The organism is Comamonas sp. MYb396 (genome assembly GCF_037479555.1).
Classification (GTDB): domain Bacteria; phylum Pseudomonadota; class Gammaproteobacteria; order Burkholderiales; family Burkholderiaceae_C; genus Comamonas.
Genome location: NZ_JBBGYU010000007.1, coordinates 143,363 through 201,033, shown reverse-complemented (window position 1 = coordinate 201,033; position 57,671 = coordinate 143,363). Strand labels below are relative to the sequence as shown.

Here is a 57,671-nt window from a genome sequence, read left to right as displayed (position 1 = left end):
CCCGGTAGCGGCCACCGTGGTCTGCGCCGGCCTGGCCGACTGGTTTTTGGCGCGCCGCCAAATACCGGTGCGCTCGTGATCACTGATTAACCACTTTCTGTTTTATGGATATGCAAAGCCACCGTTACTATCGGCCTCGGATATTCATTGGCACCCTTATTTAGAACCGCCTAAGCCAAGCAGCTCAATACCGTCAGAACAGGCACCCCAGAATCGGAGAGACATTGAGCCTGCTTAAACCATGGTTATTCATGGTCTTTTACGACAACACTGTCAAAATCCAAAAATTTGTGGAGTTTCAGCAATGACGAATCCAACAGAAAATCCCCAAGCGGCCTCCGCTGCCAAAGCGCCCAAGAAGGGCTTCACCCGTCGCAAGTTCGTCGCCTCGGCGGCAGCGGTCGGTGCGGGCGTGGTGGGTTACCAGTATTTCTTTGGCAGCCAATACCGCGCAGAAAAAGCGGACCGCCAGGTCGATGTGCTGCTGATTGGCGGCGGCATCATGAGTGCCACCTTGGGCGTTTATCTGCAGGAGCTCGAACCCGGCTGGAGCTATGAATTGTTCGAGCGCCTGGACCAAGTCGCCGAAGAAAGCTCCAACGGCTGGAATAATGCCGGCACCGGCCACTCGGCGCTGTGCGAGCTCAATTACACACCGATGGATAAAAATGGCAATGTGCAGATTTCTTCTGCCATTAACATTAATGAAAACTTCCAGGTGTCGCGCCAGTTCTGGTCGCACCAGGTGCGCGCCGGTGTACTGGGCAATCCCCGCGAGTTCATCAACTCCACGCCACACATGAACCTGGTGTTCGGCGAGGAAAACCGCTCCTTCATCCAAAAGCGCCTGAAGGCGCTGGAAGCCTCGCCGCTGTTCACCGGCATGGAGTCGTCCATCGACCCGGCGCAGATCAAGGAATGGATTCCGCTGATGATGGAAGGCCGCGACCCGGCCGAAGTGGTGACCGCCACCCGCTCGCCGCTGGGCACCGACGTCAACCTGGGCGAGATCACGCGCCAGTTCTACAAGAACCTGTCGTCCAAGCCCAACTTCAAGCTGAGCACCGGCCAGGAAGTGCGCTCCATCACGCGCAACAGCGATGGCTCCTGGCGCGTGTCGGCCTTCGACATGAAGGACAGCAGCAAGATCCAGACGGTGGATGCGCGCTTTATCTTCATCGGCGCCGGTGGCGCGGCGCTGCCACTGCTGCAGCTGTCGGGCATCCCCGAGTCCAAGGTCTATGGCGGATTCCCCGTGGGCGGCGAGTTCCTGGTCACCGAAAAGCCTGAGATCACCGAGCGCCACCTGGCCAAGGTCTATGGCCTGGCCGATACTGGCTCGCCTCCGATGTCCGTGCCCCACCTGGACACCCGCGTGCTGGACGGCAAGCGTGTGCTGCTGTTCGGGCCGTTCGCGACCTGGTCGAGCAAGTTCCTGAAGAACGGCTCCTACTTTGACCTGGCCAAGGCCACGACCTTTGCCAACGTGATCCCGCAGCTGCAGGTCGGCGTCAACGAGTTTGCGCTGGTCAAGTACCTGGCCCAGCAGCTGAGCCTGAACAAGGAGCAGAAGATGGACGCGCTGCGCCATTACATGCCCGAGGCCAAGGATGCCGACTGGCGCCTGTGGGAAGCGGGCCAGCGGGTGCAGATCATCAAGAACGACCCCGAAAAGGGTGGCATCCTCAAGCTCGGCACCGAGGTCGTCGTCGCCCAGGACCGTTCGCTGACCGCACTGCTGGGCGCGTCGCCCGGCGGCTCGACCTCGCCAGCGATCATGCTGACCCTGCTGGAAAAGGCCTTCCCCGAGAAGGTCAAGAGCGCCGATTGGCAAGCCAAGATCCGCAAGATCGTGCCGAGCTACGGCATCAAGCTCAACGAAAACCCCGCCATGCTGCAGCAGGAATGGCAGGCCACCGAGCAGGCGCTGAACCTGGCGATTGCCTCGCCCAGCCTGCACGGCGTGGAAGCCGGTGTGCAGCCCCAGGAAGACAAGGGTGCTGTCAAGAAAGTGCCGGACATGGCGCTGTGATAGGTACAAGCTGCCATACCACCCCTCAGCCATGGGCCCTACCTTAGACTGCGAGCGGCGCATACGATGCGCAGACCCAAACGCTTGCAATCCGCGTCCGGCAAGACAAGCGCCGTGACCCGCCCTTGCTGAGGTCGTCGGTGGGACTGCCGGCACCTGCCTAAGCCATTCGGCCCCAAACGCCCGATGCCATGCATCGGGCGTTTTTATTTTGCCTGCCCGTGGCCACCACCTGCCGGCGCTGCAGCCGATCGCTTGCCCGGTGGCACAGCAGCGCCGCTTTCAGCATCCACCGGACCTGGTCCGCCAGCACAGGGAGCCGTCCGTCCAGGCGCCCTCCGCTGGCCGCCCCATATAAGTCTTACGCATACCCAAGCACGAAAAACTTCGTTGTCACCTGCAGCACGCAGCCCGAACAATGATGGCTATCTGCGGTCATTTCTCTCTCTTTTTCTGCGCCTAGGCAGCCCATTTGATATGCGTTCGACGGTCTCTTTCCCCTCCCCCCCACTCTCGACCCTGGCCTTCGCTGCTGCGCTGGCGCTGTGTGCCGCTAGCGCCCATGCGGATGCCACGCTGGACAAGATCAAGGCCAACAAGTCCGTCACCATTGGCGTGTTGCTCAACGGCGGCCCCACAGGCTCGATTGACCCCTCCAACCAGCGCTTCATTGGCTGGAACCCCGAACTCGCACGCCAGCTGGCGCGTGACCTGGGCGCGGACGCCACGCTGATTCAGGTACAGCCCTCCAATCGCGTGCAGTTTCTGCAGTCGGGCAAGGTCGATTTGCTGATCGCCTCCATCGACTGGAACCCCGAGCGTGCCGAGGTAATGGGCTTTGCGCCCACCCCGTTCTACAAGGTGGGCGGTGCCGCCATCGCCCGCAAGGGCAGTGGCCTGACCAAGTGGGAGGACTTGCGCGGCAAACCCGTCTGCGCCTCGCAAGGCGGCAGCTATGCCCGCATTTTGGGGGCCGACTATGGCGTACAGGTCAAGGGCTTCAAAGGCTCGGCAGAGGCCTTGCTGGCACTGCGCGGTGGCAACTGCGTGGCCTCCGTGCACGACACCACGCTGATCTACCCCCTGCTCAAAACCAATGCCGATTGGAAAGACTTTGATGCACCGATCACCCTGGCCTTGGGCGAGGCGCCTTCCGTCGTCTGGACCCGCAAAGGCGAGAACGACACCATTGCAGCAGTCGACCGGGTCATCCAGAACTGGCACCGCACGGGCTGGTTGATCGACACAGAAAAACGCCTGGGCATCACGCCACCGCTGCCGGCGCTCGTGGAACTGCAGCAACAGGCCTTGCAGGCCGCCAAGTCCAAGTAGTCCCGCTCCGCTCTCGCGCCACCAAGCGGCCCGCCCTCTGCGGCAGGCCGCCATTGCCCATTCGCCATGACCTCTCGCTTTTTCTCCACTGCCGCCGTCAGCGCCCTGGCGCTGACCGCCCACCTGGCCCATGCCGATGCCACGCTCGACAAAATCAAGCAGCGTGGCCAGGTCACCATCGGCGTCATTTTGTCGGGCCCGCCGTTTGGCACGATCAACCCAGCGACCCAAAAACCCGAAGGTTTCAACGTCGATCTCGCCCAGGCCGTGGCTACCGGTCTGGGTGTGAAGCTGGAGGCCGTGCAGGTCCAACCTTCCAATCGCGTGCAGTTTCTGCAATCGGGCAAGGTGGATGTGCTGATCGCCAACATGTCCTGGACGCAGGAGCGCTCCGAGATCCTGGACTTCGCCCCCACCCCGTTTGAGGAGATTGGCGGCGCGCTGCTGACCCGCAAGGGCGGCAGCTTCAAGCAGTGGGACGACGTGCGCGGCAAGACCGTTTGCGTTTCGCAAGGTTCCAACTACACCAAGCCGCTGATCGAGGAATACGGTGCCAAGATCAAGGCCTTTCGTGGTCAGCCCGAATCGCTGTTGGCACTGCGCGGCGGCGGCTGCGATGCCGCCGTCCATGTCAGCCCCACCTTGCGGCTCATGGTTGCCAGCGGCAGTGACTGGAGGGACTACGAACTGCCGCTGGCCCAGGACCTGATTCCCTCGCCCCAGGTGATCTGGGTGCGCAAGGGCGAGAGCGATGCCAGTGCCGCCATCGACCGCATCATTCAGCAGTGGCACCGCAGCGGCTGGCTGATTGAGACCGTGAAAAAAAACGGGCTCAGCCCATCGCAAAGCTTGTTCGACCTGCAGGCCAAGTACCGCAAGACGCCTGCCTGACGGAATCGCCATGTTGGAGCACAGCTTCTACCCATGGCTGGTGCAGGCCGCCAAGCCGCTCGGCCTGAACTTCGCATTTCTGCTGGAAGCCTATGAACGCGATGCCTTCATCCGTGGCCTGGGCGTCACCTTGCAGCTGTGCCTGCTGGTGATTCCAGGCAGCCTGGTGGCAGGTGTATTGCTGGCTGCCGGACTGACTTCAGGCCAGCGCTGGCTGCGTGGAACGACGCGCGCCTTTGTCGAGCTCACCCGCAACACCCCCACCTTGGTTCAGTTGTACTGCGCCTTTCTGGTGCTGAACATGCTGATCACGCAAAGCCTGCAAGCGCATGGCGGCGTGAACCCGCTCACGCCCTTTGTCTGGGTCTTTATCGTGGTCTCGCTGCACAAGGGCGTATTCCATGCCGAGGCACTGCGCGCCGGTATCGAGGCCGTGCCTCATGCAACCTTGGAGGCAGGACAGTCGCTGGGCTTCAGCCGCCGCCAGCTGCTGTGGCGCGTAGAGCTGCCACTGGCCCTGCGCTTTGCGCTGCCGGCCCTGGTGAACAACATGGTCGATCTGGTGAAGATGACGGCCGTGGCATCGGCCATTGCGGTGGGCGATGTGACCTACGAGTCCGTGATGATCTGGACGCAGCGTGACAACGTGCTGGAGCTGCTGCTGCTGATCCTGCTGTATTTCTGGGGCTTGACCTGGCTGGTCAGCCGCGCGGGCCGCTGGCTCGAACACCGCCTGAGGATGCCCGGCTATGGCCAGTGAACTGACATCTCCACAGCCCGCACCGGCCCTGCGCTGGTCCGCGCTGCTGCTGAACCCCTGGCTGCTGGGACTGCTGGTGGCCGCCGCGCTGCTGGCCGTTTGGTGGCATGCCGAGGGCCGCTTTCCGCCTGCGCTGGCCCATTTGTGGCAATGGTCACCCGCCTTGGTGCGCGGCATGTGGACCAATATCTACATCAGCATGCTGGCCATGGCCATCGGCACGGTGGCGGGTCTGTTCGTGGGGGCACTGGCGCTCTCGCAATGGGCCGCGCTGCGCAGCGCCACGCACTGGTATGTACAGGCCTTTCGCAATGCGCCCATCCTGGTGCTGATCTATTTCACCACCTATGTCTTCCCGTTCGAGCTGCAGCTGCTGCACTGGCGCCTGCCCTTTCCAGACTGGATCAAGGTCGTGCTGGGCCTGGCCTTGCCGACCTCGGCCGTGGTGGCCGAGATCTTTCGCGGGGCCATCCAGTCCATTCCGACGGCCCAGTGGGAGGCCGCGCAGTCGCTGGCCTTCAAGCGCTGGCAGATCTTTGGCTGGATCATCCTGCCGCAGTGCGTACGCCGCATGCTGCCACCCTGGATGAACCTCTACGCCAGCATCACGATGAGCACCTCGCTGGCCTCGCTGGTCGGTGTGCATGACATTGTGGACACGGCCCAGATTGCCAGCAACACCGTCGCCCGTACCGACTTCACCATCCTGGTGTATGTCACGCTGCTGGCGCTGTTCTTTGCCTATTGCTACCCCATTGCGCGCACCACACGGCGCCTGGAAAAACGCCATGCCTTCCGCTGAAACTCCCTCCACCCAGACCGCGCCGCTGGTGCAGCTGCGCGATATCCATCTGGCCTTTGGCGCCAACGAAGTGCTCAAGGGCATTGATGTCGATATTCCACGCGGCCAGGCCGTCACCATCATCGGCCCCTCGGGCTCGGGCAAGTCCACCATCCTGCGCTGCATCACTGGCCTGCTGCGCCCGCAACAAGGCCAGATCCGCGTGGGCGAGACCCAGGTGCAGGAGCTGCGCACCGAGGCCGAACTGATCGCCCTGCGCCAGCGCGTGGGCTTTGTCTTTCAGCAGTACAACCTGTTCCCGCACCTGACCGTGTTGCAGAACCTGGTGATCGCGCCCACCCGCGTGCTGGGCCGCGAGCGTGGCGAAGCCGAGCGCGAGGCGCGCGTGCTGCTGGACAAGGTTCGCCTGTCGCACAAGGCCCATGCCTACCCTGGCGAGCTGTCCGGCGGCCAGCAGCAGCGCGTAGCCATTGCCCGTGCGCTGGCCATGCGGCCCGAGCTGATGCTGTTCGACGAAGTGACCTCGGCCCTGGACCCCGAAACCGTCGGCGAGGTGCTCACCGTGATCCGCGAACTGGTGCGCGACGGCATGACCTGCGCGCTGGTGACGCACGAGATGCGCTTTGCCGAGGAGATCAGCGACCAGGTCTATTTCACCGAGGCAGGCCGCATCGTCGAACACGGCACGCCCGCGCAAATCTTTGGCCAGCCGAGCAACGAACGCACCCGCAGCTTTCTGCACCGGGCGCTGGGCGGTGACCGCAGCGCCCGCCTGCCGCCTGCAGCGCAGCATCCATCGACCCCTTTTACGCCAGCCACCCCACTGGCTTTCTGACCATGACCCTCAGCCAGGACTTTGCGCGGCGCATTGCCGATGCCCGCCCGCTGGAAGATGCCGCCGCCGTGCAGGCCGCACGCGAAGGCGTGCTGGATTTTCTGGCTTCGGCCTTTCCCGGCCCCGCTGATCCGGCCTGGCACAAGCTGCGTGGCGTACTGCCACAAGCTGGCGGCGCGGCCCGTGTGATCGGCCAAGCCACCACGACCGATGCCGCGAGTGCCGCCTTGCTCAACGGCTATGCCGGCCATGCTTTGGACTTTGACGATGTGCACTCCAGCGTGCGTGGCCACCCTGGCACCGTGCTGCTGCCGGCCCTGTTTGCGCTGGCCGATACCCTGCCCGCAGCCAGCGCCCTCGACCTGTTGGATGCCTATATCGTCGGCGTCGAAGCCATGGCCCGCCTGGGTCTGGCCCTGGGCAGCAAGCACTACGAAAACGGCTTTCACAACACCGCCACGCTGGGCCCTCTGGGCGCAGCCGCTGCCTGCGCCCGCCTGCTGACGCTGGATGCCGCCGCCACCGAAAACGCACTGGGTCTGGCCGCCACGCAGGCCGGTGGTCTGCGCCTGCAGTTTGGCAGCGAGGCCAAGCCGCTGCACGCCGGTCTGGCCGCACGCGCTGGCCTGTTTGCGGCGCAGCTGGCACAGGCCGGCCTGCAAGGCGCACCCGGCGTGCTGGAAGCACCCATCGGCTTTCTGGACGCCTATGGCTTTGGCGCAGCCGATGCAGGACGCGCGCTGGCCGACTGGGGCGCGCCCTGGCAGATCGTCACGCCCGGCCTGTACTTCAAGCCCTATGCCTGCTGCACAGCCACGCACTATGCGGCCGATGCCGCGCTGGCGCTGCGCGCCACGCACCAGCTACGTGCCGAGGACATTGCCGCAGTGCGTGTGGTCTTCCCACCCGCCGGTGATACGCCACTGACCGTGACCGACCCAGCCACCGGTCTGGAAGGCCGCTTCAGCGTCGAATATGTGCTGGCCGCTGCCTTGGTCGATGGCGCGCTGGGCCTGTCGCTGTTTGACGAGCGCCCTGCCCGCGAAGACCTGCGGGCCTTTGGCCGCCGTGTCAGCCGCGCCCATGACCCGCATGCAGCGCGTGCCTCCACCGACCCCAAGACCCGTTTCTCCACCGTGGAAGTGACGCTGCACGACGGCCGCCAGTACATGCAGCACGTGCAAGGCCTCAGCCGTGCCAAGGACCTGGCCGCCAAGTTTGCCGACACCACGCAGCAGCAGCCAGAGGCGCTGCGCGCCGTGCCTGCACTGGTTGGCCGCATGCGCAGCCGTGACGACCTGATTCAACTGACCGCTTTGTTCTCTTTGGTGCAAGCATGACCTCTACCTCCACTCCCCGCCAGATGCGCCTGGGCCTGTTCCTGCAAGGCGCCGGCCACCACGTGGCTGGCTGGCGCCACCCCGATGCCGAGTCTGGCAGCGAAAACCTGGGCCTGATCCAGCGCCTGGCCAAGACCGCTGAAGACGCCAAGTTCGACATGGTCTTCCTGGCCGATGGCCTGAGCGCCACACCCGACATGCACCCTTCGGCCGCACTGCGCTTTGAGCCGCTGACGCTGCTGTCGGCCCTGTCCATGACCACCAGCCACATTGGCCTGGCAGCCACGGCCTCGACAACCTACAGCGAGCCCTACCACATTGCCCGCTCGTTCGCCTCGCTGGATCTGCTCTCGCAGGGCCGGGCCGCCTGGAACGTGGTCACCACCTCCTATGACCGCACGGCCGCCAATTTCACCCGTGGCAACCACCCCAACCATGCCGAGCGCTATGCGATGGCCGGCGAGTTTGTCGATGTGGTCAAAGGCCTGTGGGACAGCTGGGAGGACGATGCCATCGTGCGCAACAAGGACAGCGGTGTGTACTTCGACCCCGCCAAGCTGCACACGCTGGACTACGAGGGCGCGCATTTCCGCATCAAAGGCCCGCTGAATGCACCGCGCCCGCCGCAGGGCCACCCCATCGTGATCCAGGCGGGCTCGTCCGAGCCCGGCCAGGCGCTGGCAGCCCGCACGGCCGATGTCGTCTTCACCGCCCAGCAGACGCTGGAGGAGGCCAGCGTTTTCTACCGGGGTCTGAAAAGCCAGCTGGGCCAGTGGAACCGCGACCCATCGCACGTGCACCTGATGCCCGGTGTGTTCCCCGTCATCGGCCGTACGGCGCAAGAGGCCAAGGACCGCTACGAGCAATTGCAGCAATGGGTGGACACCTCGGGTGCACTGTCCATGCTGTCCGAGCGGCTGGGCCACGATATCTCCGGCTACCCGCTGGACGGCCCGCTGCCCGACCTGCCCGAGTCCGACCAGCTCAAGAGCCGCGCCAAGCTGCTGACCGACCTGGCCCGCCGCGATAACCTGAGCCTGCGCCAGCTCTACCACCTGGTCGCCGGCTCACGCGGACACCGCATCGTCGTTGGCACGCCGACGCAGATTGCCGACGCGCTGCAGGAATGGTTTGAGGGCGAGGCCGCCGACGGCTTCAACATCATGCCGCCCTACTTCCCTGGCGGGCTGAATGACTTTGTGGCCCTGGTCCTGCCCGAGCTGCGCCGCCGAGGCCTGTTCCGTACCGAGTACAGCGGCCGCACACTGCGCGACCACCTGGGCCTGAGCCGCCCGGCCAGCCGCTACGCTGCACGCTAGGCAGCAGTCACGACACGGGAGACTGCAGTCGTCCAGCGCTGTTCAGCCCAAAAACAAAGCCCTGGCCGTACCTGACAGCCAGGGCTTTGTTGCAATGGCTTGTGGTCTTACTGGCGGATCACTTCCGCACCGGACGGAATCGCAAACTCGAACGCCGAGCCCGGCAGCGAAGGCAGGGCCTTGAAGCCGACAAAGCGCAGCACCGAGCGCTGGCCAAAGCCATCCTCGATCTCCAGGGTCTGCAGCTCATCGCCCTTGAAGCCGACCTTGACCTGCTTGATCTGGCCGTCCTTGTTCTTCGGGATGGCCTGGGCCCATTGCTGGCCATCGGCCTCGGGCAGGCTGCTCACGTCGAACTCGGCCTTCAGCGCCTGCAGGCTCGACGCGGACGCCAACAGAGCCGCAGGCGTCTGGCCCAGGGCCTTGCTCTGCTGGCGCTGGGTGACCTGGTTCAGGTCGGCGTCATAGACGGTCAGCACCGTGCCATCGGCGACGATGGTCTGGTCAAACGGCTTTTGGTAGATGAACTTGAACTTGCCCGGCCGCTGGAATGCAAAGCTGCCGCTGGAGGTCTTGACCCTGCCTGCCTGGCCCTGCTTGGCGGGCGAGGTGACCGTCTGCGTGAACTGGGCTTCACCGGCCTGCGAGCTGGTCATGAACTTTTCCAGGCTTTGCAGGCCATCGGCCTGTGCCCAACCGGCCAGGCTGACCAGGGCGGCTGCTGCGATCCATTGTTTCATCGTGAATCCTTTCGTGCTTTGCGAACAAAGCCAATGCATGGGCCACTTTCAGGCCAACAAGGGGTTTGGAGTGCGGCAGCGGGCCACAAGTGCCCGCGGTGGGCCGCCAAGGCGCTGGCTTTGCGAATGTTTACCCGCCGCTGCGCTATTCTTCACCGCCGGGACGGTGGGCCACCAGCACTTCGCGCTGGCCGCTGCCGGTCAGGGCGCTCACCAGGCCGGCGCGCTCCATCTCTTCGAGCAGGTTGGCCGAGCGGTTGTAGCCGATGCGCAGCTTGCGCTGCACGTAGGAGATGCTGGCCTTGCGGTCCTTGAGCACGATCTCGACCGCCTGGTCGTACATCGGGTCCTTCTCACCACTGCCGCCGCCCTCCTCATCGCCAAAGCCGGAATCGCCCTCACCGGTGCCGCCTTCGAGCACGCCGTCGATATAGTCGGGCTCACCCTGCTCCTTGAGGTAGCTGACGACGCGGTGCACTTCCTCGTCGGACACAAAGGCGCCATGCACCCGCACCGGGAAGCCCGTGCCGCTGGCCATATAGAGCATGTCACCCATGCCCAGCAGCGCCTCGGCGCCCATCTGGTCCAAAATAGTGCGGCTGTCGATCTTGGAGCCCACCGAGAACGCGATACGCGAGGGGATATTGGCCTTGATGAGGCCGGTGATCACATCGACGCTGGGGCGCTGCGTGGCCAGGATCAGGTGGATACCGGCGGCGCGCGCCTTCTGTGCCAGGCGTGCAATCAGCTCTTCGATCTTCTTGCCGACCACCATCATCAGGTCGGCCAGCTCGTCGATCACCACAACGATATGCGGCAGGCGCTGCAAGGGCTCGGGCGACTCGGGCGTCAGGCTGAAGGGGTTGGGGATGCTTTCCTCGCGCGCCTTGGCCTCGTCGATCTTGGTGTTGTAGCCCGCCAGATTGCGCACGCCCAGCTTGCTCATCAGCTTGTAGCGGCGCTCCATCTCGGCCACGCACCAGTTCAGGCCGTTGGCCGCCTGCTTCATGTCGGTCACCACCGGGCACAGCAGGTGCGGAATGCCTTCGTAGACCGACATTTCCAGCATCTTGGGGTCGATCATCATCAGCCGCACATCCTTGGCCTCGGCCTTGTAGAGCACGGACAGGATCATCGCGTTGATACCCACGGACTTACCGGAACCGGTGGTACCGGCGACCAGCACATGCGGCATCTTGGCCAGGTCGGCCACCACCGGCTTGCCGATGATGTCCTTGCCCAGGCCCATGGTCAGCAGGCTCTTGGCGTCGTGGTACTCGTGCGAGCCCAGGATTTCGGTCAGGCGGATGGTCTGGCGCTTGGCATTGGGCAGCTCCAGTGCCATATAGGTCTTGCCGGGGATGGTCTCGACCACGCGGATCGACACCAGCGACAGCGAACGGGCCAGGTCCTTGGCCAGGTTGACGATCTGCGAGCCCTTGACGCCGGTGGCCGGCTCGATCTCATAGCGGGTGATCACCGGGCCGGGCGCGGCCTCGACCACGCGCACCTCAACGCCAAAGTCCTTGAGCTTTTTCTCGATCAGGCGGCTGGTCATCTCCAGGGTTTCGTAGGAGACGCTCTCCTGCGTCTTGGGCGCCGCATCGAGCAGGTCGACCTGGGGCAGGCGTGTGTCGCGCAGCTCGTTGAACAGCGGCTTTTGCCGCTCCTTGACCACACGGGCGCTGGGCTGCGCCTGGGGCTTGAGCGGCTGGGCGATATGCAGGCCCGAATCGACGGCTGCGCTGCGCAGCGCAGCAGGCAGCATGCTGTCCAGGCCATCACCGGTCGGATCCATGCGCGAGGCCATCGGCGCGGGCGCCGCACTGCTGACCTCGGCCTCACGCGCCTGCGCCGCCTTCTTGCCCACGGCCTTGTCGGCAGCGGCTTCGCGGCGCAGCATCAGCTTTTGCAAAGTGCGTTCAATCCCGGCGCCGACCTTCTCGGCGATCTGGCCCCAGGAGAAGCCCAGAATCCAGGACAGGCCCAGCAGCAGCAGCATGACGCCGACAATGCCCGAGCCGGTAAAACCCATCCAACGCTCGGCCAGCGGGCCGAGCAAAAAGCCCAGCACACCGCCGGCAGCGCCAGGCAGGCTGGCCTCAAAGCGGTAGAGGCGCGACCATTCCAGCGCAGCGCTGGCCAGCAGCAGCACCACCAGACCACCCCAGAACACCATGCGGCGCAGCCACAGCGGGCGCGGATCATTGGGCGGTGCCTCCCCGGCGCGCAGCCAGCGTGCCAGCGACGAGAACCAGGCCAGCACGGCCGCGACCACCAGCCACCAAACCGAAAAACCCACCATGAAATAGCCGCCGTCAGACACCATCGCGCCCAGGCGCCCCATCCAGTTGCTGACATGGCCGGCAATTTGGGTGCCCGAGGTGGACCAGGCCGGGTCCTTGGGTGAGTAGCTGACCATGGCCGCCACGCAAAACGCCATCAGCACAAAACTGATGATGAGCACCAGCTCGTGCCCAAAACGGCGAACCCCCATCACCAGCGAATGGCCGGTCTGGGGTGCTGTCTTTGATTTCTTTGATGAGTAAGCCATAACCTAGGAGCCAGAGCTTACCCTAAGCGGATTGCAAATTCGATAGCAGGCCAGGGGCCTGGGGCTGGGTGATGCCCCGGTGCGACGCGGTGCTTCAGGCAAAGTGCGGGCCGCCCTCCCGCACAGAGCGGGCCGCCAAGGCCGCGACAGGCGCTGGCCATCAGCACAAATACCCAATAAAAACATAAATCTGATGCACGAAAAGCATGGCTCGCCACCGGCGCGATGCCCCTGTCACCAGGCAATACGCAACATTTTGTAATCTACCTATCTTCCTACAATCCCACCCCTTGCGCCAGCACGCCGCAACGATTGTTGTCATTGGTGCGCAAAGGCAGCGCCGGGCGTCCTCAGGTGCTGCGATGGCTTGCGACAATCAAGGACATTGACACAAGCCATCCACAGAGGGTGGCTAGTGTTTGATACTCTTTCATGTTTTGCTGCGCGCGAGCCAGCCCCCTTGATTGATTCGCAGATGCCCCGCATCTGCTCCCCATGAATGCGATAGGAGTTCTATGTCCGCCATCCACCAACATGCCAAAGTACTGATTCTGGGCTCGGGCCCTGCGGGCTACACGGCCGCCATCTATGCGGCGCGTGCCAACCTCGATCCCGTCCTGATCACCGGCATGGCCCAGGGCGGCCAGCTGACGACCACCACCGAAGTGGACAACTGGCCCGCCGATGTGATGGGCGTGCAAGGCCCGGCATTGATGCAGCGCTTTTTGGAGCATGCCGAGCGCTTCAAGACCCAGATCATCTTTGACCACATCAACCAGGTCGATTTCAGCAAGCGCCCCTTCACCTTGAAGGGCGACAGCGGCACCTACACCTGCGACAGCCTGATCATCGCCACCGGCGCATCGGCCAAGTACCTGGGCCTGCCCACCGAAGAGGCCTTCATGGGCCGTGGCGTGTCGGCCTGTGCGACCTGTGACGGTTTCTTCTACCGCGAGCAGCCCGTCTGCGTGATCGGCGGCGGCAACACTGCCGTGGAAGAGGCGCTCTACCTGTCCAACATCGCCAGCAAGGTGACCCTGGTGCACCGCCGCGACAAGTTCAAGGCCGAGCCCATCCTGGTCGACAAGCTGATGGAGAAGGTCCAGGAAGGCAAGATCGAGCTCAAGACCCACTTCACGCTCGATGAAGTGCTGGGCGACCAGTCGGGCGTCAACGGCATCCGCATCAAGAGCACGCAGGACGGCCACACCGAAGACATCGCGCTGCAAGGCTGCTTTATCGCCATTGGCCACCACCCCAATACCGATATCTTCCAAGGCCAGCTGGAGATGGAAAACGGCTACCTGGTGACCCAGATGGGCCGTGGCGGCTTTGCCACACAAACCAGTGTTCCCGGCATCTTTGCCGCTGGCGACGTGCAAGACCACATCTACCGCCAAGCCATTACCAGCGCGGGCACGGGCTGCATGGCCGCGCTGGATGCCCAGCGCTTCCTCGAGCAGGAATAAACCACAGAGCAAAGGGCCTAGCCCGAATTTTGCTTTCGGGTTATAATCCTTGGCTTTGCTGCTTGCCGCCTTTTGCTATTTCGCAATCTTCGGCGCGTGAACAGGAAACTACGGCAGGTTTGCCAGCGGTCTTGCACCACTGAACAGGCCCGGCCGTGAACATGGGCTACCGCCACCCTTTGATTGGCGAGGTGAGGCTGCAAGCCGCGCTGTCTTTAACGGGGCAGACAGGGCAAGCAGCTGTTAAAACTTTCGGAGTGTCCTGATGGCACGCGTTTGCGAAGTAACGGGCAAGAAGCCCATGGTGGGAAACAACGTTTCCCACGCCAACAACAAAACCAAGCGCCGGTTCCTGCCGAACCTGCAATATCGCCGTTTCTGGGTGGAAACTGAAAACCGCTGGGTTCGCCTGCGTGTTTCCAGCGCCGCTCTGCGTCTGATCGACAAGAACGGTATTGATTCTGTGCTCGCAGACCTGCGCGCACGTGGCCAAGCTTAAGGAGTATCACCATGGCATCCAAAGGCGGACGCGAAAAAATCAAGCTGGAATCGACAGCCGGCACCGGTCACTTCTACACGACCACCAAGAACAAGAAGACAATGCCTGAAAAGATGTTGATCACGAAGTTCGATCCCAAGGCTCGCAAGCATGTGGATTACAAGGAAGTGAAGCTGAAGTAATCAGCCTGTACGCCGCCATTCACCTGGTGGCATGCAAACACCACAAAGGACACCTCGGTGTCCTTTGTGCTTTTCTGCGTCCGGTTTTTCTAAGCATCGCGCCCTCGGCGCCCCGGCATCAAGCCCTGGGCGGCAGCCCCAGCTGCGCATGCATCATGCGCCCCAGGCTGCGGTAGGCCTCGTCCACTGCGTCGGTAAACGGCATGCCGCAGCTCAGCCGCAGAAAGTGGTCGTAATGGCCGGTGTTGCTGAACATGTCGCCCGGCGCCACGCGGATGCCCACGGCCAGCGCCTCGTCGTACAGGCGGCTGGACGAGATTTGCTCGGGCAGCTCCAGCCAGATGCTCAGGCCACCAGCTGGCAGGCTCAGGCGCGTGCCGATCGGAAAATAGCGTGCGACGGCCTGCGCAGCGGCCTGGCGCTGCACGCGCAGCTGCTGGCGCAGGCGCACCAGGTGCCGCATGTACGACGGTGACCCCACCGTGCGCGCCCCCAGCAGCTGGGGCCAGACCGGCAGGTTGCGCGAGCGGGCAAACTTGATCATCTGCACCCGCTCCTGCCAGCGCCCGGCATTCATCCAGCCCAGGCGCAGACCCGGCGCATAGCTTTTGGACAGCGAGGAGCAATAGATCACCGAGCCATCGGTGTCCCAGGCCTTGCAGGGCTTGAGCACCTCGTCGGATTCGACAAATTCGCGGTAGATATCGTCCTCGATCAGGGCCACCCGGTACTCGCGGCACAGGGCCACCAGGCGCTTCTTGTGGCTGTCGGGCATGGTGGCGCCCTGGGGCATCTGCAGATGGGGCACCACCACGACGGCCTTGAGGTGGGGGTGGGTGCGCAGGGCCAGCTCCAGCGCCTCGATCGACATGCCGGTGTGCGGGCTCGACGGGATCTCCAGCGCCTGCAGCTTCTTGGCCTCGATGGCCTGCAGGATGCCGTAGAAGGTGGGCGACTCAATCGCCACCATGTCGCCCGGCTGGGTCAGCGCATCGAGCGCCAGGTTCACCGCCTCGGAATTGCCAAAGGTGGCCGCAATGTCCATCGGCGCCAGGCGCACGCCAAAGCCCAGCGCGTAGCGCGCCATCGAGGCCTGAAAATCCGGATGGGTGAACGGCGCCGACGGGCCGTGCACCAGGATCTGGGGCTGCTCGCGCAGCAAGGCCACGGCCAGCTGGTTGAGCAGCTTGGCATCGAACAGCTCGGGCGCCGGCATCGCGCTGCCCAGGTCCACCTTGAGCGGCCCCTTGAGGCGCGCCTTGTTCAGGTACTCGGCCGCCCGCTCGCCAATGCCTTCAAAGCGGTGATCCTGCATCGGGAACGGGCCCAGCTGCAGCGGCTCGCGCGCGGCGGGCATCTGCAGGGCCGTATCGCTGACAAAGTAGCCCACGCGGGGCCGCGCCTCGATCAGGCCGCGCGACTCGAGCACGCGCAGCACCTGCAGCGCCGTGCTGTGGCTGACATGGTGCTGGCGCCGGATATCGCGCACCGAGGGCATGCGCGCGCCCACGCCCAGGGTCTGCTGGGCAATGGCCTGCTCAAAATGCGCGGCGATGCGCTCGTACAGAAACGCATCGTCCGCAGGCGGGCTGCCTGCCGCGTCTAGGGCATGGCTTTCGGGGATGTCACACAGACTCTCTTCTAACAGCGGCACAGCAGGACTCCTGGTTCCGGGAACCTGTCCTTCACCCTTGTGCGCCACCGCAGTGGCCAGGGCCAGGTTCCCATTCGCAGCGCTATGGTCTCAGGTTCAACCCTGACAGAACAGATACAGAAACTGCGATTTTGAACCAGAACAGCCGCTTTGTGCTTGCGCTGTTCTGCCCGACCCTGGTGCGGACTGTGTCTGTTGCGTTGCAGCGCGTTTTTTTACGCTAGAGCCCTGTTCTGCAATGCTCAGGAAAGCGCAAAAAATGACCACCAGCACCACCGCCCGCCTCGCCACCGCCCTGCCAGGCAGCGCCAGCCCCAAGGCCCAGACCAGCGCCCCGGCGCAGCCCGCCATCCACAGCAGCAGCCTGGCCTTGCGTGCAGGCCAGGGCCAATGGTTGTATCTGGAGGCGGGCAGCAGCCTGTACTGCCGCGCCGGGCAGCTGCGGATCAGCTCACCCTGGCACAGCGCGCTGCGCCTGGTGGCCGAAGAGGCCCCGCACTGCAATGGCGCGCATGCGGGCTGGTACTGGCTGCAAGCACAAGGCCTGCAGCCCGCCCAATTGCTGGTGCAGGTGCAGGCCTATGCGGGCTGGCGCGCCGGTTGGCGCAGTGTGGCCAACTGGCTGGGCTGGAAAGGCTGACAGCAGAGGCAGCCTGCCAAGGCGCAATCGCCTTGGTGGCCAATGCCTTATTGGACTGACTGCCTTACTTGCGTTGCCAGACGGCGGCAAAGAAACCGTCGGTCTGGTGCAGGTGGGGCCAGAGGCGCAGGTACTGGCTGCCGCTGTCGCCGCCGCTGCACAAGCTGGCGGCTTGCTCGACCTTCAGGCCCGCCAGCAGCTCGCCGGCATCCATCGGCACAAAGTCCGGGTGGGCGGCGGCAAAGGCCTCGGCAATCGCCTCGTTCTCAGCGGGCAGGATGCTGCAGGTGGCATAGACCAGGCGGCCGCCGGACTTCACCATGCGGGCGCTGCTGGCCAGAATCGCAGTCTGCTTGGCCGTCAGCTCTTCAATGGCCTTGGGGCTTTGGCGCCATTTCAGATCGGGATTGCGGCGCAGGGTGCCCAGGCCCGAGCAGGGGGCATCGACCAGCACGCGGTCCATCTTGCCGGCCAGGCGCTTGACCCGCTCATCGCGCTCATGCGCAATCGCGGCCGGGTGCACATTCGACAGGCCCGAGCGGGCCAGGCGCGGCTTGAGTGCCTCCAGACGGTGGGCCGACACATCAAAGGCGTAGAGGCGGCCGGTGCTGCGCATGGTGGCGCCAATGGCCAGGGTCTTGCCGCCAGCGCCAGCGCAAAAGTCGGTCACCATCTCGCCGCGCTTGGCATCCAGCAACAAGGCCAGCAGCTGCGAGCCCTCGTCCTGCACCTCGACCCGGCCTTTGACAAAGGCCTCCAGGCGCGACAGCGCAGGCTTGTCGGCCACGCGCAGGCCCCAGGGGGAGTACGGGGTGGGTTCGGCCTTGATGCCCGCTTCCTTGAGCTCTTTTTGCAGCTCGCTGCGCTTGGTCAGCAAGGCATTGGCACGCAGATCCAGCGGGGCCGTCTCCAGCATGCTGGCGGCCAGCTGCTCGAACTGCTCACCCACCTGGGCCTGCAGCGGCTCGACCAGCCACTCGGGCAGGTTGTGGCGGTGCTGGGGCATGAGGCTGGCCGGCGCAATCGCGTCGCAGTCGTCGAGCCATTGCACTTCCTGGTCGCTGAGCGCGCTTTTGACAAAGCTGCGCGGGCCGGCAAAGCCCAGGATGGCCAGGCGGCGCTCGCGCGCGCCGCTGCCCGAGCGGGCCAGCGATTCGAACAGCGTTTTCTTGCGCAGCACGGTGTAGACCGTCTCGGCCAGGGTGCCACGCTCACGCGGCCCCAGGTTGCGGTGTTCACGGAAATAACGCGACACCACGGCGTCAGCCGGGTGTTCAAAGGTGAGGGCCTGCGCAACCAGCTCGGCGCAGGCATCTAAGAGGGCTTTGGGATGCATAGCCGCTATTGTCCCATTGCGCCAGTATCCGGGCGCCAGGCCCGGCTAACCGGTGAGCGGCGCTGTGCCGCTGCTGCGCGCGCCACCGGGCTGCGCCGTGCGGTCATAGACCAGGCCCCAGGGCATGGCCGCCAGCTGGCGCAGCGCGGTGGGGCCCAGCTCGTCGACATGGGTGATCCACAGCGGCATCAGCTTGCACAGCAGCAGCTCGCGCTCTAGGTAGCCGCGCCACTGCAGCTCCAGCCGCTTGTTGTCCTGGTAGTGCACGCCGGGCCGGTCGAGCACCAGCACCAGCGCATAGGCCCCCGGCAAGCTGCGCAGTGGCCGCGCCAGCAGCCAGGCACGGCGCAAGCGCGGGCAGTGCTGCAGATGCAGCTGCAGTGCTGCAAGCTCGGAAGCCCACAGCGGATGCGGCAGCGCGGTACAGGCGCGCGCGCCCAACAGGCTGCCCTGCACCAAGCGTTCATCGCGCAGCGCCTGCAGCTGCGTGCGGGCCAGCGCCTCGCGCGCGCGCCAGTCGCTGCGCAGCTGACGCACCGAGGCCTCGTCAAAATCCTCATCCTCCAGCACATCGAGCACGCCCGAGGCCAGCCGGCACCAGGCCGCGCCCATCGCCGGCAGCTGCGCAAAAGCCTGCGCCAGGTACTGCAGCTGCGCCTCCCAATCCATGCCCATGTGCAGGCTGGCGCAGGCGGCCAGCGCGCGGGCGTTGCCCGGCTCCAGCTCCTGCGCGCGCTGGTAGATCGGCAAGGGGGCATCCTGGTGCTGCAAGGCCGTGCTTTGCAGTTGCCAGCCCAGCTCCACCAGCTGGTCGGCATCCAGGTAGGGCTCGCGCGGCATCAGCGCGGCCACGCGCGCGGCCGATGCGCTCAGGATCTGGCGGTAGGCCACCCAGTCATGGCCATGGCGCACACACCAGCGCTGGTCGAGCAGCTCGATCCAGCGCTCCGAGCGCTTGCCCAGCCAGGCCAGGCAGTTGCTGCTGGACATGGGCGTGAGGCCCGGGGGCACGTCGAGGCCCCGCAGGCGCTCGCGCAGGCTGGGGGGCGTGTCCTGGTAGCTGGCGGGTGCATGGTATTCCTGCTTCCAGCCCTGGTAGACCCAGTTGACATCCATGCTGTGGTTCATCACCCCGGCCATCAGGCTGAAAGGCCCGATCGGCGAGGCCAGCTCGCGGGCGCGCAGCCAGTGCATGGTCCAGAACTGCTCGCGGAACCAGCGCCCGCGCACTGCCACCTCGGACAGCGCCTCGCCCATCAGCGGCTTGCTGACCCAGCGGGCCGCCATGCGGTCGGCAACGGCCTCGTCCTGCCGCGCCAGCACAAAGCTGGCCGCCCACCAGCGCGGCAAATACCAGCGCATGAAGCGCTCATTGGCCCAGCCCAGGTGCGTCATCTGGCGCGCATCGGCGAGGCGCTCATGCAGCCCCTGCAGGCGGCGGCGGGCGCGGTAGACTGCGGCCTGCAGCCAGCCCTGGCGGCGGCGCAGATGGCTGTATTCCTGCGCGATCAGGGCCACCAGGCGCGGCCGGTCAATCGCCATCGCCAGCGGCAGGCCCAGCAGCAGGTGGTAGCGCGCCGGCAGCAAGCCGCCCAGCCGCATCTGCTGCGCAATGCGCAGTCCGTAGTCTTCAGTGATCACCAGCTGGCAGATACGGGGGCCGCGCACCTTCTGGCGCACGCGCTCGAGTGCCTCAAAAAGGCGCGGGCATTCGGCAGCGGGCACGGCGATGCCCTCGGGCGTGACCCAGTCGGAGCGGGTCAGGCGCAGCACGCTGATGAGCAGCGCCACACCGGCAAAAAAGCCAAAGATCTGCAGGCCGTAAAAGCCCTGGTAGACCCAGGACAGCACCGACCAGGCCAGCAAGGCCAGACCCAGCAGCAGAGCACCCCAGATCCACAGCCCCGCCAGCAGCAGCATGCCAAAGACATGGCGGCGGAAGACCGCTGGCGCTTCTGCAGCGGCGCGCGTATAGGCATCGACCCGCTGCACAAAATCTATCTGCTCCACCCCACCCTCCGAACAGGTTCTGGCCGCACAGCGCTGGTGCCTGGCGCGCACGGGCCATGTCGGCATGTGCAGGCGGGCGCATCTGCTAGGCTTGGTTATTTTTTCAGATTATGGAACAGCACCCGATGCCAGCACCAGCTATTTCGCCCGGACTCTACCGCCACTACAAAGGCCGGCTCTACCAAGTCTGGCAGCTGGCCCAGCACAGCGAGACGCGCGAGTGGCTGGTGGTCTACCAGGCGCTGTATGGCGATTACGGCTGGTGGGTGCGGCCAGCGGCCATGTTCAGCGAGGACGTGGAAGTGAACGGCCAGCGCCAGCCCCGGTTTGCGGCTTATACGCCACAGACCGAGACGCCTGACCAGGTGTGACAGCGTTGCGCAGCGCTCAGCGCGCCTGCAACAGCGCGCGCACCGCCTTGGGGTAGATCTGGTGCTCTTGCACCAGCACGCGCGCGGCCAGCAGCTCGGCCGTGTCGCCCGGCAGCACGGGCACCAGCCCCTGCTCCAGGATGGGGCCGGCATCCAGATCGGCCGTGACCTGGTGCACCGAGCAGCCGGCAAACCTGCAACCGGCATCGATCGCGCGCTGGTGGGTGTGCAGCCCGGCAAAGGCTGGTAGCAGCGAGGGGTGGATATTGATGAGCCGGCCGCTGTAGTGCGCGACAAAGCCGGGGGTCAGAATGCGCATGAAACCGGCCAGTACCACCAGGGACGGGGCATGGGCATCGATGCACTGCATCAGCGCTGCGTCAAAGCTCTCGCGGCTGTCGTAGGCCTTGTGGTCCACCACGGCGGTGGCAATGCCCTGCTGCTGGGCAAACTGCAGTCCGCCGGCCTGGGCCTTGTTGCTGACCACCGCCGCCACCCTCGCCCCCAGGGTCTCCTGCCAGCGCTCTTGCTGCGCGGTTCGCACGATGGCCGCCATATTGGAGCCGCTGCCGGAGATCAGGATGACGATGTTTTTCATGGAGGCGGCATTATCGCAGGGCGGCGAACGTCCCGAAACACGCCGCGGCCTCAAATGGCGGATAATCAAAGGCTTTACTGAATTCACAGCCACGTTTACGGGCTCGCCCGCAGTTACTCCATGAGCGCAAAAGCACCTGTCGATCCGATTCGCAAATTCCTCGAAACCGCCCGCCACCAGATTGCTGTGGGCAACCTCACGGGTGCAGCCCAAACCCTCAACGATGCACGCCAGCGCTCGCCACGCGATGCGCGCCTGTTCATGCTGGCCGGCCTGATGGCCGAGAAGTCGGGTAACCTGCGTGGCGCCATCGATGCGATGCAGCGCTGCGAAACCCTGGCCCCGGACTGGGCGCCCGGCATTCTGGAGCAAGCCCTGCTGTATGCGCGCCATAACCGCGAGCACGAGGCCATGGCTGCCGCCGAGAAAGTGATTGCGCTGGAGCCCAACAATGCCCGCGTGATTGCCGGCGTCGTTGATATCGCCCACCGCGTTGGCAATACCGAGATGGCCATCCGCCACCTGCGCCGCGTGCTGGAGCTGACCCCCGAGGACCGCATTCTGCGCCGCTATCTGGCGGTCGACCTGGGCACCGTGCGCCAGTACGACGAAGCACTGGCCGTGTTTGGTCCGCTGATCGACGAAGATCCGAAAGACCATCTGGCCCGTATCGGCCGGGTGCAGATGCTGCAAGCGCGCGGCACCATGCAAGAGGCCCTGCCCGATACCACGGCACTGCTGGCGCTGCAGCCCGATGACAAGGTCTACCAGTACTACCACCAGCTGGCCCAGGGCCAGGTGCCCGCGCATGTGCCAGTCGAGCTGACCACCCACATGTTCGACGAAATGGCTTCGGTCTATGACATGCACATGGTGCGCCATCTCGCCTACCAACTGCCCAAGCAGGTGGCCGACCAGCTGCTGCAGATCTACCCCAACCGCCGCTTCAACCTGCTGGACCTGGGCTGCGGCACCGGCCTGCTGGGTGCGACGCTGGGCGCCATCGATGGTTACATCATGGGTGTGGACATGTCGGCCAAGATGCTCGAGCAAGCGGCCAAGCACAAGGTCTACTACAAGTTCCACCAGGTCAACCTGCTCGAAGCGCTGGCGGCCACCCCGGCCAACACCTTCGAGGCCATCACCGCGCTGGATGTGCTGATCTATGTCGGCGACCTGCAGCAAACCCTGGCCGATGCCTACCGTGTGCTGACCCCCGGCGGCGTGCTGATCTTCTCCTGCGAGCACGGTGATGTCACCGGCCCGGACAGCCAGCTGCAGCCCTTTGGCCGCTACACCCACACCTTGAGCAGCACCGTGCGCCTGGCCAAGGCTGCCGGCTTTGACCGTATCGACACGCGCGATGTGGAGCTGCGCATGGAAGCGGGCCAGGCCGTCGATGGCTTTGTGGTCACCGCCTACAAGCCCAAGGAGGCCTGATAGCTAACGGCTCTGAGAGCCCGCCAACGGAAAAGGCCTTGTCTTGCGACAAGGCCTTTTTGCTGGGGATGGCAAAGGCAGCGCTCAAGCCGTCAAGCGCGAGCTCTTGGGCACATGGGCCATCAAGAACTCCATCTGGTCGGTCAGGATGCGGCGGTTGCGCAGAATGAAGTCTTCCCAGAGGCTGGGGGTGTAGGGCGCATAGAGCAGCGGCATATGCGCCTGCTCGGGCGTGCGGCCTGCCTTGTGGTGGTTGCAGGAGGCGCAGGCCGTCACCACATTCATCCAGGTATCGGGCCCCTTTTGGGACACCGGAATGACATGCTCGCGGGTCAGGTGCTCTTCGTCAAAATGCTCGCCGCAGTAGGCGCAGATATGGCGGTCACGGCCAAACAGCTTGCTGTTGGTGAGCGTCATGCGCATCGCAAAGGGGTCGATACCAGGCTTGCCACGGGTGCCGATGATGCTGGCCACCTCGATGCGTGACTGCAGGCCGGTGATGGCGTTATGCCCGCCGCGGAAGCAGGCCACACTTGAGCCCGCCTCCCAGCGCACATCACCTGCTGCGTAGTGCGTCACCGCCTCCTGCAACGTGATCCAGGATTGCGGAACGCCACTTGCCGATAACTTCAACACCTTCACAATGGGCCTCCTGCGCATTGGGAATTGAACCGAAATACCGTTGACCCGCGCGGCGCCTGGCCACGAAAAATGCCGCGACCCACGCACATACTGCACGCAGACCCGGGCACCAAGTCATAATGGCCAATATACACTTTTATTGTGAAATTGCACACCAGCGCTCGGCTCGAAAGCGCAAGCCGCTACAAAAAACAAAGCAAAGATGAAAATCTTCAGAGGACTTGACCACCCCGAGGTCACCCGGCACTGCGCGCTGACCATCGGCAATTTTGATGGGGTGCACCGGGGCCACCAGGCCATGCTGGCGCTGTTGCGCAGCGAAGCGCAGCGCCGGGGTCTGGCCAGTTGCGCGCTCACCTTCGAGCCCCATCCGCGCGACTACTTTGCCCAGGTGCTGAACAAGCCCGATCTGGCGCCCGCCCGCATCTCCACCTTGCGCGACAAGCTCGACCAGCTCGCCCAGTGCGGCATCGACCAGACCATTGTGCTGCCCTTCAATGCACGCCTGGCCGCGCAAGCCCCACAGGCCTTTATCGACGATGTGCTGCTCAAGGGGCTGGGCACCGGCTACCTGCTGGTGGGCGATGATTTCCGCTTTGGCCACCAGCGCGCGGGCGATTACGCGATGCTGGTCGAGGCTGGCCGCAAGCAGGGCTTTGATGTGGCGCGCATGAACAGCTACGAGTCCGATGGCCTGCGCGTGTCCAGCACGGCGGTGCGCCAGGCGCTGGGCCAGGGCGATATGCCTGCGGCGGCCAAGCTGCTGGGCTACCCCTATGCGATATCGGGCCATGTGGTGCATGGCCGCAAGCTGGGCCGCCAGCTGGCCGAAAGCCGCGCAGGCGCAGGCGACGGCTTTCGCACCCTGAACCTGCGCTTTGACCATTGGAAACCCGCTGCCAGCGGCATTTTTGTCGTGCTGGTGCACGGCCTGTCGGCCGAGCCCTTACCGGGCGTGGCCAACCTGGGCGTGCGCCCCTCGCTGGACCCGAATGACGTCAACGGCGGCCGCGTGCTGCTGGAGACCCATTGCCTGCAATGGCCCGCGGAACTGGGTGGAGACGGGGCATACGGTAAAATCATCCGAGTGGAACTTCTACACAAACTGCACGACGAGCTCAAATACGACAGTCTGGACGCCCTGACCACAGGGATTGCCAAGGACTGCGCGGATGCCCGTGCCTTCTTCCATACGGCGAGCCACGCCGAAACCCGTCGCCAGACCACGCGCGACCGAATTTGACGCTGACTTGACTGCGCCGTGCCGCGCAGAAGTCCGCACTCGCCTGCACCACGTGCACGTCAGACAACGCTTCTGCGCTATACATTTTTCCACTGACCGGCATGATCACCCCGCCCGGATCAGGACCATGTTTTGCTTTGAAGGTATTTATGTCCGACAAATCGTCCCCCGCAGAAAAGGCCTCTGCGTACCGCGCCACCTTGAACATGCCCGACACCCCGTTTCCGATGCGCGGCGATCTGCCCAAGCGCGAGCCGGGCTGGGTCAAGGACTGGGAGGACCAAGGCATCTACAAGCGCCTGCGTGATGCCCGCAGCGGCGCGCCCAAGTTCATCCTGCACGACGGCCCACCCTACGCCAACGGCAAGATCCACATCGGCCACGCCGTCAACAAGATCCTCAAGGACATGATCGTCAAGAGCCGCCAACTGGAAGGCTATGACGCGCTGTACGCGCCAGGCTGGGACTGCCACGGCCTGCCGATCGAGAACGCGATCGAAAAGCTCCACGGCCGCAACCTGCCCCGCGACGAGATGCAGGCCAAGAGCCGCGCCTTTGCGACCGAGCAGATCGGCCAGCAGATGGCGGACTTCAAGCGCCTGGGCGTGCTGGGCGACTGGGACCACCCCTACAAGACCATGAACTATGCCAATGAGGCGGGCGAGCTGCGTGCGCTCAAGAAGGTCATGGAGCGGGGTTTTGTCTACCGCGGGCTGAAGCCCGTCTACTGGTGCTTTGACTGCGCCTCGTCGCTGGCAGAGTTCGAGATCGAATACGCCGACAAGCAAAGCCAGACGCTGGATGTGATGTTCCCGGCGGCCGACCCGGCCAAGCTGGCAGCCGCCTTTGGCCTCGCCAAACTGGACAAGGAAGCCTTCATCGTCATCTGGACGACCACCGCCTGGACCATCCCGGCCAACCAGGCCTTGAACGTCAACCCCGAGCTGGAATACAGCCTGGTCGATACCGAGCGTGGCCTGTTGGTGCTGGCCAGCGCGCTGGTGGACAAGTGCATGGAGCGCTGGGGCATCGAAGGCAAGGTGATCGCATCGGCCCCCGGCAAGGTGCTGGACCACATGCCCTTCAAGCACCCGCTGGCCCATGTGGACAAGGGCTATGACCGCATCTCGCCCGTCTACCTGGCTGACTACGCCACGGCCGACGACGGTACCGGTATCGTGCACTCGGCGCCGGCCTACGGTCTGGATGACTTCAACTCCTGCGTGAACAACGGCATGGACTACAAGGACATCCTCAACCCGGTGCAGGGCAATGGTGTCTATGAGCCCGAGCTGCCGCTGTTCGGTGGCCAGCACATCTGGAAGGCCGTGCCCGTCATCCTGGACGCGCTCAAGGTTGCCGGCCGCCTGATGGACACCAAGACCATCACCCACAGCTACCCGCATTGCTGGCGCCACAAGACGCCAGTGATCTACCGCGCCGCCGCCCAGTGGTTCATCCGCATGGATGAAGGCGAAGGCGTGTTCACCGACCCGGCCCAAAAGCCTGCACAGACCCTGCGCCAGATCGCGCTGGACGCGATCGAGCACACCAGCTTCTACCCGGAAAACGGCCAGGAGCGCCTGCGCGCGATGATCGCCGGGCGCCCCGACTGGTGCATCTCGCGCCAGCGCAGCTGGGGCGTGCCCATCCCCTTCTTCCTGCATGTGGACACGGGCGCGCTGCACCCGCGCACGATGGAGATCCTGGACCAGGCCGTGGGCATCGTCGCAGAAGGCGGCATCGAGGCCTGGAGCCGTGTGACCGGTGAAGAGATCCTGGGCGCCGACGAGGCCAAGCTCTACACCAAGAGCACCGACATCCTGGAAGTCTGGTTCGACTCGGGCTCGACCTTCTGGCATGTGCTGCGCGGCACCCACGCCGAGCACCACCATGACAGCGGCCCCGAGGCCGACCTGTACCTGGAAGGCCATGACCAGCACCGTGGCTGGTTCCACAGCTCCTTGCTGCTGGCCTCGGCCATCTTTGGCCGCGCGCCCTACAAGGGCCTGCTGACCCACGGTTTCACCGTCGACGGCCAGGGCAAGAAGATGTCCAAGTCGGTGGGCAACACCGTCGCGCCGCAGGATGTGAGCAACAAGATGGGCGCCGAGATCATCCGCCTGTGGGTGGCCTCGACCGACTACTCGGGCGACCTGGGTATCGACGACAAGATCCTCGCCCGCGTGGTCGATGCCTACCGCCGCATCCGCAATACCTTGCGCTTCCTGATGGCCAACATCAGCGACTTCGACGCCGCCAAGGATGCGGTCGCCTACGAGGACATGCTCGAGATCGACCGCTGGGCCCTGGCCCGCTCAGCCCAATTCCAGGCCGAGCTGCTGGCGCACTACAAGGTCTATGAGTTCCACCCCGTGGTGGCCAAGCTGCAGCTGTTCTGCTCCGAGGACCTGGGCGGCTTCTACCTGGATGTCCTCAAGGACCGCCTCTACACCAGCGCCGAAGGCAGCCTGGCACGCCGCTCGGCCCAGACCGCGCTGCACCAGATCACCCAGGCGATGCTGCGCTGGATGGCGCCCTTCCTGTCCTTCACCGCTGAAGAGGCCTGGAAGATCGTCGGCAACAGCGAGACCATCTTCCTGGAGACCTTCTGCGACCTGCCTGCCGGCGACGAGGCGCTGCTGGCCAAGTGGGCCCGCATCCGCGAGATCCGCGATGTGGTCAACAAGGACATCGAGACCCTGCGTGCCGATGGCAAGGTGGGCGCGTCGCTGCAGGCCGAGGTAGCCATCAGCGCCCAGCCCGAGGACCTGGCGCTGCTGCAGACCCTGGCCGACGACCTGAAGTTCGTGCTGATCACCTCGGCCGCCACGGTGGCTGCCGGTGATGCGCTGAGCGTGGCCGTCAACCCATCGGACAAGGCCAAGTGCGAGCGCTGCTGGCACTACCGCGACGATGTGGGCCAGAACCCGGCCCACCCCACCCTGTGCGGCCGCTGCGACAGCAACCTCCATGGCGCGGGTGAAACCCGCCTGATGGCCTGATGAACGCCGCCGCCACCCCTGCTGTGGGCAGCGCCGGCAAAGGCCGGTTTGTGCTGTGGCTGGTGATTGCTGCGGTGATTTTCTGGCTGGACCAGTGGAGCAAGGAATGGATCCTGGCCCACTACCAGCTGGGCGACTACACCACGATCACCGGCTTTTTCAACATCGTGCGGGCGCACAACCCCGGCGCGGCCTTCTCGTTCCTGGCCAGCGCCGGCGGCTGGCAGCGCTGGCTGTTCACCGGCATTGGGGTGGTGGTGACGGCCGTCATCGTCTGGCAGCTCTACCGCCACAGCCACAAGGCCCTGTTTTGCCTGGCGCTCAGCTGCATCATGGGCGGGGCGATTGGCAATGTGGTCGACCGCATGCGCCACGGCTATGTGGTTGACATGCTCGACTTCCACTGGATGGGCAGCCATTTCCCGGCCTTCAACCTGGCCGATTCAGCGATTTGCCTGGGCGCCTTCCTGCTGATTCTGGACGAGCTGCTGCGCATGCGCCGGGGCGAAAAAAGCTGATCAGGCTTTCTGCCGCTTCTATAGCCAATACCCAGACACCGCCCTCGCGCCGCGACGGCGGTGTTTTTTATCGGTGGCCCACCCGCCTCCACAACAGCCGCTGCCAGGCGCCTATCACCGCCTGGCCTGCATAAAAAGAGACACATTGGCATTCGCCCTACAGCGCAGCGCGCTTATCAGGGGTATAGTGTCCGGTTCGCCTTATGAAACACTTGCTCAATCTTCTTGCCGCCATTGCGCTGCTGGTGTGGGGCTCTCATATGGTGCGCACAGGGGTGCTGCGCGTCTTTGGCGCCAACCTCCGCAACCTGCTGGCGCGCAGTATGAGCAACCGCTTTACCGCGATGCTCTCGGGCATCGGGGTCACGGCCCTCGTCCAGTCCAGCAGTGCCACCTCCCTGATGACCGCGTCCTTCGTCGGCCAGGGCCTGATACCGCTCACCGCTGCCTTGTCGGTCATGCGCGGCGCCGACGTGGGCACCGCCTTGATGGCGGTGCTGTTCTCCACCGACCTGTCCTGGCTCTCGCCGCTGCTGATTTTCTCGGGCGTCGTGCTGTTCATCTCCAAGCAGGATTCCACGCCCGGCCGCGTGGGCCGCGTCTTTATCGGCCTGGGCCTGATGCTGCTGGCGCTGCGCCTGATCGTCGAGGCCACCGAGCCCCTGCTCGCATCCGAAGCCGTGCGCACCCTGCTGGTCAGCGTCAAGAGCGACTTCTTCATGGAGCTGCTGCTGGGCACGATCCTGGCTGTCATTGCCTACTCGAGCCTCGCCATCGTGCTGCTGATCGCGGCCATGGCCGCGTCGGGCGCCATCACCGGCGACATGGCCCTAGGCCTGGTGCTGGGTGCCAACCTGGGCAGCGGTGTGCTGGCCGTGCTGCAAACGGCCAAGTCCAGCATCGAAGTGCGCCAGGTCACCATCGGCAACCTGATCTTCAAGATCATGGGCGTGGCCATCGTCTCCCCGTTTGTCGGCTTGTGGGTCACCTATGCAATGCCCTACATCAACGATGCGGGCCGCTCGGCGGTGCTGTTCCACCTGGCCTTCAACATCCTCAACACGCTGGGCTTTATCTGGTTCACCGGCGTGATCGGCGACTGGATGCGCAAACTGCTGCCCAAGGAGGAAGCCAACAAGGGCCCCCAGCGCCCGCGCCACCTCGACGCCTCAGCGCTGTCCACCCCGTCGCTGGCCATCTCCTGCGCCGCGCGTGAAGCGCTGCACCAGGCCGATGTGGTCGAATCCATGCTGATTGGCCTGCATAACGTTGTGCAGACCGACAACCAGCAGCTGTCGCAAGACCTGCGCAAGCTCGATGACACGGTCGATGAGCTGTACTCGGCCATCAAGTACTACATGACCAAGATCTCGCGCGCCGAACTGGACGAGCGCGAGAGCCAGCGCTGGACCGAAGTGATCAACTTCACGATCAACATGGAGCAGATCGGCGACATCATCGAGCGCGTGCTCACCGACGTCGAAAACAAGAAGATCAAGAAGCGCCGCCAGTTCAGCAAGCAGGGCATGGAAGAAATCAACGAGCTGCATGCCCACCTGCTGGACAACCTGCGCCTGGCGATGAGCGTGTTCCTCTCGGGCAATGTGCGCGATGCGCAAAAGCTGCTCGAAGAAAAAGCGCGCTTCCGCGACCTGGAGCTGGCCTATTCCGCCTCGCACCTGGAGCGCCTGTCGCACAACACCGTCCCCAGCATCGAGACCAGCTCGCTGCACATCGACCTGATCAGCGACTTGAAGCGCATCAACTCGCTGCTGTGCTCGGTCGCCTACCCGATCCTGGAAGCGGCCGGCGCGTTGGCCCATAGCCGCCTCAAGGACGATCCCGAACCCGCCCGCCACTGAGGCCCACTGAGGCAGCGGGCCGGAATTCGCATACAATCCCTGATGCTGCGAGGCGACCACTCCGCCCAGCAGCCAGCAGGAAGTTTGGCAGAGTGGTCGATTGCACCGGTCTTGAAAACCGGCAACCCGAAAGGGTTCCAGGGTTCGAATCCCTGAGCTTCCGCCAGAACAGCAAAAGCACCCCACCGAGGGTGCTTTTTCGTTGGCGGCTTCTGCCACGCCCCGATCACCAGTTATGCGTATAGCTCGCCGTCAAGGTCGCACCCGCAGCCGGCAGGCGGCTGTCGTTCTTGCCGCTGCGCATCAGCTGGCTGTAGAGCGGCAGGTAGTAGCGGTTGAACAGGTTCTGCACACCGATGGTGACCAGGTTCTTGTTGTCGAACTGGTAGCGGCCCACCACATCGACGCTGTAGTAGCTTTTCAAATCAGCTCGGGCGAACTGGGTCTTGCCATTGGCCAGGCGGTAGTCGCGTGCGCCAAACCAGTTGAACTGGCTGCGCAGGCTCCAGCGGCTGCTGGGGTTGTACTGCAGATAGCCCGTGATCTTGAGCGGCGGGATGCGGTAGCCCGTCATCGGCTGGTCACTGCTGGCGCCGGGTGGCGTCTCGCGGCCCTGCATCCAGGTGACGGTGCCGCCGGTGGTCCAGTGGTCGGCATAGTGGTCGGCGGTCAGCTCCACGCCTCGGATGCGCTCGCGCGTGCGGGTCAGGTGCAGGCCGTTGTTGAAAGATTGGACAGCGCCCAGGTCCGAGCGTGACTGGAACAGCGCCAGCGTGGCCATAGTGTTGCCGAAGGTGCCGCGCCAGCCGATTTCATAGTTGTCAGTCTTGACCGGCTCCAGCTCGGACGCATTGATGTCGAACTTGGCACCGGCATTGCGCAGCTGCAGGCCCACATCGGGCAGGTCAAAGCCCTGGCTGAACGAGGTGTAGAACTCGTGGTCCTTCCAGGGTTTGAAGGCCAGGCCCAGGTTGTAGAGCACTGCGTCGTACGCGACCTTGCCACCGGCCACGGTGGCCGGGTTGGGCAGGCGCGACTGCGACAGCGGCTGAAAATCTGCAAAGCTGGCCTGCGATTTCTCATAGCGCAAGCCGCCTTCGGCCGACCACTGGTCGTTGAACCTGTGCTGCAGCTGGCCAAAGGCGCCCGCGCTTTTGACGGTGACCCAGGGCATGTAGATGCGCTGACCGGTGGGCTGGAACACCAGACCGCCACTGGCGTCATAGACGGCGGCATCAAAGGTATCGAGCGGCATGTTGCTGCGCTCCTGGATGTAGTCCGCGCCCCAGACCAGCTTGGTGGTCTTGTCTTCGCCGATCGGCGTGGTGATGGTCAGGCGGCTGCCAAACACCTTGTTGCTCTGCATCACCTGGTCGACAAAGTTGCCCCGGTTGCTATTGCTGCGCGCATCAAAGGGCGCAAAGCGCACGAAATTGTCACGGCCGTAGACCATCGCGCTCAGCAGGCTGCCGCCCAGGTCCTTGTGCTCGTAGCTGGCGCTCAGCAGGCTGTTCTCCACCTGGTTCTGCTCGGCCAGCTTCAGGCCCCGGATCGCGCGGGCCGCCACCGATCCTAATGGCGCCTGGTTGACGCTGGGGTCGTTGGCGTAGTCGGTCTTCTGGTGCGCGCGCAAGTGGCTGGCCGCCAGCTGGATGCGCTGGTTGCCATCAATGCGAAAGCCGATCTTGCCGCCCAGGCTGTAGGTGTTTGAATCGAACAGATCGCCCTGGCTGGCATCGGAAGCAATGCGGTCGCCATGGCCATCAAAAGCGCCGCCCATGCGGCGGGCCGAGATATCGACCTCATAGTCGACCACCTCGCCCGCGCCCGACAGGTAGTGCTGCACCTGACCGCCCAGGCCGTCGCCGCTCAGGCGCGAGAGCGCGCTGTCAAAACCCAGCGTCGTGCGCGCCACCGGCTGGCCGCCGACCGGCCGGGTGGTGACCGAGATCACGCCCCCAGTGGCACCACTGCCGTAGATGGCATTGCTGCCGCGCAGCACCTCGACCCGCTCGATGCGGCTCATCTCGACATTGACCAGGTTGCGCGCCGTGTCGCGGTTGGTATTGAGCGGAATGCCATCGACCAGCACCAGCACATTGCGGCCGCGCAAGGTCATGCCGAAATCGCTCATGTTGCGGCTCGAATCGGACATGCCCGGCACGCTCTTGGCCAGCAAGCTGTTCAGATTGGCCGAGGTGGCGCGCAGGTCATCGAGCTCCTCACCCTCGATCACCGTGACCTGGCGGGTGGGCTGCATCAATGAGCTGTCGGAGCGCTGATCGGTCACCACCACGGTGGGCAGCTGGTGGCTGGGCTCTGCAGGTGACGCAGGCGTCTCAGCAGACGTTGCTGCTACTACAGGCGCGGCCTCCGCCACCGATTGCTGCGGAGCTGTTGGCTTACGAATCTGCAGCGCGCCACCGTTCAAGGTCTGCAGCTGCAGCGCCGATCCCTCCAGTGCCTTGCGCACCGCCTGCTCTGCCGTCCAGTGGCCCTGGATCGCAGCACTGCGCAGGCCTTGCAGTACGGCGGGGTCCGCAACGATGCTGCGCCCGGTCTGCTGGCCAATGCGGGTCAGGGTGTCGGCCAGGCTGCCCGCAGGTATGTCGAGCTGCACGGCAGCGGCTGGGGGCGTATCGGCAGCCCGGCTGCTGGCAGGGGCCAGCGCAGAGCTCAGCAAGGCGGCCAAGGCCAGCACATGGAGGGGCGAGCGTTCAGCACAGCTGCGCACGGTCGATGGAGCACCTGCATGGCGGCGCTGGAGGCGGGAAGTGGTCACGGCAGAAGTTCCTTTTCGTTGGGTACTGCTTAACCAGTGCGCCGAAACCGAAAAACCCCTCATCTATTTGCATAGGGTCGCTCGCATGTGGTCGCGCAACAGAGGGGGTTTTGCCTTCAGCGCCCACCTTGCGCGCCAATCGTGATCAACGGCCCCCAACGCTGGATCTGCAGCGGCAGCATCTGGCCCAGCGTGCCCAGCAGCTCCTCCACGTCCAGCCTGAAGATGCCAAACACCCGCAGATCCGCCACCGAAGGGGCCACGCGGATATAGCCAGAAAAATAGGCCTGCAGCGCCTGGGCCACATCGGCCAGCGGCCAGTCATCGACGGCGAGCATGCCTTGCTGCCATGCCGCGCGCTGCACCGCATCGCCCGCAAGGGGCTGGAGCTGCCGGGCACTGAAGCGCGCACCTTGGCCTGCATGCAGCAAGGTCTGCCCCGCCTCGCGGGGCTGCAGCCTCAGACTTTGCTCCAGCGCCACCATGTCCGTGCGCTCCGCATGCACCCGGGCCATCATGCGGCCGGCGTCGAAGAGAGCCACCCCATCGCGGGTGTGGATCTGCAATGGAGCGGCTCCGGCATAGCGCCGCGTGGCGATCAAGGCCCCGGCGCGCAGCTGCAGCGCGGGCGTGCCGGCTGCATCGTGCACATCGACGGCAGAGCGGGCATCGAGCAGCACGCTGCTGCCATCGGCCAGCATAAATTCACGGCGCTCGCCGGTGCCGGTGTGCCAATCGGCCATCAGCTGGCCCAGCGGCGTCAGCCGGTCTGCGACCAGCGCGGTGGCCACACCGATGCCGCCCAGCGCCAGCGCGCCGCGCAGCACGCGCCGGCGGCGGTTGTGGAACAGCGCCTGCATGGCGGCCTGGGCATGCAGGCCATCGGTATGGGCCTGCAGGCTGCGCACCGCTGTCAGCGGCTCGGCCAGCGCCGATCGCACGCGCGCCCAGGCCGCCTGGTGCTGCGCATCCTGCTGCAGCCAGTGCGCAAAAGCCTGGTGGTCGGCCGCGCTCATCGCTTCCGCCTCATGGCGCACCAGCCAATCGACTGCGGCGCGCAGCGCGGCGCTGGGCAGGGCTGCGTCGCTCATGGCGCGCAGCTGAGGCACTGCAGCAGCGCGCGCCGCATATGGCGCTCCACGGTGGCCAGCGAGATGCCCATCTGCTCTGCAATCTGCGGGTAGCGCATGCCTTCCAGCCGCGACAGCAGAAACACCGTCTTGACCGGCAGCGGCAGCGCGGCCAGCGCCCGGTCGATCTGGCAGATCGCCTCGACCAGCATCGCATGCGTCTCGGGGGACAGCGCCATGGCCTCGGGCATATGGCGCAGGGTGTCTTCGTATGCAGCTTCCAGATCCTGGCGCTGCCAGAGCTTGATGAGGATGCGTTTGGCCACTGTCGACAAAAAGGCGCGCGGGTGCCGGATATCCAGCAGCTCGCCTTCCGTAGAAGTGCCCTTTTCGGTCAACTGCAAAAAGGTCTCCGATGCCACATCTTCCGCCTCACTGTGGCTGGATGCGCGCAGCATCAGGCGCCCACGCAGCCATGCATGGTGCTGGCGAAAAATGGTCTCCACCTCCGGGTGGAGCGGGTGCTGTGGCATGGGCGGGGCCGTTGAGGAAACACGAACAACCGCAAGATCATAATTGATAATGATTCTTTTTTCACAAAGGGCGGAGACCCTTGTGCAACGGTCTGCGGCGTACGCCCTGCACCGACCGGCGCCCCCCGCGCCACCCCACTCCCGGCACCCGCTGGCTTGATGCGCATCAAGCATTGCACTGCATCAACTGCATCGCCCGCATTCATAAAGATTGTCAAACAATCTCCAGCCTGAAGATGTTTGACATTGCCGCATTCCTGCCGCTTGTTCATCCTACTACCATGCATAACAGGATTGAATAAACTTATTTACAAAGGAATGCAATGAAAGGCTTCAGAATAGCGATGGCCCATTATGTGGGCCTGGGATGTGCGGTGGCAGCACTTCTGCACCCCCTGGTGGTCCAGGCCCAAACTGCGCCTGTTATTTCATGCAGCACGGACCCGGCCATCTTCAATACCGGCATTGACGGCAGCAATGGCTACAGCATCACCAGCCCCAAACTAGCCCTGGGCAGCGTCGATGCGCATTGGACCATTGCCTCGGCCTTGGGCGATATCACCACACCGGCAGCCGCTGCCGCGTTGACCTATGCCCCAGGCCCGGTAGACCGGCCAGGCGCTGGCAATGGCGCCTGGGTGCAGTCGCCCTTTGGCAATGCCCAATGGATCGGCGTGCAATACGGCAGGGACTACTACGTCTACCAATACCAATTCACGCTGGACCCGTCCGTTGACCCCGACAGTTTCAATCTGAGCCTGAGCCTGTATGTGGATAACCAGGTCAAGCGCATCCTGGTCAATGATGCGGTATTTGACTACACCAACGGCGGTGCCATTGCCGGCGTGGGTGGCTTTGGTGCCGGCGGCAATGTACCGGTGCTGCTCAACCAGGGTTTCAAGACCGGCGCCAACACGATCTATGTCGTCGTCGGCAACCAGGGTGACCCCTCGGGCCTGCTGGTGCAGTCGAGTGGCACAGCCTCGTGCTCGCCGCCGCTGTCCGTGGCCAAGCAAGCGGTCAACAGCGATGGCAGCGCCTACACCGGCCTGGCCAGCGCCAACGCCGCCGTGTTCTATGACATCACGGTCACCAATGCCAGCACGCGCGACGCCAGCGGCACGCGCCTGCGCGATACCCTGCCCGATGGCCTGCAAACGGCCGGCAGCACCTGGGTCTGCAGCCGCCCCGCCGGCAGCGCAGCGGCCTGCCCCACGCCAGCCACGGGTAGCTTTCCGCTCGACGCCCTGCTGCCAACCCTGCCCGCTGGCAGCGCCCTGGTGTTCCGCGTCAATACGCGCTTCAGCAACCCGCTGCCCGCAGGTGCCACCGTCATCACCAACACGGCCACCATCGAGCCGCCTGCCACCAGCACGCTCAGCTGCGCTGCCCGCGATGGCTTTCCCACGCCTTGCAGCGCCTCGGCATCGGTGGCCACCAGCCCGCTGCTCAGCGTGACCAAGACCGTGGACGCGACCAGCCCGCTCTATGCCGGGCAAACCGCCACCTACACGGTGACCGTCAAGAATGAAGGCGCGGCCGAACTGACCGGCGTGGCCCTGTCGGACACGCTTCCCGCCGGCTTTGCCTCGGCCACCTGGAGCTGCCAGTCGCCCGTTGGCAGTCTCGCAGTCTGCCCGCAAGCCAGTGGCAGCCTCGCCGCAGGCGGGGTGCTGAGCCAGACCATCGCCAGCATGCGCGCCAATGCCAGCCTGGTCTACACCGTGGTCGCCACGGTGGACAGCATCGCCACCCGCATGGACCAGGTCAGCAACACCGCGGGCGTGACCGCCAGCAATGCCGAATGGCTGTGCTACAACCCGGCCACTGCGCAGACCCAGGACAAGCCCTGCAATGCCTCGGTGGCGGTCGATCTGTGGCCCAACCCCTTGCTGCAACTGAGCAAGACGGCGCAGGCCAGCGCAGCGGTCTATGCCGGCCAGACGATGAACTACACCATCACCGCCCTCAACGCCGGCCAGGTGCCCGTCACCCAGGCCCATATCACCGACCCCTTGCCTGCCGGCCTGGAAAACGCCAGCTGGACCTGCAGCACCAGCGGCGCTGCACCCTGCGTGCCCGCCAGCGGCACCGGCGCGGTGGATGTGACCGTCGCCTCGCTGGCCGCCGGTGACAGTGTGACGATCCAGCTGGCAACCACCGTCAGCGCGCAGCCCCCTGCCAGCCTGGTCAACACGGCATCGTTGGCGGTGAGCGAAGCCAATGCGCAATGCACCGGCGGCAGTGCACAGCCCTGCAGCGCCACCGCGACTGTTGCCACCACCACCCCGCCGCTGCCCGCCAAGGCGACCGCAGTGCCCAGCCTCCAGCAATGGAGCCTGGTGCTGCTGACCTTGCTGACCGGCGGCATCGGCGCCTGGCGCATGCGTTCGCGCGTTCAGCGCAGCCGCTAAGCATCGTGATCGATGCCCGGGGTGCGCAGGTGCAGCGCCCCCCGGCTGCCGGCCTTGGCGGCAGCAGAGGGCCAGTCCCCACACTGGCCTGCCCTCCCCGTCCAGCAACCGACCCACAACACCCTGGATCGTCTTATCAGAAATGAGATTCATTTCCATTTTTTGATAAGATCGCGCCTTCGCTGCCAACCAGCCCCTGTCCCGCGTCGCTGCCGGGCGCATTTTGGGGCCCCTTTTGCAGCCCCATGGCCAAGGTGTCCTCTCGTGCTCGCGAGCTATTACGCAGAACTGCTGAACTTCTTCTCCCGCTCGCTCAATGACCGGCAAGCGGCGGCCGATGTCGTGCAGGAGAGCTATGCCCGTGTTTTGGCACTGCAGGCGCGCGAAGTCGCAGTCAGGGACCTGCGGGCGCTGCTGTTTCGCACCGGCAAGAACATCGTCATCGACGACGCCCGCCGCCGCCAGGCCGATGCCCAGCTGCTGCAGACCCTGGCCCTGGTTACCGCTGATGAAGCCCCATCGACCGAGCGCGTCATCGCCAGCCGCCAGCAGCTGGAGCGCTTGGTACGCCGCCTCTCGGCCATGCCGCGCAAGCGCCGCGAGGTGTTTGTGCTGGTGCGCATCTATGGCTTTAGCCATGCCGAAGCGGCCGCGCACATGGACATCAGCATCGCCTCGGTGGAAAAGCATGTGGTGCGCGCCGTTTGCGACTGCATGGGGCTGGAGGCCTGATGGCAGCGGCCGGCACTGGGGCAGACAGCCCGCGCAAACGCCTGGAATATGCCTTGCTGCTGATCGCCCGCCAGCACGCGGGGGAGGCCGCCAGCGCCAAGGCTGCGACACAGACTTTGGCCCGCTGGCGTGCGCAGTCGCCCGACAACGAGGCGGCCGCCCAGCAGGCGCTGCAGGGCTGGCAGGCGACCGAGGCGCAGGCGCTGCAGGCGGATTTTGCACTGCCCACCAGCCAGGCCGAGCGCAGCCGCCAACAGCGCCGCCGCAGCTTGTCACTGCTGGGCACGGCGGGGCTGGCCAGCCTGCTGGGCCTGGGCGGGCGCTGGTACTGGCAGCAGCCGCTGGCACGCATGGCGCTGCACACCGGCCATGGCCAGATGCTGGCCCAGAACCTGCCCGATGGCTCACACCTGGATCTGGCGCCATCCACTTCCATGGAGGCCGTGCTGTACCGCGACCGCCGCGTGCTGCAGCTGGCGCAGGGCGAGATACGCCTGGATGTGGTCCACGATGCCCAGCGCCCCTTGGAGGTGCAAACACCGCTGGGCCGCGTGCGGGTCCTGGGCACCGTATTCTCGGTGGCGCTGCGCGCATCGGGCCTGCAGGTGAGTGTGGCCCAGGGCCGCGTTGCGGTATGGGGCCTGCACAGCGATGCCGCCCAGGCCGCCGATGTGGTGCTGGCCGCCGGTGAGGCCGCGCGCCTGGATGCGCAAGGCGGGCTGCATACCGGCAGCGTCAACCGCCAGGATGTGGGCGCCTGGCGCGACGGCTGGCTGGTGTTTGACCACACGCCGCTGCCCGAGGTACTCAGCCGCTGGAACGACTACCTGGAGCGCCCGCTGCAGCTCGATCCAGCGGGAGCCCTGCAGTCCCTGCACCTGACGGGCAGCTTCCAATTGCGCGACCCGGCCACCTTTGTCGCCAGCCTGCCGCGCTCGCTGCCGGTGCGTGTGGAGCGCTTGCCCGACGGCAGCAGCCTGGTTCGCCGGCGCTAAATCCTGGCCCCTGCGCGCCCGGAACAACGGCGTCGATCCGCTGCCCCCAAGCCCAGCAAAAATTTTTGTCCGGTATATCGCCGCTGCGACGTCTTCACAGGGACAACACCCTAGAGAGCATTCGCATGTACCGAGATCTGCCACCTTCTTGCAGCCCGTCCCGCCGCCGCGCAGCGCCAGCCACGGCCAAGCGCCGCCAGCCTGTCATCGCCTGGGCCTGCAGCCTCGCCTGTGCCGGCACGCTGGCACTGCTGTCCCTGCCCGGCCCGGTGCATGCGCAGCCGGCAGCCGCCCAGACGGCCATGGCGACCACCCAGAGCCTGAACCTGCCGGCACAACCGCTGGGCCAGGCCCTCAACGCATTGGCGCGCGCCTGGGGCGTGGCCATCTCGGTGGATGCCGCCCTGGTGCAAGGGCGCCAGGCACCGGCGCTGCAAGGCAGCCTCAGCCTGCAGGCGGCGCTGAGCCAGGTGCTGGCTGGCAGCGATCTGGAGGCCATGGCCAGCGGCGCAGCCATCAGCGTACAGCGGCGCACTACGGCCAGCCAGACCTTGCCGGAAGTGCTGGTCACCGCCCAGGCCGAGCGCACCGAGGCCACCGAAGGCAGCGGCTCTTACACCAGCGGGCGCGTGTCGCTGGGCAAGGGCCAGGATGTGCGCGAGACACCGCAGTCCATCACCGTGATGACCCACCAGCTGATCGAGGACCAGGCGCTCAGCACCGTGGGCGAGGTGATGCAGCAGGCGACCGGTGTGACGGTGGACTACGCCGGTGCAGGTGGTCTGGGCGGTCAGGCCACGCGCTTTCTCTCGCGTGGCTTTGAGATTGGCAATGTGCAGATCGATGGCGCCAGCGTCGATGCCTTCAGCCAGCAGCTGTTTGACCCCAACCTGGCGATGTACGACAGCGTGCAGATCGTGCGCGGCGCCAACGGCCTGTTCAGCGGCAATGGCGAGCCCGGTGGCGCCATCAACCTGGTGCGCAAGCGCCCCACGGCGCAGCGCCAGATCCAGGCCTCGGCCAGCCTGGGCAGCTGGAGCCGCAAACAGCTGGAGCTGGATGTGGCCGGCCCCTTGAACAGCGATGGCAGCGTGCGCGGCCGTGCGGTGCTGGCCCACACCGACAAGGATTTCTTCTACCGCAGTGCCGACTCCAAGAACAGCCTGCTCTACGGCATTGTCGAAGCCGATCTCAGCCGCGACACCAAGCTCAGCTTGGGTGCCAGCTACGACAAGCTCAGTGCCACGCCCTGGCGCGAAGGCATTCCGCGCGCCCCCAATGGCGACGATCTGCACCTGCCGCGCAACACCGCGCTGATGGCCGGTTGGAGCCACTACGACAAAAGCGCCAAGGAGCTGTTTGCCCAGCTCGACCAGCAACTGGCCGGCGGCTGGAAGGCCAAGGCACAGCTCAACTACCAGAAGGTGGACAGCGACAGCCGCCTGGCCAGTCTGAGTGGCGCCGTGGACCCCGCCACCGGCCTGGGCGCGAGCTGGACCGGTTTCTCCAACGACTTCCGCTCGGACAAGAAAAGCCTCGACCTGAATATCAGCGGACCCTTCTCGCTGCTGGGCCGCAGCCACCAGCTGCTGCTGGGCGCCGACTGGGCCAAGATCCGCGATGACCAGGACACCTACTACTCCGAGATGGAGACGGACGAGTCGCTCACCAATGTCTACGGCTTCGACCCCGACAAGATTCCGCATGCGGTCAGCGCGCGCAAGACCCGCAGCTACCCCGGCTATGGCGCCACCCAAAAAGGCCTGTATGGCCGCGTCAACCTGAGCCTGAGCGACAAGCTCACGGCCATCGTGGGCGGGCGCTATGCCAGCTACTCCAACGTCACGCCCTACTTCAACTACAACGCCGATGGCTCACTGCGCTCCAGCGGCAAAAGCTACTACCAGGAGAGCGGCATCCTCACGCCCTATGCCGGCCTGGTCTATGACCTGGACAACCGCTGGACGGCATATGGCAGCGTCTCCGAGATCCACAAATCCCAGGCCAGCAGCCTGCAAGGCCCGCTGCCCGGCACGCCGCTCGATCCCATCAAGGGGCGCAATGTCGAGCTGGGTGTCAAAGGCGAGCTGGCCGGCGGCAAGCTCAACACCGCCTTTGCGCTCTACCGCATCGAGCGCACCGGCGAGGCCGCACGCGACCCGCGCTACCCCGACACCGATGTGGGCGACCTGGGCCTGAGCTGCTGCTACATCGCCCAGGGCAAGATCGTGAGCCAAGGGGTGGACATGGAGATCTCGGGCCAGCTGGCGCGCGGCTGGCAGCTGTTTGCCGGCTATACCTACAACCACAACCGCAACAAGAGCGATGCCGCGCAGCTGGTCTACAGCACCATCACCCCCAAGCACCTGCTCAAGCTCTGGAGCAGCTACCAGCTGCCGGGCGACTTCTCGCCTTGGACAGTGGGCAGCGGCGTGACCGTGCAAAGCACCACCTATGCCAGTGGCACCGCCTACCCCTACAACCCGGCCACCGGCAAGTTCGATGGCGAGGGCGTCCCCTACAAGTTCACCCAGGCGGGCTACGCGGTCTGGAACGCCAGCCTGCAGTACCGCATCGACCGCCACTGGTCGGCCACGCTCAACCTGAACAACCTGTTTGACAAGACCTACTACAAGACCGTGGGCAGCTCGGGCAGTGGCAACTGGTATGGCGAGCCCCGCAGCGTCAAGCTGAGCTTGCGCGGCAGCTTCTAAATGCCCCGTACCGTCCCCGGTGCGGCCCGCCAGCCAGGGTGGCGCCAGACCATGTCCTGGCTGCACACCTGGGGCGGCCTGGTCTGCGGCTGGCTGCTCTGCGCCATCTTTGTGACCGGCACCCTGAGCGTGTTCCGCGAACCCATCACGCGCTGGATGCAGGCGGCGCCTGCCAGCGGGCCACCCGGCGCCGCGCTGGGCTTGCAGGACCGGCTGCAGGCCTTGCACCGGGCTGAGGACTATCTGCAGCAGAGGGCAGCGCAAGCCAGCCAGTGGCAGATCGATCTGCCCGCCCGCGCGGGCGAGGCCGTGCAGCTGTCTGCGCGCGGCCCGGACGGCGTGCTGCAAGCGGCACTCGACCCGGCCAGCGGTGCCCCCCAGGCGCTGCCCCCCATCCGCCAGACCGAGGGCGGCCGGCACTTCATGTCCTTCCACTACTCGCTGCAAGGCGGCCTGGCGGGCTTTTGGGTGGTGGGTGTGGTGTCGATGGGCATGATGGCGGCGCTGGTCTCGGGCCTCATCGTGCACCGGCGCATCTTTCAGGATTTTTTCTGCTTTCGCCCGGGCAAGGGCCAACGATCCTGGCTGGATGCGCACAACGCCTCGGCCGTGCTCACCCTGCCCTTCTTGTTCATGATCGTCTACACCGGGCTGGCCTACTTCTACACCAGCTACATGCCCCATGCGCTGCAGGCGCTCTATGGCGAAGACCGCCAGGCCTACAGCCGCTACCAGGCCGATCTGAACGCGGGCACAGAGGCAGCCCGGCCCGGTCTGCCGCCAGCCGGCCCGCAGTTGGCCCAGCAGCTGCAACTGGCGCAGACGCTGCTGCGCCAGCCGGTGGCATCCATCGCGCTGCAGCGCCCGCCGCAGGGCCCCGCCAGCCACCGCTTTACGGCGCAGCAGGCCGACAGCGCCTATTCCAGGCGCATGCACAACGTCGCCGAGCAGGTCCACATCGCCGCCGACACCGGTGAGGTACTGCAGGCACCGCCCCGGTCCGAGCCAGCCGCCAGCGCGCGCGATGTGCACCCGGTCATCGAGTCGCTGCACATGGCCCGCTTTGGCGGCTGGACCATGAAATGGCTGTACTTTGTCTGCGGGCTGGCCGGCACGGCCATGGTGGCCACCGGCCTGCTGCTGTTTGCCAGCAAGCGCCGAACGCGCAGCGACCATGGCTGGGGCCGGGCCACGCCTGCCGCCTACCGCTGCATCGATGCGCTGAACATCGCAGCGCTGGCCGGCACCTCGCTGGCCTCCATCGGCTACCTCTACGGCAACCGCCTGCTGCCACTGGCTATGGAGGCCCGGGCCAGTGCCGAGATACGGCTGTTCTTTGTGCTGTGGGCCCTCTGCCTCTTGCATGCGCTGCTGCGTCCCGTGCGCCGGGCCTGGCAGGAGCAGCTCTGCGCCCTGGCTTTGCTGTGCCTGGCCCTGCCGCTGCTCAACGCCGCCACCACCGGCCAGCATTTGCTGCTCTACCTGGCCCAGGGCGATGGCGTGCGCGCCGGGGTGGAGCTGACCAGCATCGCGCTGGGCTTGCTCGCCGCCTGGGCCGCCTGGCGTCACCGACTCTCGACACCAACCCCTACCCCAACCCGCTCCGCCCAGCCCGGGCGCCGCCATGGAGCGCGCGCATGAACGCCCCCGCCAAAGCAGCAACTGCCGCGCAACCCTGGCGCCATGCCATGCTGGTGGGCTTGCGCGTCTGCCTGGCAGCCGTGGCCGGCTACCTGCTCACCGGCATGGGCTGCGCGGTGCTGGCGCAGGCCCTGGTGCTGGCGGGCCTCTTCTCACCGGCGCATGCGGTGCTGCTCAGCACGCTGCTGGGTTTTGTGCTGTACACAGCGCTGCTGCTCTGGGCCTTCCATGTGCAGCAGCTGGCCCGGCTGGCGTTGCAGTTTGCCGCTGCCGCACTGCTACTGGCCAGCCTGCGCGCACTGCTGGAGTGCTGGTTATGAACGCCCTCACCCCCACCACTACCGCCGCCTTGCCGCTGGCGCTGTGCCTGCCCGCGATGCTACTGCTGAGCCAGGCCATGGACCGCCACTGCGAGCAGATCCTGCGCCGAGGCGAACCTGGGCGCCGCCTGCGCTGGGGCTTGCGCCTGGGTGCGGCCCTGCTGCTGGTGCTGGCACTGCGGTGCTGCATGCATACCTGGGGCCCCGCGGTGGGCGCCGTTGCCTGGCTGGGCTGGCTCAGCGTCGCGGCATGGTTGCAGGTACTCATCCTGACCTACGCCCCGCGCCGGGGCACGGCACTGGCGCTGTCAGCCAGCACCATGGTCCTGTCACACACAGCCGTGTCTGCAGCAGGCCTGGCCGCATGATGCCTGCCCCGCTGTCAACCCGAAGTGGCTGCCCTGGCCACCGCCAAAACTTTACGCAGCTTGACACAAACTGCCACAGTCCGACAAACCGGCTCCATAGTCCCATGCCAGGATGCGCAGATGAATGATGACCACGCACCCCGCAAGGCAGCGCCCGCCCTGCCCGCTGCCCACTGGTTCAAGCGCAGCCGCCATGTGCGCATACGGCCCACGCCCGCGCGGCTGCGGGTGCTGGAGGCCATCGTCCAGCTGGGCCGCTCCAAGGTCAAGTGCGCAGACATCTCCCTGCACCTGGAGCAAAGCGGGGCTCCACTGCCTGCAGCGACGATCTACTGCGTTGCCAAGGAAATGGCCCAGGCTGGCCTGCTGATGCGCGACCGCGAAGATGGCGGCTTGACGGTCTACAGCCTGGCCGCTGGCGTCTAAGTACACGCTGCAAAACTCCCTGCGGAGGGCTGAACACGGACGCAGGCGATTCGCCGCGAATGCTGCCCTGCAGCAAGGGCTAATTTCGCCAAGGCTAGAATGATAATAACTATCATTCACATCTATCTCCGTGGTGGACCCCTCTCGCGACCAAGCCCTGCACACGCTCTACACCTCGCACCATTCCTGGCTGCTGGGCATGCTGAACCGCCGCATGCGCAACCGCAGCGATGCGCAGGACATCACCTCAGAGACTTTCCTGCAGGTGGTGGACTCCAGCCTGGATCCGCGCAGCTTCCAGGAGCCACGGGCCTTTCTCACGACGATTGCCAAGCGCATCCTGTTCCACTTCCAGCGCCGCCAGCTGCTGGAGCGCCAGTACCTGGAGAGCATGGCCGCGCTGCCCATGCCCTGCGTGCCGTCGGTGGAGGACCAGGCGCTGGTGATCGAGGCCATTGCCGAGATCGACCGCATCCTGCACGGCCTGCCTCTGCCGGTGCGTACCGCCTTTGTCTACAGCCAGCTCGACGACATGCCACATGAAGAGATCGCAGCGCGGCTGCAGGTGTCCGTGCGCACCGTCTCGCGCTACCTGACCCAGGCATTGCAGCACTGCATGCGGGCCCAGCTGCGCTGATGGCCTCGCCACCCCCATTGGATGCGGCCACCCAGCAGGCGATTGACTGGATGGTCCGCCTCAGCTCCGGCCGCGTGCAGCCAGCCGAGCGCCAAGCCTTTGAACGCTGGCAGGCCGCAGACCCCGCCCATGCCCAGGCCTGGCAACGCCTGCAAAGCACCGTGGGCCGGCCGGTGGGCGCACTGCGCGCCGTCGATAGCCGCCAACCCGGCCAGGCCCAGCAGGCGCGCCAACTCTTGCTGCAGCCCCGGCGCCGCACCGCCCTCAAGGGCCTGGCCGTGGTGGCCAGCGCCGGCGTGGGCCTGCTGCTGCTGGACCGCTGGCAACCGCTGGGCGCCGTGCTGGCGGATTACAGCACCGGCACCGGCCAGCGTGCCCGCTTTGCGCTGCCCGATGGCAGCACCCTGGTCCTCAATGCGCGCAGCCGCGTCAACCTGGCATTTGACGAAGGCCTGCGGCGCCTGCGCCTGCTCGAAGGCGATATCGTCGTGCAGGTCGCAGCCGATGTGCAGCGACCTCTGGTGGTCTCCACCGCGCAAGCCGATATCCGCGCGCTGGGCACGCAGTTTGCCGTTGAGCAGCTGGCCGAGCGCACCCAGGTGCGCGTGCTGGAAAGCCGGGTCGAGCTGCGCAGCACGAGCGGCGAAAGCGCTGTGCTGGGCAGTGGCGAGGCGGCCCAGGTCGATGCGGCGGGGCTGCAGCGCCTGGCCGCCGACCAGATGCCCAGCACCGAGTGGCAGCGCGGCTGGCTGGTGGTGCAGCAGCACCCCTTGCACGAGGTCATTGCCCAGCTGCAGCGCTACCGCCATGGCCTGCTGCGCGTCTCGCCCGAGGCGGCGCAGATCCAGGTGCAGGGCGTCTTCCCGCTGGACGACATTGAGCGCGCGCTGACCGGTCTGGCCGAGACCTTGCCGATCCGCGTGCAGCGTTTTGGCAGCTGGCTCACCCGCATTGATGTGCGCTAGAAAATAATTTTCAAAAACACTGTCCGGTTTCGCGTGCTCGATACACAAGCCTTCCAGATGCACCACAAAAGCACAGGGAAGTTCCATATGTTTCGCAGCACACCTTTCTTTCGCCGCTCGGTTCTAGCCGCCTCGCTGGCACTGGCCGGCGCCTCGGCCAGCCAGGCGCAAACCTCGCCTTCGGCCGCTACCCGCAGCACACCGGCCGCCATGCAGTCGGCGCTGGGGATCGACATCGCCAGCGGCCCGCTGGCCCAGACCTTGAACCGCATTGCCAGCCAGGCGGGGCTGGTGGCTTCGATGGACCCGGCCCTGCTCGCAGGCCGCCAGGCCCCGGCCATCAGCGCCCGGCTGACGGTGGAGCAGGCCTTGGCGCAAGCGCTGCGCGGCAGCGGCCTGGCACTGGCCATCACCGCCAGCGGCGCGATCAGCGTGCAACCGGCTGCTGCATCGTCAGCCGCCCCGGCCGATGCCGCAGCCGGGGCCGCTGCCACCATCTCGCTGCCCACCACGGTGGTGCGCGACAGCTATGCCGGCGCCACCACCGAGCACAGCCAGTCCTACACCACGCGGGCGGTCAGCATTGGCAAGGGCGAGCATGCGCTGCGCGAGATTCCGCAGTCCATCTCGGTGCTGACGCGCCAGCAGATCGAAGACCAGAATGCCACCACCCTGGCCGACTCCATGCGCTATGTCACCGGCATGCGCACCAAGCCCACGGGCACCGGCATCGTCAACATCGAGGCGCGGGGCTTTCTGATGGGCAACTACCTGATCGATGGCCTGCCGGCCAAGGGCGGCCAGGGCATCTGGGGCAACACCTTGATGGATGTGGGACTGTACGACCGGGTGGAGATATGGCGCGGCCCCACCGGCCTGCTCGAAGGCGCGGGCGAGCCCTCGGGCACCATCAACCTGGTGCGCAAGCGCGCGCATGCGGATTTTCTGGTGCAATCGGCCACGGTGCTGGGCTCCTGGGGCCAGCGCCGCCAAGAGCTGGATGTGACTGGCGCGCTCAATGCATCGGGTACGCTGCGCGGGCGCCTGGTCGGCATCTATGACGACCGCGACAGCTTTGTCGATGAGGTCTACCTGCGCCGCAACACGGTCTACGGCACCTTGGAGTACGACTTCAGCCCCAGCACCACCTTGTCCGTCGGCGCGACCGAGCAGCGCGGCAGCTCGCTGTCCTTTGCCGGCCTGCCGCTGCTGGCCGATGGCCGCAACCCGGACCTGGACCGCTCGACCTTTCTGGGCTCCATCCATGGCAAGAAGGACGACTACGCAACGCGCTACTTTGCCGAGCTGGAGCACCAACTGGACGGTGGCGGCAAGTTCAAGCTGAGCGCCAACCAGTTTCTGCGCGGCACCGAGTTTGACCGCTACTGGTCCAACAGCTACCTGAACCCGGTCAGCCGCGAGGTGACCATCCTGTCCACCCACCAGAAGTCGCGCGAGCACGACCGGGGCATCGACGCCTACCTGTCGCTGCCGATGGATTGGAATGGCCTGGAGCAGACCCTGGTCATCGGCGCCAACTACCAGACCTACCAGGGCGGCCAGGTGCAAGGCAGCCCCAGCAGCTTTCAGCAAAATGCCGACCACCCCGACCATGACCTGCTGATGCCGCCGCAGCGCATTGGCACCCTGCCCAAAACCCGGGTGACCAACCACGGCGTCTATGCCCATGCCCGCATCAAGCCCGTGCAGCCGCTGACCGTGCTGGTGGGCGGCCGCCTGGCCTGGTGGGAGACGCAAGACCCCGAGCAACCGGCCAATGACCAGTCCATCCGCGCCAAGTTCGTGCCCAGCCTGGGCCTGGTCTATGACCTGAACACGCAGCTGTCCGTCTACGCCAGCGCCAACAAGGTGTTTGCGCCGCAGACCGATACGGTGGTGAGCGGCGCCTTCCTGCCGGCCCGCACCGGCAACCAGCTGGAGATGGGCATCAAGGGCGAGTTCATGGACAAGCGCCTCAACGCGCACCTGGCGGTGTTCCGCATCCAGGACGAAAACCGCGCGGTGACCGACCCGCTCAACGAAGGCTTTTCGCTGCCCTCCGGTGTGGTGCGCAGCCAGGGCTTTGAGGCCGAGGTATCGGGCAAGCTGAGCCCACAGTGGGACATGACCGCCGGCTATGCCTACACCGACACGCGCCATGTCAGCGGCAGTGTGGACACCGAGGGCCAGCCGTTCAACAGCTCCTTCCCGCGCCACAACTTCTCGCTGTGGACCAAGTACCGCTTTGCCGCCGAGCCACTGCGCCGGCTGTGGATTGGCGGCGGCATGCAGGCCTACAGCAGCAATGCCACGACCTATGGCAACACCACCTGGCGCCAGGGTGGCTATGCCGTCTATGCGCTGCAGGCGGGCTATGAGATCAACCGCCACCTGCAGGCCACGCTGACGGTGAACAACCTGTTTGACCGGACTTATTTCGACCGCCTTGCCGGTGGCCGCTACCGCCAGACCTACTACGGCGATCCCCGCAATATCACCGTCGCACTGCGCGCCGCGTTCTGATGGCGCGCCCCTCCACCCCGGCGCTGCCCGCAGCGCCGCTGGGCGCAGCGTCTGCTGCCATGCCTGGCGCATTACCTGGCTCTGCGCAGGCCCTGGCGCAAGGCTATGCCCAGCTCATGCGCAAGCGCCTTTGCCTGTTGCTGGCGATGGCCGTCGGCCTGCTGCTCAGTGTGGCGGCCGATCTGTCGGTGGGCTCCACCGATCTGGGCTGGGCCACCTTGGCCACCGCAGTCTTTCTGCCCAGCCAGGTGCCGCTGGAGACCGCGCTGATCGTGCAGGACCTGCGCTTGCCCTATGCCCTGATGGCGGTGCTGGTGGGCGTGGCGCTGTCGCTGGCCGGCGCCGAGATGCAGACCATCCTGAACAACCCGCTGGCCAGCCCCTTTACCCTGGGGGTCTCGTCTGCCGCTGCGCTGGGAGCCGCACTGGCCTTGGTGCTGGGCCTGGGCATTCCGGGCCTGCCGGAAGAAGCCATGGTGCCGGTCAACACCTTTGTGTTTGCCTTTGCCTCGGTGCTGCTGCTGCAGGCCACCGCCCGGGCCCGGCCCGGCTCGCGCCAGATTCTGGTGCTGTTCGGCATTGCGCTGGTGTTCAGCTGCAATGCGCTGGTGGCACTGCTGCAGTATGTGGCCTCGCCCGATGCGCTGCAGCAGCTGGTGTTCTGGAGCATGGGCAGCCTGGCGCGCGCCAACGGGACCAAGCTGCAGCTGCTGGCCCTGGTCATTGCCTGTGTGCTGCCTTTTTCGCTGCGCGCGGCCTGGCAGCTCAATGTGCTGCGCCTGGGCGAAGAGCGCACCCTGAGCTTTGGCATCGATCTGAACCGCCTGCGCCTGGCATCGCTGCTGCGCGTGAGCCTGCTGGCCGCCACCGCCGTGGCCTTTACCGGCACCATCGGCTTTGTCGGCCTGGTGGGGCCACACATCGCGCGCATGTTGGTGGGTGAGGACCACCGCATCTTTCTGCCCGCCAGTGCGCTGATGGGTGGGCTCATCATGTCGCTGGCCTCCATCGCCAGCAAGACCCTGGTGCCCGGCACCTTGCTGCCGGTGGGCATTGTCACCGCGCTGGTCGGTGTGCCGCTGTTTGTGTGGCTGATCTTCCGCAGCGGAGCACGCGCATGAACCCGCCCTCCCCCTTGCAGGTGACAGGCCTGAGCGTGGGCTACCGCCAGCGCCAGGTCATCGACCAGCTGCAACTGCCGCCGCTGCAGCCCGGCCAGGTGACTGCGCTGGTGGGCCCCAATGGCGCGGGCAAGTCCAGCCTGCTCAAGGCACTGGCGGGCCTGGTGCCTGCCCGTGGCAGCCTGCAGCTGGGCAGCACCGCCTTGCATGCGCTGCGGCCCGCGCAGCGCGCGCAGTATGTCGGCTATATGCCGCAGTTCGCCGCGGAAGGCGTGGCGCTGACGGTGCTGGAGAGCCTGCTGGCCGCCTTGCGCAGCCAACGCAGCCAGCACAGCCCCAGCGATGCACCGGCCAGCGCCACGCCCATCGAACGGGTGCATGCCTTGCTGCAGCAGCTGGGCATTGCCCACCTGGCGCTGCTGCCGCTCGACAGCCTCTCGGGCGGCCAGCGCCAGCTGGTGAGCCTGGCGCAATCGGTGATCCGCGAGCCGGCCATCCTGCTGCTGGACGAGCCCACCAGTGCGCTGGACCTGCGCCACCAGGCGCTCGTCATGGGCACGGCGCGCATGCTCGCCCAGCAAGGCCGCATTGTCATCGCCGTGCTGCATGATTTGAACCTGGCTGCACGCTGGGCCGATGCGCTCATCGTGCTGCGGCGTGGCAGCCTCTACACCAGCGGCAGCCCGGCGCAGACCTTGACACCGGCGATGCTCGCCGAGGTCTATGGCGTGCAGGCCCGGGTGCAAAGCTGTGCGCAAGGCTGGCTGCAGATCGTGGTGGATGGCACCACCGCAGGAGACCCGCCATGAAGGGCCTGCAGCGGCTACTCGCCGTCCTGGCGCTTTTGCTGGCCACCAGCACGGTCGCGCTGGCAGCCTACCCGCTGCAGGTGCGCGATGTCGCCGGCCGCCTGGTCCGCATCGCCGCGCCGCCCCAGCGCATCTATGTGCAAAACGGCAATACGATGACCGCGCTGGCGCTGCTCGAGCGCGAGGACCCGTTTGCCCGCCTTGCCGGCTGGAACAACTCGCTGGGCGACTCCGACCCCAGCCTGTGGCGGCTGATGCAGCAGCGCTGGCCCCATGCTGCGCAGCTGCCGCTGCTGCCGTTTGACAGCGCAGGCCATGTCGATCTGGAAGCACTGCTGCGCCTGCGCCCCGACCTGGTGCTGCTGAGCCTGGAGAGCCGCCCGGCGGTGGAGGGCGGACGCATTGCCGCGCTGCTGGCGGCGCTGAACATTCCGATCCTCTATGTGGACAGCTCACGCAACCCGGTGGCACACCTGCCCGCCATGCTGCAGATGCTGGGCCAGGTGCTGGGCCGCGAGGCCGAGGCCCAGGCCTATCTGGACTTCTACCAGGCGCGCCTCCACGCCATCCAGCAGGTGGCAGCCACCGCGCCGCGCCCGCCGCGCGTGTTTGTCGAGATCCGGGCCGGACGGCTGGGGCTGGCGCAGTGCTGCTTCTCGCAGGGCAATACCGCCTGGGGTTACCTCATTGAGGCGGTGGGCGGGCGCAATATCGCCAAGCAATTGCTGCCCGGTATGACGGGCGATATCGCGCTGGAAACCTTGATCGGCCTGCAGCCCGACGTCTACCTGATGACCGGCACCCAGCGCCAGCGCAAGGGTGCGCGCACCATACCCTTTGGCTACGACATCTCCGTCAGCGAGGCGGAGCAGGCCATGGCCCGGCTGATGCAGCGCAAGGGCCTGGCGCTGGCCACCGCAGGGGCCCGTGGCTGTGTGCAGGCGCTCTACCACCAGTTCTACGACAGCGCCTTCCATATCGCCGCGCTGGAACACCTGGCCAAGATGCTCTACCCCGAGCGCCTGGCAGCGCTGGACCCGGACCAGACCTACCGCGAGTTGCTGCAGCGCTTCACCACCCTGCCCGATGCGGAATTTGTGTTCCACATCAGCCGCAACCATGCCGGGGAGCCTTGCTAGCTCAAAGCGCCGTGCCCAGCCGCCAGCCCGGCGCCATCTTCTGGATCGATGAGACCAACAGCTCGATCAGCGCCAGGGTCGCCGCTGAGGGCTGGCGGTTGGGCGCGCGCACCACATAGAGCGCATCGCCCACACCTTTGACGCCAAAGCCCCCCAGCACCTGCACCAGGCTGCCTTGGGCGATGGCATCCCGCACCGCGTAATACGGCAGCAGCACAACGCCCAGGTCGGCCATCGCGGCGTTGAACAGAAACTGGTAGTCGCCCGACTGGATCGACGGCGTGCTCTGCACCTGTTCATGCAGGCCGTCGCTGTGCCGCCAGAACTCCAGCCGGTGGTGGATATTGAGGGGCGCCAGCAGCCGGGCGTGCTTGATGTCCTGCGGGGTTTGCAGCGCCAGGCCCAGGGCCCGCAGATACGCGGGGGTGGCAAACAGCCCCCATTCGATGCCGCAGACGCGGGTGGCCACATGGTCTTCCAACGGCGCCGAGGTGATGTGGATGGCCAGGTCCACCTTGGAGGCCACCAGGTCATGGATCTGGTCGTTGATCACGAGGCGCAGCAGCAGATCGGGGTGTGCCTGGCAAAAATCCAGGATCAGCGGCTTGAGGTGGAAATGCCCCAAACCGGTGGGGATGCGCACGCGGATCTCGCCACTGATGGTCTGGTGGATCTGGTCGATCTGCAGCTGGGCGCTTTGCAGCGCATTGAGGGCCTGCAGGCATTGGCCATGCAGGATGCGGCCGGCCTGGGTCAGCTCCATATGCCGGGTGGTACGGCGCAGCAGCTGCGCACCAAACTGCTTTTCCAGCAGCGCCAGCCGGCGCGACACATTCGAGCGCGTGACGCCCGAGCGCTGGGCCGCATCGCTCAGGTTGCGCGACTCGGCAATCGCCACAAACAAACGCACCAGGTTCAGGTCCATGGCCGGCACCCCCTTTTGATTGTTGATTCTGAATCACCACTGATGGCTGTGCTTTGGCAGTTCCCAAAGCGGCTTCGCGTTTTTAACATGGGTCTCACAACAAACGCCCGGCATCCTGTCGCATAGCCCGGGCAAAGCATGGAGACAAATACGTGACGCCAGAGTCAACACTGGGGTTTACCCCGCTCGCCGGTTTCAAGGTCCTGGATTTGAGCCAGGGCGTGGCCGGCCCCTACTGCGCCCAACTGCTCGCCCACCAGGGGGCCGAGGTCATCAAGATCGAGCCCGCCCAGGGCGACTGGGGCCGCCATGTGGGGGTGGCCCGCCATGGCCACAGCACCTTGTCCAGCACCTACAACGCCGGCAAGCAAAGCCTGGCGGTCGATGCCAAGCACCCCGAGGGCAAGGCGCTGATCCTGCAGCTGGCGCGTGATGCCGATGTGGTGGTGCAGAATTTTCGCCCGCAGGTCGTAGAGCGCCTGGGCCTGGACTTTACCGCGCTCCAGGCGCTGGGGCTGGAACCCGTCTATGTATCCATCAGCGGCTATGGCGCGGACGGCCCCTTTGCCGACAACCCGGCCACGGACTCGGTGATGCAGGCCGACACCGGCCTGATGAACAGCAACCGCGATGCGCAGGGCGCGCCGCAGCGCATCGGCTTCTTGCTGGCCGACATTGCCACCGGCGTTTATGCCGCGCAGGCCTGCACTGCGGCGCTGCTGCAGCGCCTCAAAACAGGCAAGGGCCAGCATGTGGAGCTGAACCTGTTCAATGTCTGCTGCGCGCTGCAATCGACCGCTCTGTCGGAAGAGGTGCTGGGCGGCCAGACCGTCAAGGCGGCCGTCAGCGCGCCCAATGGCATCTTTGATGCGGCCGATGGCCGTTTGACGATTCTGGCGCTGAACAACGAGCAGTTTCTGCGCATTGGCAAGGCGCTGGACCTGGCCGGCTGGGACAGCGACCCGCGCTTTGCCAGCAATGCGCTGCGCCTGGAGCACAAGGCGCTGCTGCATGCCGACCTGGCCCGCGCTGTCGCAGGCCGCCCGCTGGCCGAGCTGCGCGCGCTGTTCAACCAGCACAGCGTGCTGCATGCGGTGGTGCATAACGCGGCCGATGTGGTGCAGCACCCGCAGGCCCGGCACCTGGCTACCTTCAAGACCGTGCAGCAGCCCGATTTTGGTGAAGTGTTGATGGCGGCCACCCCCTGGCCGGCCAGGCCCGATGCACCGCTGCCCGCACCGCGTATTGGTGCCGACAGCCAGCAGATTCTGCGCAGCCTGGGCTTGGCACCGGACGAGATCGACGCACTGGCGGCCCGCCAGGTCGTGGGCCTGTGAAAGGAGCTGCGCCCATGAAAGCCATTGTCTGCCGCAGCTTCGGCCTGCCCCGCGATGTAACCGCCGTCCAGACCACCGCGCCCCCCACTGCCTTGGCCCCCGACGAGGTGCTGATCGACGTGCGCCATGCCACCGTCAGCCACGCCACTGGCCTTTTGATCGAGGGCAAGTACCAAAAGACCCCGCCCTTGCCCTTTGTGCCCGGCACCGAAGGCGTGGGCCAGGTGCTGCAATGCGGCAGCGCTGTGAGCCATGTCCAGGTAGGCGACCAGGTCGTGTTTATCTGCGACTGGGGCGCCTATGCGCAGCAGGCCAAGGTACATGCCAGCACCGTGTATGCGGTGCCGGCGGGGCTCGATCCACTGCGCGCACTGGCGCTACCGATCTCCTACGGCACGGCCTACACCGCCTTGCACTGGCGCGCTGCGCTGCAGGCGGGAGACAGCCTGCTGGTGCTGGGTGCGGGCTCGGGCGTCGGCGCGGCCGCCGTCGAGCTGGCGGCCCAGGTGCCCGGTGTGCAGGTGATTGCCTGCGCCAGCAGCGAAGACAAACGCCAGGCCGCCTTGCGCCATGGCGCGCAGCATGCGGTCGATCCGCAGCATCTGATCGAGCAGGTCAAGGCGGTGACCGGCGGCAAAGGCGCGAGCCTGGTGTTTGACCCGGTGGGCGGTGACCTGCTGCTGCAGGCACTGCGCTGCACGGCCCAGAACGGGCACATCGTCATCATCGGCTTTGCCAGCGGCACGATCCCCAAGGTGCCGATGAATATCGCACTGGTCAAGAACCTGACGATCCACGGCTTCTTCTATGGCCAGTACATCGGCTGGACGCCCGCCAACGAACGCCAGCGCCATGCCGCTGCCATGCAGGCCATGATGGCCGCACTGTTGGAGATGGCCCAGCGCGACGCCATCCATCCCGACATCTCGCGGGTCTATGCCATGGACGAGCTGTGCGAGGCGCTGGACGCGCTGCACAGCCGCGAGGTGCTGGGCAAGGTCGCCCTACAAATACAAGGAGACAAGACATGACACAACGCCACGCACCGCAGCGCCGCCAGGCCCTGCAATCGCTGCTGCAGACCGGCTTGGGGCTGGCCCTGTTGGGCGGCGGCCTGCCCGCCGCCCATGCGGCATCGGCGGCCGATTACCCGGCCTCAACCATCAAGCTGGTGATCCCCTACCCGCCCGGCGGGCCCACCGACCTGGTCGGCCGCCTCGTGGCCATCTCGATGGGCGAGAGCTTGAAGCAGACCATCTTCATCGACAACAAGCCCGGCGCCAGCGGCATGGTGGGCGCGGCCCAGGTCGCCAAGGCCCAGCCCGATGGCTATACCCTGCTGGCCAATGCCTCGCTGCAGGTGATCAATCCCTCAGTCTACGACAAGGTGCCGTATGACTCGTTCAACGACTTTGCGCCGATCACGCAGATCGTCGATGTGCCGCTGGTGCTGGTGGTCAACAGCGAGCTGCCGGTGTCGAACGTGCAGGAGCTGGTGGCCTACCTGAAAAAGAGCAAGGCCAGCATCAATTTTGGCTCGGCCGGCAATGCCTCGTCGCAGCATCTGTCGGGCGAGCTGTTCAAGCTCAAGACCGGCATTGCGATGCAGCATGTGCCCTACAAGGGCAGCTCACCGGCGCTCACCGATTTGATGGGCGGCCAGATCCAGCTGATGTTTGACTCCATGCCCTCGGCCATGCCCTTTATCACCTCGGGCAAGCTCAAGGCGCTGGCCGTCACCACCGCCAAGCGCTCGAGCTCGCTGCCGCAGATCCCGACCATGCAGGAATCGGGCATTGCCGACTACGCCACCAGCACCTGGTATGGCCTCTGGGCCCCGAAGAACACGCCGCCCGAGATCGTGGGCAAACTGGCCCAAGCGGCGCAGCAGGCCTTGCGCAAGCCCGAGGTGGCCGCGCAGTACCAGCGCATGGGCGCCGAGCCGGTGGGCTCGAGCCCGCAGGAGTTCTTGGCCTATATGCGCAGCGAAGAAAAGAAATGGGCCGAGATTGTGAAACGCTCGGGCGCAAGGGCCGATTGAGCCAAGGCGCCCGGCGCTGGACCGGTCAGCCCACAGCGCGCATGGCCACCACGGGCTTGCGCACCCACAGCACCGCCGCTGCCGCCACCAGGCAAGCGGCGCCTGCGACAAACAACGCGGGCGAGTACGACGACAGCACCGAGCGTGCCAGACCTGCACCGTAGGCAGCGACAGCCGCGCCCAGCTGGTGGGCGGCAAACACCCAGCCAAACACCAGGGCTGCGCGCTCGGGGCCAAACTCGCTGGCCACCAGCTTGACGGTGGGCGGCACCGTCGCAATCCAGTCCAGGCCATAGAACACCGCAAACAGCGACAGGCCGGCAATCGTGAACTCGGAGTACGGCAGCCAGAACAGCGACAGCCCGCGCAGCCCGTAGTACCAGAACAGCAGCTTGCGGCTGTCATAGCGGTCCGACAGATAGCCCGACAAAGTCGTGCCCACCAGGTCAAAAATGCCCATCATCGCCAGCACCGAGGCCGCTGGCACGGGCCCCAGGCCATAGTCACCGCAGAGCGAGACAAAGTGGGTCTGGATCAGTCCATTGGTGCTGAGCCCGCAGATAAAGAAGGTGCCCGCCAGAATCCAGAAAGCCGGCACTTTGGATGCCGCAGCCAAGGTGCTGAACGGCAGGCCCCAGCTGGCGCGGGGTGCCGGGGCAGCGGGCGCGGCAGCGGGGTCCGCGCCATAGGCGCTCAGCTGCATCTGGGCCGGGCTGTCGCGCATGAACAGCAGCACCAGCACCAGAACGATGGCCGAGGCCGCGACGACTGGCAGCAGCGCCCAGCGCCAGCCGTACTGCGCAATCAGCCAGGCAGCAGCCGGCAAAAACAGCAGCTGGCCGGTGGCACTGCTGCCGGCCAGCAAACCCATGACCAGGCCCTTGCGTTGCACAAACCAGCGGTTGGCCACCGTCGCGCCCAGCACCATCGCGGTGAGGCCCGTGCCCATGCCCAGCACAATGCCCCAGAGCACAAAGGCCTGGCCCAGGTTGCGCATGATGAGGCCCAGCAGCAAGGCACTGGCAATCACCGCTGCGGCCAGCGCCACCACGCGCGATACGCCATAGCGCAGCAAAATGACGGCTGCAAAGGGCCCCAGCAGGCCATACAGCGCAAAGCGCGTGGCAAACACCGAGGACAGATCACGCACGCTCCAGCCAAACTCGACGGCCAGCGGCTGCATCAGCACCCCCGGCAGGCCCAGCGCCGCCGAGGTGACCAGCATGGCCAAAAAGGTGATGGCGGCAATCACCCAGGCGTAATGGATGCCATGGCGCTGGAGCAGCACGGCGAGTCGGGAAGCGAGCATGTTATTTGGAGGTTATCGACGGAGGAGTTACAATGATAGCGATCACAATCAAAAACTGTCAAGCACAGCTTCAAGCAGGGTATTTGCGATGAAAGTCACCAAGGAACAAGCGCAACAGAACCGCCAGGCACTGCTCGATGCCGCCGCTGCCCTGTTCAAGGAGCACGGCATCGACGGCACCGGCGTGGCCGATATCTGCCAGCAGGCGGGCCTGACACAGGGCGCGCTGTACAAGCATTTCAGCGACAAGCAAGACCTGGCAGCCCAAGCGCTGGCACATGGTTTTGAGCAAGGCTTTGGCCGGGTCAAGCAAGCCAGCGAGCGAAGCGACCACGCGATGGCCACCTACCTGGACAATTACCTGAACCCCCAGGTGCGCGATGACATGACGCGGGGCTGCCCGCTGGTCTCTACCGCCTGCGATGCCGGCCGCCAAAGCGAGGCCGTCAGCCGCAGCTTCAGCGACGGCTTTACCGAGCTGCGCGCCGGCATCGAGGCCGCCTTGCCGGACAGCGCTGACCCGCAGCAGCGCCAGGCGCTGGCCAGCACGCTGGTCGCCGCCCTGGTTGGCGCCATGGCCATCTCGCGCGGCGTCGTCAAGGCCGATCCTGCACTGGCCGATGAGGTGCTGCAACAGGTGCGCGTGGTGGTGGAAGGGCTGAGCGCCAAGCGCTGACCGCCCCCATGGCGCCCAATGCAAAAGGCCCCCCCCCGGGGGTTACCCGGGTGGGGGGGGTGGTTTTAGGGGGGGTGCGGGGGGGGGTGAACCGCAGGGGGGGGGGGGGCGCAGGACTGG

49 protein-coding genes and 1 tRNA gene (1 of these 50 cut by a window edge) are annotated in these 57,671 nt (G+C 65.7%); 38 read left to right on the top strand and 12 right to left on the bottom strand.

Features of this window, described 5'->3' with window-relative positions:
* From brnQ to WH265_RS17170, 9 genes are all read left to right on the top strand, one after another.
* Positions 1–79, top strand: partial view of a branched-chain amino acid transport system II carrier protein gene (brnQ, locus tag WH265_RS17210; protein WP_339559074.1) — the final stretch only. 1,241 nt of this gene lie to the left of the window's left edge; the window shows 79 of its 1,320 coding nt (coding positions 1,242–1,320); the start codon falls outside the window, past its left edge; its stop codon occupies positions 77–79.
* Between the two features lie 225 nt (positions 80–304).
* Positions 305–2,032, top strand: coding sequence for a malate dehydrogenase (quinone) (gene mqo, locus WH265_RS17205; RefSeq protein ID WP_339559073.1), 1,728 nt, complete (start codon positions 305–307; stop codon positions 2,030–2,032).
* A 477-nt stretch (positions 2,033–2,509) separates the two neighbouring features.
* Positions 2,510–3,364: a transporter substrate-binding domain-containing protein gene (locus WH265_RS17200; protein WP_339559072.1), complete on the top strand. Its 855-nt coding sequence runs from the start codon at positions 2,510–2,512 to the stop codon at positions 3,362–3,364.
* A 66-nt stretch (positions 3,365–3,430) separates the two neighbouring features.
* Positions 3,431–4,255 carry a transporter substrate-binding domain-containing protein gene (locus WH265_RS17195; RefSeq protein ID WP_021026868.1) on the top strand — a complete coding sequence of 275 codons (825 nt, stop codon included), beginning with the start codon at positions 3,431–3,433 and terminating at the stop codon, positions 4,253–4,255.
* Between the two features lie 10 nt (positions 4,256–4,265).
* Positions 4,266–5,015 (top strand): amino acid ABC transporter permease, encoded by a 750-nt coding sequence (locus WH265_RS17190; protein WP_339518336.1) that lies wholly within the window; start codon positions 4,266–4,268, stop codon positions 5,013–5,015.
* Positions 5,005–5,817: an amino acid ABC transporter permease gene (locus WH265_RS17185; RefSeq protein WP_339559071.1), complete on the top strand. Its 813-nt coding sequence runs from the start codon at positions 5,005–5,007 to the stop codon at positions 5,815–5,817. The genes WH265_RS17190 and WH265_RS17185 overlap by 11 nt, the downstream gene beginning before the upstream one ends.
* Positions 5,804–6,652 (top strand): amino acid ABC transporter ATP-binding protein, encoded by an 849-nt coding sequence (locus tag WH265_RS17180; RefSeq protein WP_339559070.1) that lies wholly within the window; start codon positions 5,804–5,806, stop codon positions 6,650–6,652. The genes WH265_RS17185 and WH265_RS17180 overlap by 14 nt, the downstream gene beginning before the upstream one ends.
* Positions 6,653–6,654: 2 nt before the next feature.
* A complete protein-coding gene (locus WH265_RS17175; RefSeq protein WP_339559069.1) occupies positions 6,655–7,992 on the top strand; it encodes an MmgE/PrpD family protein in 1,338 nt (445 codons plus the stop codon).
* Complete coding sequence (locus WH265_RS17170; protein WP_339559068.1) at positions 7,989–9,311, top strand: LLM class flavin-dependent oxidoreductase; 1,323 nt, start codon at positions 7,989–7,991, stop codon at positions 9,309–9,311. The genes WH265_RS17175 and WH265_RS17170 overlap by 4 nt, the downstream gene beginning before the upstream one ends.
* 107 nt (positions 9,312–9,418) lie before the next feature.
* Here WH265_RS17170 and lolA read toward each other — a convergent pair whose 3' ends face one another.
* Positions 9,419–10,051 carry an outer membrane lipoprotein chaperone LolA gene (gene lolA / locus WH265_RS17165; RefSeq protein ID WP_021026862.1) on the bottom strand — a complete coding sequence of 211 codons (633 nt, stop codon included), beginning with the start codon at positions 10,049–10,051 and terminating at the stop codon, positions 9,419–9,421.
* A gap of 145 nt (positions 10,052–10,196) precedes the next feature.
* Complete coding sequence (locus tag WH265_RS17160) at positions 10,197–12,605, bottom strand: DNA translocase FtsK (RefSeq protein WP_445228546.1); 2,409 nt, start codon at positions 12,603–12,605, stop codon at positions 10,197–10,199.
* A gap of 515 nt (positions 12,606–13,120) precedes the next feature.
* Here WH265_RS17160 and trxB point away from each other — a divergent pair.
* From trxB to rpmG, 3 genes are all read left to right on the top strand, one after another.
* On the top strand, positions 13,121–14,074 hold the full coding sequence (gene trxB / locus WH265_RS17155; RefSeq protein WP_339533845.1) for a thioredoxin-disulfide reductase: 954 nt from the start codon (positions 13,121–13,123) through the stop codon (positions 14,072–14,074).
* Positions 14,075–14,339: 265 nt separating this feature from the next.
* The gene (rpmB, locus tag WH265_RS17150; RefSeq protein WP_021026859.1) at positions 14,340–14,573 is read left to right on the top strand and encodes a 50S ribosomal protein L28; all 234 of its coding nucleotides are present in this window, start codon (positions 14,340–14,342) and stop codon (positions 14,571–14,573) included.
* 11 nt (positions 14,574–14,584) lie between these two features.
* Positions 14,585–14,755, top strand: a complete 171-nt coding sequence (rpmG, locus tag WH265_RS17145; protein WP_021026858.1) for a 50S ribosomal protein L33 — start codon at positions 14,585–14,587, stop codon at positions 14,753–14,755.
* Positions 14,756–14,873: 118 nt separating this feature from the next.
* Here the strand turns inward: rpmG and WH265_RS17140 are convergent, their stop codons facing one another.
* Positions 14,874–16,409: an aminotransferase-like domain-containing protein gene (locus WH265_RS17140; RefSeq protein ID WP_445228545.1), complete on the bottom strand. Its 1,536-nt coding sequence runs from the start codon at positions 16,407–16,409 to the stop codon at positions 14,874–14,876.
* Between the two features lie 259 nt (positions 16,410–16,668).
* Between WH265_RS17140 and WH265_RS17135 the strand changes: the two genes are divergently transcribed.
* Entirely contained in the window at positions 16,669–17,049 is a 381-nt protein-coding gene (locus tag WH265_RS17135) for a hypothetical protein (protein ID WP_339533847.1), read from the top strand.
* A 64-nt stretch (positions 17,050–17,113) separates the two neighbouring features.
* Here the strand turns inward: WH265_RS17135 and WH265_RS17130 are convergent, their stop codons facing one another.
* The gene (locus WH265_RS17130) at positions 17,114–18,385 is read right to left on the bottom strand and encodes an RsmB/NOP family class I SAM-dependent RNA methyltransferase (protein ID WP_339533849.1); all 1,272 of its coding nucleotides are present in this window, start codon (positions 18,383–18,385) and stop codon (positions 17,114–17,116) included.
* A gap of 45 nt (positions 18,386–18,430) precedes the next feature.
* Entirely contained in the window at positions 18,431–20,395 is a 1,965-nt protein-coding gene (locus tag WH265_RS17125) for a M48 family metallopeptidase (protein WP_339559066.1), read from the bottom strand.
* Between the two features lie 125 nt (positions 20,396–20,520).
* Between WH265_RS17125 and WH265_RS17120 the strand changes: the two genes are divergently transcribed.
* A complete protein-coding gene (locus WH265_RS17120; RefSeq protein WP_043338519.1) occupies positions 20,521–20,766 on the top strand; it encodes a DUF1653 domain-containing protein in 246 nt (81 codons plus the stop codon).
* Positions 20,767–20,782: 16 nt separating this feature from the next.
* On the opposite strand, the gene purN is transcribed toward WH265_RS17120, so the two are convergent.
* On the bottom strand, positions 20,783–21,364 hold the full coding sequence (gene purN / locus WH265_RS17115; protein WP_021025294.1) for a phosphoribosylglycinamide formyltransferase: 582 nt from the start codon (positions 21,362–21,364) through the stop codon (positions 20,783–20,785).
* 120 nt (positions 21,365–21,484) lie between these two features.
* Between purN and WH265_RS17110 the strand changes: the two genes are divergently transcribed.
* Positions 21,485–22,804, top strand: a complete 1,320-nt coding sequence (locus WH265_RS17110) for a methyltransferase domain-containing protein (protein WP_339559065.1) — start codon at positions 21,485–21,487, stop codon at positions 22,802–22,804.
* Between the two features lie 84 nt (positions 22,805–22,888).
* On the opposite strand, the gene WH265_RS17105 is transcribed toward WH265_RS17110, so the two are convergent.
* Entirely contained in the window at positions 22,889–23,446 is a 558-nt protein-coding gene (locus tag WH265_RS17105; RefSeq protein WP_027010515.1) for an HNH endonuclease, read from the bottom strand.
* Between the two features lie 202 nt (positions 23,447–23,648).
* On the opposite strand from WH265_RS17105, the gene WH265_RS17100 reads away from it, so the two are divergent.
* The 5 genes from WH265_RS17100 (at position 23,649) to WH265_RS17080 (ending at position 30,240) form a co-directional block, all read left to right on the top strand.
* On the top strand, positions 23,649–24,689 hold the full coding sequence (locus tag WH265_RS17100) for a bifunctional riboflavin kinase/FAD synthetase (RefSeq protein ID WP_339559064.1): 1,041 nt from the start codon (positions 23,649–23,651) through the stop codon (positions 24,687–24,689).
* Between the two features lie 149 nt (positions 24,690–24,838).
* Complete coding sequence (gene ileS / locus WH265_RS17095; RefSeq protein WP_339559063.1) at positions 24,839–27,694, top strand: isoleucine--tRNA ligase; 2,856 nt, start codon at positions 24,839–24,841, stop codon at positions 27,692–27,694.
* Positions 27,694–28,212: a signal peptidase II gene (gene lspA, locus WH265_RS17090; RefSeq protein ID WP_339559062.1), complete on the top strand. Its 519-nt coding sequence runs from the start codon at positions 27,694–27,696 to the stop codon at positions 28,210–28,212. Before ileS ends, lspA begins: the two co-directional genes overlap by 1 nt.
* 203 nt (positions 28,213–28,415) lie before the next feature.
* Positions 28,416–30,074 carry a Na/Pi cotransporter family protein gene (locus tag WH265_RS17085; protein ID WP_339559061.1) on the top strand — a complete coding sequence of 553 codons (1,659 nt, stop codon included), beginning with the start codon at positions 28,416–28,418 and terminating at the stop codon, positions 30,072–30,074.
* Between the two features lie 78 nt (positions 30,075–30,152).
* Positions 30,153–30,240, top strand: a tRNA-Ser gene (locus tag WH265_RS17080).
* Between the two features lie 60 nt (positions 30,241–30,300).
* Here WH265_RS17080 and WH265_RS17075 read toward each other — a convergent pair.
* From WH265_RS17075 to WH265_RS17065, 3 genes are all read right to left on the bottom strand, one after another.
* Positions 30,301–32,856 (bottom strand): TonB-dependent receptor, encoded by a 2,556-nt coding sequence (locus WH265_RS17075; RefSeq protein ID WP_339559060.1) that lies wholly within the window; start codon positions 32,854–32,856, stop codon positions 30,301–30,303.
* A 116-nt stretch (positions 32,857–32,972) separates the two neighbouring features.
* A complete protein-coding gene (locus WH265_RS17070; protein ID WP_339559059.1) occupies positions 32,973–33,947 on the bottom strand; it encodes a FecR domain-containing protein in 975 nt (324 codons plus the stop codon).
* Positions 33,944–34,459, bottom strand: coding sequence for a sigma-70 family RNA polymerase sigma factor (locus WH265_RS17065; RefSeq protein ID WP_339559058.1), 516 nt, complete (start codon positions 34,457–34,459; stop codon positions 33,944–33,946). Before WH265_RS17065 ends, WH265_RS17070 begins: the two co-directional genes overlap by 4 nt.
* Before the next feature lie 374 nt (positions 34,460–34,833).
* On the opposite strand from WH265_RS17065, the gene WH265_RS17060 reads away from it, so the two are divergent.
* From WH265_RS17060 to WH265_RS16995, 14 genes are all read left to right on the top strand, one after another.
* Positions 34,834–36,873: a DUF11 domain-containing protein gene (locus WH265_RS17060; protein ID WP_339559057.1), complete on the top strand. Its 2,040-nt coding sequence runs from the start codon at positions 34,834–34,836 to the stop codon at positions 36,871–36,873.
* A 264-nt stretch (positions 36,874–37,137) separates the two neighbouring features.
* Positions 37,138–37,605 carry a sigma-70 family RNA polymerase sigma factor gene (locus WH265_RS17055; RefSeq protein WP_312990171.1) on the top strand — a complete coding sequence of 156 codons (468 nt, stop codon included), beginning with the start codon at positions 37,138–37,140 and terminating at the stop codon, positions 37,603–37,605.
* Positions 37,605–38,600: a FecR family protein gene (locus tag WH265_RS17050; RefSeq protein WP_339559056.1), complete on the top strand. Its 996-nt coding sequence runs from the start codon at positions 37,605–37,607 to the stop codon at positions 38,598–38,600. Before WH265_RS17055 ends, WH265_RS17050 begins: the two co-directional genes overlap by 1 nt.
* Before the next feature lie 125 nt (positions 38,601–38,725).
* The gene (locus WH265_RS17045) at positions 38,726–41,314 is read left to right on the top strand and encodes a TonB-dependent siderophore receptor (protein WP_339559055.1); all 2,589 of its coding nucleotides are present in this window, start codon (positions 38,726–38,728) and stop codon (positions 41,312–41,314) included.
* On the top strand, positions 41,315–42,955 hold the full coding sequence (locus WH265_RS17040) for a PepSY-associated TM helix domain-containing protein (RefSeq protein ID WP_339559054.1): 1,641 nt from the start codon (positions 41,315–41,317) through the stop codon (positions 42,953–42,955).
* On the top strand, positions 42,952–43,275 hold the full coding sequence (locus WH265_RS17035) for a hypothetical protein (RefSeq protein WP_339559053.1): 324 nt from the start codon (positions 42,952–42,954) through the stop codon (positions 43,273–43,275). The genes WH265_RS17040 and WH265_RS17035 overlap by 4 nt, the downstream gene beginning before the upstream one ends.
* The gene (locus WH265_RS17030; protein ID WP_021027621.1) at positions 43,272–43,643 is read left to right on the top strand and encodes a DUF3325 domain-containing protein; all 372 of its coding nucleotides are present in this window, start codon (positions 43,272–43,274) and stop codon (positions 43,641–43,643) included. The genes WH265_RS17035 and WH265_RS17030 overlap by 4 nt, the downstream gene beginning before the upstream one ends.
* 120 nt (positions 43,644–43,763) lie before the next feature.
* Positions 43,764–44,069, top strand: coding sequence for a transcriptional repressor (locus WH265_RS17025; protein ID WP_339559052.1), 306 nt, complete (start codon positions 43,764–43,766; stop codon positions 44,067–44,069).
* Positions 44,070–44,199: 130 nt separating this feature from the next.
* Positions 44,200–44,706 carry a sigma-70 family RNA polymerase sigma factor gene (locus WH265_RS17020; protein WP_021027623.1) on the top strand — a complete coding sequence of 169 codons (507 nt, stop codon included), beginning with the start codon at positions 44,200–44,202 and terminating at the stop codon, positions 44,704–44,706.
* Positions 44,706–45,671, top strand: a complete 966-nt coding sequence (locus WH265_RS17015; protein WP_339559051.1) for a FecR family protein — start codon at positions 44,706–44,708, stop codon at positions 45,669–45,671. The genes WH265_RS17020 and WH265_RS17015 overlap by 1 nt, the downstream gene beginning before the upstream one ends.
* 87 nt (positions 45,672–45,758) lie before the next feature.
* The gene (locus WH265_RS17010; RefSeq protein WP_339559050.1) at positions 45,759–48,194 is read left to right on the top strand and encodes a TonB-dependent siderophore receptor; all 2,436 of its coding nucleotides are present in this window, start codon (positions 45,759–45,761) and stop codon (positions 48,192–48,194) included.
* Positions 48,194–49,315, top strand: a complete 1,122-nt coding sequence (locus WH265_RS17005) for a FecCD family ABC transporter permease (protein ID WP_339559049.1) — start codon at positions 48,194–48,196, stop codon at positions 49,313–49,315. Before WH265_RS17010 ends, WH265_RS17005 begins: the two co-directional genes overlap by 1 nt.
* Entirely contained in the window at positions 49,312–50,124 is an 813-nt protein-coding gene (locus tag WH265_RS17000) for an ABC transporter ATP-binding protein (protein ID WP_339518365.1), read from the top strand. Before WH265_RS17005 ends, WH265_RS17000 begins: the two co-directional genes overlap by 4 nt.
* A complete protein-coding gene (locus WH265_RS16995; RefSeq protein ID WP_339559048.1) occupies positions 50,121–51,263 on the top strand; it encodes an ABC transporter substrate-binding protein in 1,143 nt (380 codons plus the stop codon). The genes WH265_RS17000 and WH265_RS16995 overlap by 4 nt, the downstream gene beginning before the upstream one ends.
* A 1-nt stretch (position 51,264) precedes the next feature.
* On the opposite strand, the gene WH265_RS16990 is transcribed toward WH265_RS16995, so the two are convergent.
* On the bottom strand, positions 51,265–52,188 hold the full coding sequence (locus WH265_RS16990; RefSeq protein WP_339559047.1) for a LysR family transcriptional regulator: 924 nt from the start codon (positions 52,186–52,188) through the stop codon (positions 51,265–51,267).
* Between the two features lie 152 nt (positions 52,189–52,340).
* Between WH265_RS16990 and WH265_RS16985 the strand changes: the two genes are divergently transcribed.
* From WH265_RS16985 to WH265_RS16975, 3 genes are read left to right on the top strand one after another with little or no spacing between them, the layout of a single operon-like run.
* Positions 52,341–53,525: a CaiB/BaiF CoA transferase family protein gene (locus tag WH265_RS16985; protein WP_339559046.1), complete on the top strand. Its 1,185-nt coding sequence runs from the start codon at positions 52,341–52,343 to the stop codon at positions 53,523–53,525.
* Positions 53,526–53,539: 14 nt separating this feature from the next.
* Positions 53,540–54,556: an NADPH:quinone oxidoreductase family protein gene (locus tag WH265_RS16980; protein ID WP_339559045.1), complete on the top strand. Its 1,017-nt coding sequence runs from the start codon at positions 53,540–53,542 to the stop codon at positions 54,554–54,556.
* Complete coding sequence (locus tag WH265_RS16975) at positions 54,553–55,566, top strand: Bug family tripartite tricarboxylate transporter substrate binding protein (RefSeq protein ID WP_339559044.1); 1,014 nt, start codon at positions 54,553–54,555, stop codon at positions 55,564–55,566. Before WH265_RS16980 ends, WH265_RS16975 begins: the two co-directional genes overlap by 4 nt.
* A 25-nt stretch (positions 55,567–55,591) precedes the next feature.
* On the opposite strand, the gene WH265_RS16970 is transcribed toward WH265_RS16975, so the two are convergent.
* Positions 55,592–56,875 carry an MFS transporter gene (locus WH265_RS16970; protein ID WP_021025192.1) on the bottom strand — a complete coding sequence of 428 codons (1,284 nt, stop codon included), beginning with the start codon at positions 56,873–56,875 and terminating at the stop codon, positions 55,592–55,594.
* 88 nt (positions 56,876–56,963) lie between these two features.
* On the opposite strand from WH265_RS16970, the gene WH265_RS16965 reads away from it, so the two are divergent.
* Complete coding sequence (locus WH265_RS16965; RefSeq protein WP_339559043.1) at positions 56,964–57,551, top strand: TetR/AcrR family transcriptional regulator; 588 nt, start codon at positions 56,964–56,966, stop codon at positions 57,549–57,551.
* Positions 57,552–57,671 lie beyond the last annotated feature (120 nt).

Bases quoted from the DNA above. Each gene is read 5' to 3' on its own strand.
- ileS (WP_339559063.1), top strand. From the start codon at position 24,839: ATGTCCGACAAATCGTCCCCCGCAGAAAAGGCCTCTGCGTACCGCGCC.
- WH265_RS17070 (WP_339559059.1), bottom strand. From the start codon at position 33,947: ATGAGCGACGCAGCCCTGCCCAGCGCCGCGCTGCGCGCCGCAGTCGAT.
- WH265_RS16965 (WP_339559043.1), top strand. From the start codon at position 56,964: ATGAAAGTCACCAAGGAACAAGCGCAACAGAACCGCCAGGCACTGCTC.
- WH265_RS17175 (WP_339559069.1), top strand. From the start codon at position 6,655: ATGACCCTCAGCCAGGACTTTGCGCGGCGCATTGCCGATGCCCGCCCG.
- rpmG (WP_021026858.1), top strand. From the start codon at position 14,585: ATGGCATCCAAAGGCGGACGCGAAAAAATCAAGCTGGAATCGACAGCC.
- WH265_RS17000 (WP_339518365.1), top strand. From the start codon at position 49,312: ATGAACCCGCCCTCCCCCTTGCAGGTGACAGGCCTGAGCGTGGGCTAC.
- WH265_RS17010 (WP_339559050.1), top strand. From the start codon at position 45,759: ATGTTTCGCAGCACACCTTTCTTTCGCCGCTCGGTTCTAGCCGCCTCG.
- WH265_RS17130 (WP_339533849.1), bottom strand. From the start codon at position 18,385: ATGCATCCCAAAGCCCTCTTAGATGCCTGCGCCGAGCTGGTTGCGCAG.
- WH265_RS17135 (WP_339533847.1), top strand. From the start codon at position 16,669: ATGACCACCAGCACCACCGCCCGCCTCGCCACCGCCCTGCCAGGCAGC.
- WH265_RS17045 (WP_339559055.1), top strand. From the start codon at position 38,726: ATGTACCGAGATCTGCCACCTTCTTGCAGCCCGTCCCGCCGCCGCGCA.
- WH265_RS17040 (WP_339559054.1), top strand. From the start codon at position 41,315: ATGCCCCGTACCGTCCCCGGTGCGGCCCGCCAGCCAGGGTGGCGCCAG.
- rpmB (WP_021026859.1), top strand. From the start codon at position 14,340: ATGGCACGCGTTTGCGAAGTAACGGGCAAGAAGCCCATGGTGGGAAAC.
- WH265_RS17195 (WP_021026868.1), top strand. From the start codon at position 3,431: ATGACCTCTCGCTTTTTCTCCACTGCCGCCGTCAGCGCCCTGGCGCTG.
- WH265_RS16975 (WP_339559044.1), top strand. From the start codon at position 54,553: ATGACACAACGCCACGCACCGCAGCGCCGCCAGGCCCTGCAATCGCTG.
- mqo (WP_339559073.1), top strand. From the start codon at position 305: ATGACGAATCCAACAGAAAATCCCCAAGCGGCCTCCGCTGCCAAAGCG.
- purN (WP_021025294.1), bottom strand. From the start codon at position 21,364: ATGAAAAACATCGTCATCCTGATCTCCGGCAGCGGCTCCAATATGGCG.
- lspA (WP_339559062.1), top strand. From the start codon at position 27,694: ATGAACGCCGCCGCCACCCCTGCTGTGGGCAGCGCCGGCAAAGGCCGG.
- WH265_RS17190 (WP_339518336.1), top strand. From the start codon at position 4,266: ATGTTGGAGCACAGCTTCTACCCATGGCTGGTGCAGGCCGCCAAGCCG.
- WH265_RS17180 (WP_339559070.1), top strand. From the start codon at position 5,804: ATGCCTTCCGCTGAAACTCCCTCCACCCAGACCGCGCCGCTGGTGCAG.
- WH265_RS16970 (WP_021025192.1), bottom strand. From the start codon at position 56,875: ATGCTCGCTTCCCGACTCGCCGTGCTGCTCCAGCGCCATGGCATCCAT.
- WH265_RS17160 (WP_445228546.1), bottom strand. From the start codon at position 12,605: ATGGCTTACTCATCAAAGAAATCAAAGACAGCACCCCAGACCGGCCAT.
- WH265_RS17110 (WP_339559065.1), top strand. From the start codon at position 21,485: ATGAGCGCAAAAGCACCTGTCGATCCGATTCGCAAATTCCTCGAAACC.
- WH265_RS17005 (WP_339559049.1), top strand. From the start codon at position 48,194: ATGGCGCGCCCCTCCACCCCGGCGCTGCCCGCAGCGCCGCTGGGCGCA.
- WH265_RS17185 (WP_339559071.1), top strand. From the start codon at position 5,005: ATGGCCAGTGAACTGACATCTCCACAGCCCGCACCGGCCCTGCGCTGG.
- WH265_RS17085 (WP_339559061.1), top strand. From the start codon at position 28,416: ATGAAACACTTGCTCAATCTTCTTGCCGCCATTGCGCTGCTGGTGTGG.
- WH265_RS17065 (WP_339559058.1), bottom strand. From the start codon at position 34,459: ATGCCACAGCACCCGCTCCACCCGGAGGTGGAGACCATTTTTCGCCAG.
- trxB (WP_339533845.1), top strand. From the start codon at position 13,121: ATGTCCGCCATCCACCAACATGCCAAAGTACTGATTCTGGGCTCGGGC.
- lolA (WP_021026862.1), bottom strand. From the start codon at position 10,051: ATGAAACAATGGATCGCAGCAGCCGCCCTGGTCAGCCTGGCCGGTTGG.
- WH265_RS17050 (WP_339559056.1), top strand. From the start codon at position 37,605: ATGGCAGCGGCCGGCACTGGGGCAGACAGCCCGCGCAAACGCCTGGAA.
- WH265_RS17015 (WP_339559051.1), top strand. From the start codon at position 44,706: ATGGCCTCGCCACCCCCATTGGATGCGGCCACCCAGCAGGCGATTGAC.
- WH265_RS17120 (WP_043338519.1), top strand. From the start codon at position 20,521: ATGCCAGCACCAGCTATTTCGCCCGGACTCTACCGCCACTACAAAGGC.
- WH265_RS16980 (WP_339559045.1), top strand. From the start codon at position 53,540: ATGAAAGCCATTGTCTGCCGCAGCTTCGGCCTGCCCCGCGATGTAACC.
- WH265_RS16995 (WP_339559048.1), top strand. From the start codon at position 50,121: ATGAAGGGCCTGCAGCGGCTACTCGCCGTCCTGGCGCTTTTGCTGGCC.
- WH265_RS17035 (WP_339559053.1), top strand. From the start codon at position 42,952: ATGAACGCCCCCGCCAAAGCAGCAACTGCCGCGCAACCCTGGCGCCAT.
- WH265_RS16990 (WP_339559047.1), bottom strand. From the start codon at position 52,188: ATGGACCTGAACCTGGTGCGTTTGTTTGTGGCGATTGCCGAGTCGCGC.
- WH265_RS17025 (WP_339559052.1), top strand. From the start codon at position 43,764: ATGAATGATGACCACGCACCCCGCAAGGCAGCGCCCGCCCTGCCCGCT.
- WH265_RS17200 (WP_339559072.1), top strand. From the start codon at position 2,510: ATGCGTTCGACGGTCTCTTTCCCCTCCCCCCCACTCTCGACCCTGGCC.
- WH265_RS17170 (WP_339559068.1), top strand. From the start codon at position 7,989: ATGACCTCTACCTCCACTCCCCGCCAGATGCGCCTGGGCCTGTTCCTG.
- WH265_RS17030 (WP_021027621.1), top strand. From the start codon at position 43,272: ATGAACGCCCTCACCCCCACCACTACCGCCGCCTTGCCGCTGGCGCTG.
- WH265_RS17100 (WP_339559064.1), top strand. From the start codon at position 23,649: ATGAAAATCTTCAGAGGACTTGACCACCCCGAGGTCACCCGGCACTGC.